This window comes from Streptomyces sp. NPDC006925, assembly GCF_042869575.1.
In the GTDB taxonomy this organism is placed as follows: Bacteria; Actinomycetota; Actinomycetes; order Streptomycetales; family Streptomycetaceae; genus Streptomyces.
The window spans coordinates 57,672-114,601 of sequence record NZ_JBIAGB010000019.1; the positions used below are offsets into that span (position 1 = coordinate 57,672).

General features: G+C 73.3%; 47 protein-coding genes and 1 tRNA gene (1 of these 48 only partly in view). 23 read left to right on the forward strand and 25 right to left on the reverse strand.

Translation table 11 applies throughout. The features are described from left to right. Positions 1–173 precede the first annotated feature (173 nt). Entirely contained in the window at positions 174–572 is a 399-nt protein-coding gene (locus ACFYNS_RS23310) for an STAS domain-containing protein (protein ID WP_360301466.1), read from the reverse strand. Between the two features lie 261 nt (positions 573–833). On the opposite strand from ACFYNS_RS23310, the gene ACFYNS_RS23315 reads away from it, so the two are divergent. Continuing rightward, complete coding sequence (locus ACFYNS_RS23315; RefSeq protein WP_360301464.1) at positions 834–1,823, forward strand: RNA polymerase sigma factor SigF; 990 nt, start codon at positions 834–836, stop codon at positions 1,821–1,823. 221 nt (positions 1,824–2,044) lie between these two features. Here ACFYNS_RS23315 and ACFYNS_RS23320 read toward each other — a convergent pair whose 3' ends face one another. The 3 genes from ACFYNS_RS23320 to ACFYNS_RS23330 all read right to left on the reverse strand — a co-directional run bounded on the left by ACFYNS_RS23320 (position 2,045) and on the right by ACFYNS_RS23330 (position 5,541). Further along, complete coding sequence (locus ACFYNS_RS23320; RefSeq protein ID WP_388604885.1) at positions 2,045–2,575, reverse strand: MarR family winged helix-turn-helix transcriptional regulator; 531 nt, start codon at positions 2,573–2,575, stop codon at positions 2,045–2,047. After that, on the reverse strand, positions 2,572–4,020 hold the full coding sequence (locus ACFYNS_RS23325) for an MFS transporter (RefSeq protein ID WP_388604949.1): 1,449 nt from the start codon (positions 4,018–4,020) through the stop codon (positions 2,572–2,574). Before ACFYNS_RS23325 ends, ACFYNS_RS23320 begins: the two co-directional genes overlap by 4 nt. A gap of 321 nt (positions 4,021–4,341) precedes the next feature. Continuing rightward, entirely contained in the window at positions 4,342–5,541 is a 1,200-nt protein-coding gene (locus ACFYNS_RS23330; protein WP_388604887.1) for a hypothetical protein, read from the reverse strand. A 365-nt stretch (positions 5,542–5,906) separates the two neighbouring features. Here ACFYNS_RS23330 and ACFYNS_RS23335 point away from each other — a divergent pair, with 365 nt between their 5' ends. Continuing rightward, positions 5,907–7,112: a serine hydrolase domain-containing protein gene (locus ACFYNS_RS23335; RefSeq protein WP_388604889.1), complete on the forward strand. Its 1,206-nt coding sequence runs from the start codon at positions 5,907–5,909 to the stop codon at positions 7,110–7,112. On the opposite strand, the gene ACFYNS_RS23340 is transcribed toward ACFYNS_RS23335, so the two are convergent. The 9 genes from ACFYNS_RS23340 to hutU all read right to left on the reverse strand — a co-directional run bounded on the left by ACFYNS_RS23340 (position 7,071) and on the right by hutU (position 18,745). Then, positions 7,071–8,045, reverse strand: coding sequence for an NAD-dependent epimerase/dehydratase family protein (locus tag ACFYNS_RS23340; RefSeq protein WP_388604891.1), 975 nt, complete (start codon positions 8,043–8,045; stop codon positions 7,071–7,073). The genes ACFYNS_RS23335 and ACFYNS_RS23340 overlap by 42 nt on opposite strands. Continuing rightward, positions 8,042–9,397, reverse strand: a complete 1,356-nt coding sequence (locus ACFYNS_RS23345; protein ID WP_388604893.1) for a cytochrome P450 — start codon at positions 9,395–9,397, stop codon at positions 8,042–8,044. The genes ACFYNS_RS23340 and ACFYNS_RS23345 overlap by 4 nt, the downstream gene beginning before the upstream one ends. Before the next feature lie 53 nt (positions 9,398–9,450). Beyond that, positions 9,451–10,944 (reverse strand): class I adenylate-forming enzyme family protein, encoded by a 1,494-nt coding sequence (locus ACFYNS_RS23350; RefSeq protein WP_388604895.1) that lies wholly within the window; start codon positions 10,942–10,944, stop codon positions 9,451–9,453. Beyond that, positions 10,944–11,753 carry a glycosyltransferase gene (locus tag ACFYNS_RS23355; RefSeq protein ID WP_388604897.1) on the reverse strand — a complete coding sequence of 270 codons (810 nt, stop codon included), beginning with the start codon at positions 11,751–11,753 and terminating at the stop codon, positions 10,944–10,946. The genes ACFYNS_RS23350 and ACFYNS_RS23355 overlap by 1 nt, the downstream gene beginning before the upstream one ends. Continuing rightward, on the reverse strand, positions 11,750–12,787 hold the full coding sequence (locus ACFYNS_RS23360; RefSeq protein ID WP_388604899.1) for a 3-oxoacyl-ACP synthase III family protein: 1,038 nt from the start codon (positions 12,785–12,787) through the stop codon (positions 11,750–11,752). The genes ACFYNS_RS23355 and ACFYNS_RS23360 overlap by 4 nt, the downstream gene beginning before the upstream one ends. A gap of 70 nt (positions 12,788–12,857) precedes the next feature. Further along, positions 12,858–14,054, reverse strand: coding sequence for an imidazolonepropionase (hutI, locus tag ACFYNS_RS23365; protein ID WP_360301316.1), 1,197 nt, complete (start codon positions 14,052–14,054; stop codon positions 12,858–12,860). Positions 14,055–14,133: 79 nt separating this feature from the next. Continuing rightward, positions 14,134–15,732: a formimidoylglutamate deiminase gene (locus ACFYNS_RS23370; RefSeq protein WP_388604901.1), complete on the reverse strand. Its 1,599-nt coding sequence runs from the start codon at positions 15,730–15,732 to the stop codon at positions 14,134–14,136. A gap of 8 nt (positions 15,733–15,740) precedes the next feature. After that, positions 15,741–17,075, reverse strand: coding sequence for an allantoate amidohydrolase (locus ACFYNS_RS23375; protein ID WP_388604903.1), 1,335 nt, complete (start codon positions 17,073–17,075; stop codon positions 15,741–15,743). Then, the gene (gene hutU / locus ACFYNS_RS23380; RefSeq protein ID WP_360301321.1) at positions 17,075–18,745 is read right to left on the reverse strand and encodes a urocanate hydratase; all 1,671 of its coding nucleotides are present in this window, start codon (positions 18,743–18,745) and stop codon (positions 17,075–17,077) included. Before hutU ends, ACFYNS_RS23375 begins: the two co-directional genes overlap by 1 nt. 315 nt (positions 18,746–19,060) lie before the next feature. Here hutU and ACFYNS_RS23385 point away from each other — a divergent pair, with 315 nt between their 5' ends. Then, entirely contained in the window at positions 19,061–19,774 is a 714-nt protein-coding gene (locus ACFYNS_RS23385; protein WP_360301324.1) for a type 1 glutamine amidotransferase domain-containing protein, read from the forward strand. Positions 19,775–20,649: 875 nt separating this feature from the next. Here the strand turns inward: ACFYNS_RS23385 and ACFYNS_RS23390 are convergent. After that, positions 20,650–21,849 carry a PP2C family protein-serine/threonine phosphatase gene (locus tag ACFYNS_RS23390; protein ID WP_360301327.1) on the reverse strand — a complete coding sequence of 400 codons (1,200 nt, stop codon included), beginning with the start codon at positions 21,847–21,849 and terminating at the stop codon, positions 20,650–20,652. A gap of 528 nt (positions 21,850–22,377) precedes the next feature. Between ACFYNS_RS23390 and ACFYNS_RS23395 the strand changes: the two genes are divergently transcribed. Further along, a complete protein-coding gene (locus ACFYNS_RS23395; protein WP_388604906.1) occupies positions 22,378–23,166 on the forward strand; it encodes a TIGR03086 family metal-binding protein in 789 nt (262 codons plus the stop codon). A 222-nt stretch (positions 23,167–23,388) separates the two neighbouring features. Here the strand turns inward: ACFYNS_RS23395 and ACFYNS_RS23400 are convergent, their stop codons facing one another. Continuing rightward, positions 23,389–24,240 (reverse strand): MurR/RpiR family transcriptional regulator, encoded by an 852-nt coding sequence (locus tag ACFYNS_RS23400; protein ID WP_360302695.1) that lies wholly within the window; start codon positions 24,238–24,240, stop codon positions 23,389–23,391. A 148-nt stretch (positions 24,241–24,388) separates the two neighbouring features. Here ACFYNS_RS23400 and ACFYNS_RS23405 point away from each other — a divergent pair, with 148 nt between their 5' ends. Continuing rightward, complete coding sequence (locus ACFYNS_RS23405) at positions 24,389–24,826, forward strand: hypothetical protein (RefSeq protein WP_360302692.1); 438 nt, start codon at positions 24,389–24,391, stop codon at positions 24,824–24,826. A gap of 177 nt (positions 24,827–25,003) precedes the next feature. Here ACFYNS_RS23405 and ACFYNS_RS23410 read toward each other — a convergent pair whose 3' ends face one another. Beyond that, positions 25,004–26,392 (reverse strand): cystathionine beta-synthase, encoded by a 1,389-nt coding sequence (locus tag ACFYNS_RS23410; protein WP_388604908.1) that lies wholly within the window; start codon positions 26,390–26,392, stop codon positions 25,004–25,006. Between the two features lie 277 nt (positions 26,393–26,669). On the opposite strand from ACFYNS_RS23410, the gene ACFYNS_RS23415 reads away from it, so the two are divergent. The 3 genes from ACFYNS_RS23415 to ACFYNS_RS23425 all read left to right on the forward strand — a co-directional run bounded on the left by ACFYNS_RS23415 (position 26,670) and on the right by ACFYNS_RS23425 (position 30,776). After that, on the forward strand, positions 26,670–27,734 hold the full coding sequence (locus tag ACFYNS_RS23415) for an SGNH/GDSL hydrolase family protein (protein WP_360302686.1): 1,065 nt from the start codon (positions 26,670–26,672) through the stop codon (positions 27,732–27,734). Between the two features lie 324 nt (positions 27,735–28,058). Then, positions 28,059–29,279: an acetyl-CoA C-acetyltransferase gene (locus tag ACFYNS_RS23420; protein ID WP_360302683.1), complete on the forward strand. Its 1,221-nt coding sequence runs from the start codon at positions 28,059–28,061 to the stop codon at positions 29,277–29,279. Between the two features lie 393 nt (positions 29,280–29,672). Next, positions 29,673–30,776 (forward strand): hypothetical protein, encoded by a 1,104-nt coding sequence (locus ACFYNS_RS23425; protein WP_388604911.1) that lies wholly within the window; start codon positions 29,673–29,675, stop codon positions 30,774–30,776. Here the strand turns inward: ACFYNS_RS23425 and ACFYNS_RS23430 are convergent. After that, on the reverse strand, positions 30,763–31,128 hold the full coding sequence (locus ACFYNS_RS23430) for a hypothetical protein (RefSeq protein ID WP_388604913.1): 366 nt from the start codon (positions 31,126–31,128) through the stop codon (positions 30,763–30,765). The genes ACFYNS_RS23425 and ACFYNS_RS23430 overlap by 14 nt on opposite strands. 114 nt (positions 31,129–31,242) lie before the next feature. Here ACFYNS_RS23430 and ACFYNS_RS23435 point away from each other — a divergent pair, with 114 nt between their 5' ends. Beyond that, entirely contained in the window at positions 31,243–31,470 is a 228-nt protein-coding gene (locus tag ACFYNS_RS23435; protein ID WP_019356940.1) for a DUF4287 domain-containing protein, read from the forward strand. A 167-nt stretch (positions 31,471–31,637) separates the two neighbouring features. Here ACFYNS_RS23435 and ACFYNS_RS23440 read toward each other — a convergent pair whose 3' ends face one another. Both ACFYNS_RS23440 and ACFYNS_RS23445 read right to left on the reverse strand, forming a co-directional pair. Further along, entirely contained in the window at positions 31,638–32,486 is an 849-nt protein-coding gene (locus tag ACFYNS_RS23440) for a Bax inhibitor-1/YccA family protein (protein WP_360294219.1), read from the reverse strand. Between the two features lie 188 nt (positions 32,487–32,674). Then, positions 32,675–33,274, reverse strand: a complete 600-nt coding sequence (locus ACFYNS_RS23445; RefSeq protein WP_360294217.1) for a DoxX family protein — start codon at positions 33,272–33,274, stop codon at positions 32,675–32,677. 132 nt (positions 33,275–33,406) lie between these two features. Here ACFYNS_RS23445 and ACFYNS_RS23450 point away from each other — a divergent pair, with 132 nt between their 5' ends. Next, the gene (locus ACFYNS_RS23450; RefSeq protein WP_360294214.1) at positions 33,407–33,916 is read left to right on the forward strand and encodes a MarR family winged helix-turn-helix transcriptional regulator; all 510 of its coding nucleotides are present in this window, start codon (positions 33,407–33,409) and stop codon (positions 33,914–33,916) included. On the opposite strand, the gene ACFYNS_RS23455 is transcribed toward ACFYNS_RS23450, so the two are convergent. The 3 genes from ACFYNS_RS23455 to ACFYNS_RS23465 form a co-directional block, all read right to left on the reverse strand. Then, entirely contained in the window at positions 33,865–34,773 is a 909-nt protein-coding gene (locus tag ACFYNS_RS23455; protein ID WP_360294212.1) for a nitroreductase/quinone reductase family protein, read from the reverse strand. The two genes, ACFYNS_RS23450 and ACFYNS_RS23455, sit on opposite strands and share 52 nt — an antisense overlap. Before the next feature lie 522 nt (positions 34,774–35,295). Next, on the reverse strand, positions 35,296–36,516 hold the full coding sequence (locus ACFYNS_RS23460; protein ID WP_360294210.1) for a PLP-dependent aminotransferase family protein: 1,221 nt from the start codon (positions 36,514–36,516) through the stop codon (positions 35,296–35,298). 100 nt (positions 36,517–36,616) lie between these two features. Beyond that, positions 36,617–37,054, reverse strand: a complete 438-nt coding sequence (locus ACFYNS_RS23465; protein WP_360294207.1) for a VOC family protein — start codon at positions 37,052–37,054, stop codon at positions 36,617–36,619. Positions 37,055–37,248: 194 nt separating this feature from the next. Here ACFYNS_RS23465 and ACFYNS_RS23470 point away from each other — a divergent pair, with 194 nt between their 5' ends. The 3 genes from ACFYNS_RS23470 to ACFYNS_RS23480 all read left to right on the forward strand — a co-directional run bounded on the left by ACFYNS_RS23470 (position 37,249) and on the right by ACFYNS_RS23480 (position 40,608). After that, positions 37,249–37,608, forward strand: coding sequence for a hypothetical protein (locus ACFYNS_RS23470; RefSeq protein ID WP_075002303.1), 360 nt, complete (start codon positions 37,249–37,251; stop codon positions 37,606–37,608). A gap of 516 nt (positions 37,609–38,124) precedes the next feature. Continuing rightward, the gene (locus ACFYNS_RS23475) at positions 38,125–39,264 is read left to right on the forward strand and encodes a type IV toxin-antitoxin system AbiEi family antitoxin domain-containing protein (protein ID WP_388604917.1); all 1,140 of its coding nucleotides are present in this window, start codon (positions 38,125–38,127) and stop codon (positions 39,262–39,264) included. Between the two features lie 120 nt (positions 39,265–39,384). Next, complete coding sequence (locus tag ACFYNS_RS23480) at positions 39,385–40,608, forward strand: nucleotidyl transferase AbiEii/AbiGii toxin family protein (protein ID WP_388604919.1); 1,224 nt, start codon at positions 39,385–39,387, stop codon at positions 40,606–40,608. A gap of 464 nt (positions 40,609–41,072) precedes the next feature. Here ACFYNS_RS23480 and ACFYNS_RS23485 read toward each other — a convergent pair. Then, positions 41,073–41,159: transfer RNA gene (locus tag ACFYNS_RS23485), tRNA-Leu, on the reverse strand. 464 nt (positions 41,160–41,623) lie between these two features. On the opposite strand from ACFYNS_RS23485, the gene ACFYNS_RS23490 reads away from it, so the two are divergent. Both ACFYNS_RS23490 and ACFYNS_RS23495 read left to right on the forward strand, forming a co-directional pair. Beyond that, complete coding sequence (locus tag ACFYNS_RS23490) at positions 41,624–42,439, forward strand: ABC transporter ATP-binding protein (protein WP_388548979.1); 816 nt, start codon at positions 41,624–41,626, stop codon at positions 42,437–42,439. Between the two features lie 113 nt (positions 42,440–42,552). Continuing rightward, positions 42,553–45,087, forward strand: a complete 2,535-nt coding sequence (locus ACFYNS_RS23495) for an FtsX-like permease family protein (protein WP_360294201.1) — start codon at positions 42,553–42,555, stop codon at positions 45,085–45,087. A 275-nt stretch (positions 45,088–45,362) separates the two neighbouring features. Here ACFYNS_RS23495 and ACFYNS_RS23500 read toward each other — a convergent pair whose 3' ends face one another. Continuing rightward, entirely contained in the window at positions 45,363–46,724 is a 1,362-nt protein-coding gene (locus ACFYNS_RS23500) for a class I SAM-dependent methyltransferase (RefSeq protein WP_388604921.1), read from the reverse strand. A gap of 231 nt (positions 46,725–46,955) precedes the next feature. Continuing rightward, the gene (locus ACFYNS_RS23505) at positions 46,956–48,404 is read right to left on the reverse strand and encodes an NAD(P)/FAD-dependent oxidoreductase (RefSeq protein WP_388604923.1); all 1,449 of its coding nucleotides are present in this window, start codon (positions 48,402–48,404) and stop codon (positions 46,956–46,958) included. A 486-nt stretch (positions 48,405–48,890) separates the two neighbouring features. Between ACFYNS_RS23505 and ACFYNS_RS23510 the strand changes: the two genes are divergently transcribed. The 8 genes from ACFYNS_RS23510 to ACFYNS_RS23545 form a co-directional block, all read left to right on the forward strand. Beyond that, positions 48,891–49,544, forward strand: a complete 654-nt coding sequence (locus tag ACFYNS_RS23510; RefSeq protein WP_360294195.1) for a lysoplasmalogenase family protein — start codon at positions 48,891–48,893, stop codon at positions 49,542–49,544. A gap of 79 nt (positions 49,545–49,623) precedes the next feature. Then, positions 49,624–50,892 (forward strand): cytochrome P450, encoded by a 1,269-nt coding sequence (locus ACFYNS_RS23515; RefSeq protein WP_360294226.1) that lies wholly within the window; start codon positions 49,624–49,626, stop codon positions 50,890–50,892. Between the two features lie 93 nt (positions 50,893–50,985). Beyond that, complete coding sequence (locus ACFYNS_RS23520) at positions 50,986–52,188, forward strand: transglycosylase family protein (protein ID WP_388604925.1); 1,203 nt, start codon at positions 50,986–50,988, stop codon at positions 52,186–52,188. Between the two features lie 172 nt (positions 52,189–52,360). Then, positions 52,361–53,641 carry a phosphopyruvate hydratase gene (eno, locus tag ACFYNS_RS23525; protein WP_276475755.1) on the forward strand — a complete coding sequence of 427 codons (1,281 nt, stop codon included), beginning with the start codon at positions 52,361–52,363 and terminating at the stop codon, positions 53,639–53,641. Between the two features lie 115 nt (positions 53,642–53,756). Further along, entirely contained in the window at positions 53,757–54,233 is a 477-nt protein-coding gene (locus tag ACFYNS_RS23530; RefSeq protein WP_360294189.1) for a septum formation initiator family protein, read from the forward strand. A gap of 127 nt (positions 54,234–54,360) precedes the next feature. After that, on the forward strand, positions 54,361–54,909 hold the full coding sequence (locus ACFYNS_RS23535) for a DUF501 domain-containing protein (protein WP_388604927.1): 549 nt from the start codon (positions 54,361–54,363) through the stop codon (positions 54,907–54,909). Further along, positions 54,906–55,880 (forward strand): exopolyphosphatase, encoded by a 975-nt coding sequence (locus tag ACFYNS_RS23540; protein ID WP_388604929.1) that lies wholly within the window; start codon positions 54,906–54,908, stop codon positions 55,878–55,880. The genes ACFYNS_RS23535 and ACFYNS_RS23540 overlap by 4 nt, the downstream gene beginning before the upstream one ends. Before the next feature lie 231 nt (positions 55,881–56,111). Further along, a protein-coding gene (locus tag ACFYNS_RS23545; RefSeq protein ID WP_388604931.1) for a helix-turn-helix domain-containing protein crosses the window boundary here: on the forward strand, positions 56,112–56,930 show its 5' portion. Its footprint extends 384 nt past the window's final position; the window shows 819 of its 1,203 coding nt (coding positions 1–819); it begins with the start codon at positions 56,112–56,114; the stop codon falls past the right edge of the window.

A 56,930-nucleotide genomic window follows, 5' to 3' on the forward strand; every position in this document is an offset into this window, starting at 1 on the left:
TTCACCTCACCGATCACCGGTTGCGTTTCGCCGTCCCGCGCCACCCCGCAGCAGTGCGGAGCCGTGACGCGCTGTACACGAATGTCTGACAGATTCGATGGACTCCTGCCCGGACGCACCGTGAGAACACTTACGGATTCGGCCGGACCTGTGTGATGCGCGTAACGCCCTGATTACGACTCGGGCTGCTGTTCCGTTCCCGAGGGGGTCCGGAGCGCGGATTCGAGGGTCTCGTGCACGGTGAAGACGGCGCTGGCGCCGGTGATCTCGAAGACGCGCGCCACTACGGGGAGCATCCCCGCCAGGTGGACGCCGCCGTCGGCCTCCTCCGCCTTCAGGCGGGCGGCGAGCAGTACGTTCAATCCTGTCGAGTCACAGAACTCGAGCCGCGAGCAGTCCACGACGAGGCGGTTGTAGCCCTCCTCGACACTCCGCTCCAGCGGCTCGCGCAGCAGCTCGGCGGTGTGGTGATCGAGCTCACCTTCAGGGGTCACCACGGCACTGATCCCCTCGTGCCGCACCTCGACCGTCAGCCGACCCTGGCTCGTGCTGCCGGGCATCCCGCGGTCCATGCACACCCCTTCTGATCCATGTGAGGGCCTTCACTGCTTCCCCCGTCGAGCGGTTCGCAACCCTACGCCTTCGACGGCCCTACCGGTAGCCGAACATCGGACAGATTGGTCACAGATGGACATAAGGAGCTTGCCCTCGCTGTGCAGGAACAGGTAGGTCTAGTAGGGATACCGAAACAACGTCGGCACTGGAGGCGCCGCACCCCGTAGTGCACGTCACGGCTTCGGCAGCCATATGCCGAGAAACCATGGAGGACAGCCATGTCACCCCGGCTCGACAATGGGATATCCGACCCCGCGCACGCGCAGGTCGAGGCCCTTCCCGCCGTTCCGGAGCAGCGCAGCGCGGACCGGCTGCCGGATTCCCGGTCCCTGGCCCCCGAAACCCTCGGCGACCCGGCGAGCGCCGAGCAGATCGCGGAGGCGGTGGAAGCCGACCTCTTCGACCAGCTCCAGCTCCCCGAGATCCCACCCTATGACGAGGTCGGTCCGCTGGACGCGCGGGCCCTGTCCAAGACGCTGTTCGAGCGGCTGGAGAACCTCGACGAGGGCACCCACGAGTACGCGTACGTCCGCAACACGCTGGTCGAGCTCAACCTCGCCCTGGTGAAGTTCGCGGCCTCCCGGTTCCGCTCCCGCAGCGAGCCCATGGAGGACATCGTCCAGGTCGGCACCATCGGCCTCATCAAGGCGATCGACCGCTTCGAGCTGAACCGCGGCGTCGAGTTCCCCACCTTCGCGATGCCGACCATCGTCGGCGAGATCAAGCGCTTCTTCCGCGACACGTCCTGGTCGGTGCGGGTACCCCGGCGCCTCCAGGAGCTGCGGCTCGACCTGGCCAAGGCGGGCGACGAACTCGCCCAGAAGCTGGACCGGGCGCCGACCGCGGAGGAGTTGGCCAAGCGGCTGAACATCTCCAGCGAGGAAGTCATCGAGGGCATGGCGGCGAGCAACGCCTACACCGCCAGCTCGCTGGACGCGCAGCCCGAGGAGGACGACACCGAGGGCGCGCTGGCCGACCGGATCGGCTACGAGGACCACGGGCTCGAGGGCATCGAGTACGTCGAGTCGCTGAAGCCGCTGATCGCCGAACTCCCCCCGAGGGACCGCAGGATCCTCTCGCTGCGCTTCGTGGCGAACATGACCCAGTCGGAGATCGGTGAGGAGCTCGGCATCTCGCAGATGCACGTCTCCCGGCTGCTCTCCCGCACCCTGGGCAAGCTCCGCAAGGGGCTGATGGTCGAAGAGTGACGCGGGGTGCCGCCCCACGAGGTGCGGCCCGCTCCGTGTGCCGAGGGCCCGGCCGGACGACGCAGTCCGGCCGGGCCCTCGGCCTGTCCGGGGCGGCGCACCCGGGTCGGGGGCGGGGCTCCGGGGCCGGGGCGGCTCCGGGCCGGGGCAGGGACGTTCAGCCGGAGCGGGAACCACCGACCTGGTCCGGTGCCCGGCACTTCAGGCTCCGGAACGCCCGTTCAGCTCGCGGGGCCGGGGTGCAGCGCCTGGTCCAGGATGCGGGCGAGGGCCGTCAAGTCCGCCGCCGCCAGGCTGCGAAGGGCCGGGGGCGGGGTGTCGGTGATCCGCGCCATCTCGGCCGCCGCCTCGGCTCCCGGCCCGGTGACCTCGACCAGTTTGGAGCGGCGGTCGGCCGGATTCGGCTCCCGCGTGACCAGTCCGCGCTGGACCAGATAGTCGACGGAGAGCGTGGTGTACGGCGCGTCGGCGAACAGGGCAGCGGCCAGCGCGCTGAGCGTGAGCGGGCCCTCGTCCGCGACGTACCGCAGCGCCTTGGCGCGGAAGTAGCTCATCCCCAGCGCCTCGACGACCCGGGGGCGCACATCCGCGGTCTCCAGGACGAGGGTGCGCATGCCGCGCCAGACCCGGACGGCCTCCTGCTCGACGGCGTCGGCCTCCGGCGCGCCCGCGCCCTCGACCGCGGACGGTCCCGACCCGGACCCGGGCCCGATACTCTCCGGTCCGCCGTGTGCGGACTCCGTGCTGTTCATCCCGCTGCCTCGCTGCTCGTACGCCCCGCGGCCGGACGCCGCGCCGCCTCGTCGCCCCCGTCTCCCCCGTCCAGCAGATGGGCCGCGCGGCGTGCCGTCTCCCGGGCCCGGTGGCCGGTGGAGAGGATACCGAGCGCGAGCACGGCCAGTCCGCAGGCGGAGACGATCCACCAGGCGGCCCGCTCGGTCGCCTGGAACCCGGCGGCCTGCTGGAGGCCGCCGCCCGCGCCGAAGCCGCCCGCCGCCATGACCGCGCCGATGACGGCCACGCCCAGGGACGAGCCGACCTGCCGGCTGGTCGAGGCGACCGCGGCGGCGACGCCCGCCTGCGCCCTGGGCATGCCCGAGACGGCGGTGTTGGTGATCGGCGCGTTGACCAGTCCGAAGCCGATACCGAAGAGCACGTACCCGGTGAAGAGCACTCCCAGCGGCAGGTCGGCCGAGACCGTGCAGGCCAGCAGTATCCCCGCGGCGGTCATCCCCGCGCCCGCAGCCACCAGCGGCAGCCGCGGGCCGCGGGAGCCCACCAGACGGCCGGAGAGCGGCGCGCAGACCAGCGTCATCAGCGCCATCGGCAGCATGCACAGCCCGGCACGCAGCGCGCTCATGTGGCGGATCTCCTGCAGGTAGAGCGACGTGACGAAGAGGAAACCGCCCAGCGCCGCGAACGCGCACACCGCCGTCGCGACCGCGCCCGTGAACGGCAGGCTGCGGAAGAAACGCGGGTCGACGAGGGGTTCGGCGCGGCGCGACTCGTAGGCCACCAGCCCGGCCAGGGCGCCGAGCGCGGCGGCCAGGCAGCCGAGTACCAGCGGCGAGCCGAAGCCGTGCTGCGGGCTCTCGATGATGCCGTAGGTGAGGGTGCCGAGCAGGACGATCACCAGGAGCTGGCCCACCGGGTCGGCCCTGCGGGCCCGGGGCGCGCGGGACTCGGGGATGTACAGGGTGGTCAGCAGCCACGCGGCCAGGCCGACCGGCACGTTCACCCAGAAGATCGCCTGCCAGCCGCTGACGTCGACCAGCAGCCCGCCGAGCAGGGGTCCGGCAGCCATGCTGATGCCGACGACCCCGCCCCACACGCCGATCGCGCGGGCCCGCTCGCGGGGTTCGGTGAAGGTGTTGGTGATGATCGACATCGCGACGGGGTTGAGCATCGAGCCGCCCACCGCCTGCAGGGCTCGGGCCGCCACCAGCCAGCCGAGCCCCGGCGCCAGGCTGCACAGCAGCGAGCCCAGGACGAACAGCAGCAGCCCCCAGCGGAAGACCCGCCGACGGCCCAGCCGGTCCGCCGTCGAGCCGGACAGCATCAGCAGCGCGGCCAGTACGAGGGTGTAGCCGTCGACCACCCATTGCAGGCCCGACACCGAGGCGCCCAGGTCGGCGCGGATGTCGGGCAGCGCCACATTGAGCGCCGTCGTGTCGAGGCTGACGATCAGCAGCGACATGCAGCAGATCGCCAGCACGAGCTGTCGGCGGCGCGGCGGGAGTCCGGCGTCGGACACAGCAGCCCCCATCGCTTACACGAGTACAACAGTTGTGACTGTACAACCACCTCCTGTCCGCCGACCACCGTGCCCGTCGCCGGGTGCGGGCTGCCGGCACCCCGCCGCCGACGCCGCGGCGCGAGAACAGCACCGGGCCCGGCGCACGCACACACGTGCGCCGGGCCCGGGCCGGACGGTTCTTCCGGATGTCGCCGACGTGCGGAAGCCGGGAGCTTCAGGCGCGGCGCGCGGGCCACGCACCCCCGGATGCCGCGGTCTCCCCTATCCGCGCGAACGGGAACGCTGCCGCGGCGCGTTGTTGCTGCGCTGGGCGGCGCGGGCCCTCTCCTGGTAGTTCGAGTCCACCGGCTGCGAACTCGTCGACTGACCGGCGGGGAGGTTCTGGTTGACGTGCTGCGCCAGGTCCGAGTCGGCCCGGTTCGCCTCCGGCAGGCTGTAGAGGTTCTCCCGCCGCTCCTGCATACGCTGCGCGTTCATCTCCTGGTGGGCACCGTGGGTCGCTTCCGCCGCGCTGCCCGCGAAGCTGAGGCTCGTGGCCACCCGGTTCGACACGTCGGAGAGGCCCGGGTGCGTATGCGCGGTGGCCGCACTCACCACGTTGCCGGTCGCGGAGAGGAGCTGGGCCGCGTCGGCCGCCCCCTGGAACCGGTCGAACGGCCTGGTCCCGCCGGAGGTCATCGTCTGGCTGACGTTGTTGTACATGGAGTACGCGGCTTCCGCGCCACCCGCGACACCCGACGTGATGTTCGCCCACTTGCTGACCGTCGGGTCGTTCCCCGAGGCCATCTTCGCGATTCCCGTCGCGGTCGGGAGAGCCGCCTTGTAGCCGGCCTTCCCGAGGGACTTGCCGTGGGTCTTCAGGACATCCAGCATGCCCTTCGCCTTGCTCGAGACCCAATCGGAAGAGGACTTGCTGAAGCGCTGCAGCACGCCCTGGTTCTGGACGTAGTAATCCCCCCGCTCCGCGTCGTACAAGGCCCGCCTGGCCCCCTCGGGGGGCTCGGGAGCAGTGGACGGTACGTCCTCCTGCGAGGCCGACACGTACCGGCCGCGCTTGTCCTGCCGTACAGCGCTGTACGCGCTGGCGAACGACTCGTCACTCCCCTGGGAACCCGGCGAACCGGTCCGCATGGTGCTCATCTGCTGGGAGAGGTCGTCCATCTCCATCGCGCTGCTCGACTCGGCCGCAGGAGCCGCGGGCGCCTTGCCCTTGGTCTCGTGGAATGCCCTTACGACCGTGTTCGAAGCGTAGTCCTTCCACCCCTTTTCCTTCGAATGGCGCGCGACCTGGTCTTGCTCGTTGAGGACGTAAAACTTCTTCGCATTCGTGTCGTAGAGGCCGTCCACGGCCCCGACGGGTGGCTGCGGGGCGCCTTTCGGGACCCGAACGTTCGGGTCCTCGCGAAATGTCTTGTCGTCCCGGATCTTCACCGGTCGGTAATGTTGTTCCCATCCTGCCATTTCGCTCTCCCCTTCACGTGGAGGAAGGCTCCTCAGAAAGCCCGGTCGTGAGGCTGGGCCGGCAACGCCGAACGGATGCAGACCACTCGACGAACACAACGTCAAGCCCGGAACTCCGGTTCAATGACGACACTTCCGACAGGTCACTCCGCGGAGCCGCCGGCCCGCGGCCGCCTCGCCGCCCCTCCCGCCGGTGATCCACCGCGAGCGGCCCTAGGGACGATCCCCGCCACATACCCCGACCCGGCTCCGGCACGGAGGCAGGGCACCGTCAGGGAGCACGTCCTCCACGGCGGTGATCCGCGGCCCGGCCCCCGGCGGAAGGATCTTCCACGTACCGGATCCCTTCCCCTGCGGAGTGCATCGTGCCCATACGTCTGCGGAACACCCTCCTCGCGGCACTCGTGGTCGCCGGACTCACCGGCCCGGCAGCGGCGCCCGCGCTCGCCCAACCGCACAGCGCACCGGCGGAGGTGACGCGACAGCAGGACGACAGCCCCGACACCGCCGCGTTGGACAAGGCGCTGCGCGGGGTACCGGACGAGACGACCACCGCGGCCCTCGCGCGGGTCGGCGGGAAGGGAAGCTGGCACGGCAGCTCCGGCGTACGGGACCTGCGCACCGGCCGGAAGGCGCTGGAGCACGGGCGGTTCCGGGCCGGGTCCACCACCAAGGTGGTGACCGCGGCGCTGGTGCTGAAGCTCGCCTCGCAGGGCCGCATCGACCTCGACGGCACCGTGCAGCACTACCTTCCCGGGCTGCTGACCGACGCGTTCCAGCCCGTCACCGTACGGCAGTTGCTCACCTTCACCAGCGGACTCAAGCCGGGCGACGGCCTCGGCCCGGTCTCGGGAGAGGGGTACGAGAACCGCTTCAAGACCCTCACCCCCGAGCAGGTCGTCGCCTCGTCGGTCGCCAAGGGGCCCTACCGGGGTGACGGCGAGGGGCCCGGGAAGAAGCAGCGGTACGCCAACATCGACTACACCGTCCTGGGCCTGCTCGTCGAGAAGGTCACCCGCGACTCCTACGCGCACCAGGCGTGGCTGCACGTACTGCGCCCGGCCGGGATGCGGCACACGTCCTTCCCGCGCGGCGCCGACCCGCGGATCCACGGCCCGCACAACCGCGGCTACCAGCGGCTGGACGACGGCCGCCTGGTCGACGCCACCGAGTGGAACATGTCCGACCGCTGGGCGGCCGGCGACATGATCTCCACCACGGCCGATCTGGAGCGCCTCCTGTTCGCCCTCTTCCGCGGCGAGATCGTGCCCCAGCCGCTGCTGGAGCGGGAGATGTTCACCGTGCCGGACATCGACGGCGCCACCATGAGCGCCGGACTCCAGCGGTACGACGCGGGCGGCGGCCTGGTGCTGTGGGGCAAGAGCGGGGCCCGACCCGGCTACAACACGCTGCTGGTCGGCACCCGCGACCTGTCCCGGACCCTCGTCTACAGCCTCGACTCGACCGACGCCAAGGGGCCTACGATGAACCCGGTCGGGGAGCGGCTGCTCGCCGCCGCGTTCGGTCCCTCAGCGGTTCCCCCGTCGGCGGCGGCGCGCCGGTCGCACTGAGGGCCGGCTCTCCACCACCGAGGCCACCGCGCGGGCGTAGTCGGCCAGGGTGCGAGGAGCCGTCCAGCCCTGGCGGCGGGCCCGGGTGACGTCGAGCACGACGCTGTGCGCGAGTTGGTCGACGGCGTACCGGGTCAGCGGGGGATCGGTCCCCGGGCGCAGCCGCCAGAGGTGTTCGGCGGCGGCACCCGCCGTCCGGGCGAGCGGCACCGGGAGGTGCCCGACCCGGGCGTGCACCCCGTGCGCCGCCAGCACCGTGCGCACCGCCTCGTCCCGGCGGTAGGGCACGGGGTCGGCGATGTTGTAGGCGCCGGGCGGCCATCCGCCGTCCGCCGCGGCCAGGCAGGCGTCGGCGAGGTTCTCCACCGCGGTCAGGCTGAGCCGGACGTCGCGCCCCGGGAGCAGCAGCAGTCCGCGCCGCACCCGGCCCAGCAGCCGCGGCACCAAGTGCGGGTCGCCGACGCCGTAGACCGCGCGGGGCCGCAGCACCACGGCTCCGGCGGCCAGTGCCAGGGCCTCGCCCGCGGCCTTGGTCCGGCCGTAGGCGTTCAGTTGCGCGCCGACCGGATGCTCCTCGCGGATCCGGGCCCGCCCGGGGCCCGGCGCGTACACGCTGGCGCTGCTGACCCACACCACCGGCCGCCCCTCCGCCGCCTCCAGCAGCCGGGCCGTTCCGGTGACGTTCACCGCCCGCATCGCCGCCTCGGCCGCCGAGCCCGCGGCCGGATCCCCCACGGCCGCCGCACAGTGCACCACCACGTCGGCCCCGCCCAGGTCCGGCACCTCGCCGGAGGCGGCGTCCCAGCGCAGGTGGCGGCCGACCGGGCCGGGCCGCCGCCCCACGCACCGCACCTCGGCTCCCTGTCCGGCGGCGGCACGTGCGACGTAGGAGCCGCAGAAGCCGCTCGCGCCGGTGACGGCGACCGTGGTCATGGTGCCTCCCCGTTCCGGTCGCTCCGGTCGCTCCGGTCGCTCCCACGGTGCTCGCCGTGGCCGCCGTACTCGCCGTTCCGGTGGCTGCTTCCCTCCTCGTTCCGGTGCATGCGCCGCGGTACCACGGGTGTAGGGCCCGGCCGGACGGTGAGCGTGCGCCAGGCGGGCAGGGCCGCGCGGCGGTCGGGGCGGGCGCGGACGACGACGGGCCGGTAGGGGGCGAGCGCGGCCAGCAGGTCGGCGAGCTGCGTGCGCGCGAGCCGGGCACCGGGGCAGGTGTGCGGCCCCGCGCCGAAGACGAGCCGGGCGACGGCGGCGGGTACCGGTGCGGGGCAGCCCGGCGCGTCGCGATGGGCGCCGACCGCGTGCCGCGCGACCAGCACCAGCCGGTCGCCGCCCCGCACCGGGCGGCCGTCCAGCGATCCGGGCGCGGCGGCCCGGCGGGGCAGTACCGGCGAGGGGGCCGTCACCCGCAGCAGTTCGTCGACCAGGGTTTCGCGGGCCGCGGGGTCGGCGGCCTGCTCCCACAGTCCGGCGTCCGCGCACCAGGCCACGGCCCGGGGCAGCGCCGCCGCGGTGGTGGCGACCGCGGCGACCGCCACCACGGCCCGCAGCGCCGCACCGGTGCCGTCCGGTGCTCCTGTGCCGTCCGGTGCTCCTGTGCCGGCACCACCCGCGACGCCCCCGGCCCGGTCCCGCAGCAGCTCCTCCAGCCGGGCCGTGGCGCGGGCGGCCGCAAGCGATGTGCCGGGGCGGCGCGGTCCTGGCAGATGGTCGCGGACGGCGGCCGACGCGGCGTCGGCCGCGGCCCGTGCGACGGCGTCCGGTTCGGCGGCGGTGCCCAGCAGGGCGCAGACCGTGGCGCCCGCCATCTCCCGGGCGAGGGCGGCCGTCTCCACCTCGTGGCCGTCCGCCAGCGGGGCGAGACGGCGGGCGAGGATCTCCTGCCACACCGGGCGCAGCCGCTCCGTACCCGCCGTGCCGAGCTCCTCGGCGAGGTCCCGGCGGGAGCCGCGGTGGCCGCTGCCCTCCTGGTCGAACAGAGCGCCGCCGCCGGAGAGTTCGCGGGCGGCGCCGCCCGTGGTCCCGGCTGCCGTACGGTCCAGCGGCAGCCGGGTGAGGGCTTGCCGGTAGGCGTCCGTGCCGTGGACCAGCACGGTGCGGCCCAGCCGAACCACCGGGCCGCGGCGGGTGGCTGCCAGGAGGGCGAAGAGCACCGGGTGGCTGCGGGTGTAGACGCGGCGGTCCCGACGGCGGGCCGCCCGCGGGCCGGGCGGCCGGGCCCGCGGTGTCGAAGCTCCCGGTGCCGCGGCCCGCAGGGCCCGTTCCCACAGACCTGGGACCTGCGGCACGCGGCTCCGCACCCTCCGGCCCCACTGCGCCCGGGCCCGCACCTCCCTGCCCATCATCGGCCCGCCGTGACCCGGCCCGCCGTCTCCCGGCGGCGTCCCGCGGCCAGCAGCGCGGTCGCGGCGCGGTCGGGCTTGCGGGAGCGGCCGGACAGCGGGATGTCGGCGAGCAGCACCGCGTCCGGACGGGCCGTGCCCATGCGCCGCAGCGGCCCCTCCAAGGCACCGCGCAGCCGCCGCCGGTCGGTGCCGGGGCTGGGCTGGACGACGGCGACGAGCTGCTCGTCGCCGTCCGGCGCCGGGACGCCGACCAGCAGCGCGAGGTCGACGCCGGGCACGTGCAGCGCGGGCTCGTACAGCCCCGGGTAGATGTTCTCCGCGCGGCGCAGCACCATGTCCTTCATCCGCCCTTCGAGTACGAGCCGGTCCCGGGCGTCCAGGTGGGCGCGGTCGCCGGTGGCGATCCACGGGTCGGGCTCCTCGCCGAGGCAGCGGTGGCGGGCGCCGGGGCCGGTGAGGAGGAGTTCGCCGCTGTCCGCGGTGCGCGCCTCGACGCCGGGCAGCGGCGCGCCCAGCAGGTCGCCCGGGCCCTCGTACGCGGCCTTGGCGGCCTCTTCGACGGCTGCGGCGGGGAAGAGCTCGGTCAACGCGTACACGCCCCACGCCTCGGCGGCACCGGCCTGCTTGACCCGGGTGAGGAGGGCCGCGCTCGCGGGCGCGGAGCCGGTCCACACCCGTCCCGTGAAGCGGGCACCGGCGGTGAGCGCGGCCCGCAGCCGGGGCGGCGTCAGATAGCTCGCCTGCGGCCGCAGCCGGTCGAGTTGCCGGGCCAGGACGCGCGGCGCGCGGGCGGGCAGCGCGACCGGGGCGCCGGCGGCCAGCGCGGGAACGAGGACGAAGAAGGTGCCGCCGAGCACGGGCCGCCCGGCCGCGGGCCGTACCAGGTCGCCGACCGTCGCCATCCCGGCGGCCAGTGAGGCACGGGAGTGGACGACGGCCCGGGGGCGGGAGGCGGTACCGGAGGTGAAGACGACGACGGCGTCCCCGTCGTGGTCCGCGCCCCGGGGGGCCGGGTGCGGGCCGGGCCGCAGCGCGGGGGCGCAGCCCGGCAGCCGGGGCCCCAGCGTCGCCACCGGGCCGCCGAGTCCGGCGAGGTCGGGGAGGGCGAGCCCGGCGCGGCGGGCCAGCGGGCGCGCCCACCCGGCGGCGGCCTGCGCCGCGGCGTCGGCGAGCACCAGGTCGGGCCGGGCCAGGGCGAGCCGGGCGCGCAGCACGTCGGGGCCCGCGCCGGGGTCGAGCACGGCGGCGCGCAGTCCGAGCCGCCAGGCGGCCAGCAGCACGGCCAGGGCGCGGGGTCCGGGCCGTACGGCGACGCCGAGGGTGTCGCCGGGCCGCAGTCCGCGGTGGTGGAGGGCGGACGCGTAGTGGTCGGCCAGGTCGGCCAGGTCGCCGCGGGTGGCCCGGACCCGGGTGCGGCCGGTGGGGCCGGCGCCCAGGGCGGCGGGCAGGTGCGGGTCGCGGCGCAGTGCGGCGTGCAGGGTGTCGAGCATCAGCGGGGGTCCTCTCCGTGCCGGCCCGGCCCCTTGTCGAGGTACCAGCGTGCGGTGGTCAGCAGTCCGTAGGCGTGCAGCCGCCGGGTGGAGTTGGCCACGACCATGCGGCGCTCCCGGACGACGGCTGCGGTGGTGCGGCGGACCCGGTTGAGGAAGAGCCGGTCGGTGGGCGAGGGGCGGCGCGGCATGCCGCCGGCGTCCTCGTAGAGCCGGGCGGTGAGAGCCATGTTGTTGCCCGCGTGCATCCGGTAGGGCACCAGGTAGCCGCGGCTGCGCCGGTGTGCGGGGCGCAGCCGTCCGAAGAGTGCCGCGAGGGCGACCAAGAGCCGGAAGGCGGCGCGGCCGACCGGTCCGTGCTCGTCCCTGCGGGCCGTGATGCGGCCGCAGACCAGTCCGGCTCCGGCGTCGAGCGCGGCGCGCGCGGCGGCGGTCCAGCCGGGCTGGGGCAGGCAGTCGGCGTCGGTGCGGGCGAGGAGCGCGGCGCCGTGCGCGATGGCGTACCGGAAGCCGGTGTCCACGGCGCAGCCGACGCCTTTCTGCGGCTCGGTGACGACGTGCACGGGGAACGGGGCCCGCCGGGCGAAGTCGCGGGCGAGGCCGGCGGTGCCGTCGGTGGAGGCGTTGTCGACGACCAGGAGGGTGAAGTCCCGGTCGTGCTGGGCCGCGAGCGCTGCCAGGGTGCCGGGCAGCCGCGCGGCCTCCTGGTGGGCGGGGACGACGACCCACAGCGCTCCGGCGGGCCGGGCCGCTGCCGTCGCCGCCCGGGCGGGCGGTGCGGGGACCGGGAAGGATCGGACGGGTGTCATGCCTTCTCCCAGACCATCGTCATGAGGCTGACGCCGCCGCCGAGGCCGACGAGCAGGACGCGGTCGCCGGGATCCAGCCGGTCGTGGATCAGGTCCAGTTGGACCCCCAGGGTGGCGCTGGCGAGGTTGCCGAGTTCGGGCACGGTCACCACCAGCCGGTCCCGGGGCACCCCGGTCAGCTCCACGAAGCGCTCCAGGTACGGCAGCGTCACCTGGTGGACGAGGATGTGCCGGAAGTCCTGCCACTCCAGTCCGGTGCGGTGCCACATCCGGTCCAGCACCGAGGTGCCGACCTTCTCGAACACGTCGCGCAGTTCGGCGCCGTCGCCGTGGAACCAGGTGTATTCGTCGCCGCGCGGATGGCGGGATCCGCCGCCGGGTATCCCGCCGACGTCCCAGTGCTCGGAGCGGGTCTCGGTGCCGATGTCGAGGATGCCGCCGCCGGGCACGGACTCCAGCACCACGGCCGCGCCGGCGTCGCCGAAGGTGTATCCGGCGAACACCTCCCGGAACCGGTCCAGGTCCGCGGGGGCGTGCTGCACGGCGCGGCTGGGGGTCTCCCCCGTGACGACCAGGGCGCGCTGCGCCCGGCCGGCCAGCAGCATGCCGCGGGCGAGGTCGATTCCGCCGACGAAGCTGTTGCAGGCGTTGGTGACGTCGAGCGCGTGGGCGCGGGAGCCCAGTGCGTGCTGCACGATGTGCGCGGTGGCGGGTTCGGCCACGTCGCGGGTGGCGGAGGCGAACAGGAGCAGGTCGATGTCCGGCGGGGCGAGCCCGGCCCGCTCCAGTGCCGTCCGGGCGGCGCGGACGGCCAGGGTGGAGGCGTATTCGCCGTCGGCGGCGACGCGGCGGGTCCGGACGCCGGTGGCCCGCTCGATCATCCGCGGCGGAATCGGCAGGCCGCTGCGCTCGACGACGGTCCGCCGGAGCTGCTCGGAGTCCACGATCCGCTCCGGCAGCGCCGAACCGACCCCCGTGATACCCACGCCCGTTGCCGCGGCGGGCCGGTCGGCGAAGGTGCTGTGTATCCCCATGCCCGGAAGGTTAGGAAGCGGGGGCGGGCGCGGGCATGAGTGCGGATACTCAGGTGCCCGCGCCGGTTGCCTACCGGTTCCCCCGCACGTGCACGCCGCGCCGCCAGACGTCGGAGACGAGGGGGACCCCCGGCCGGTAGGAGAGGTGCACGTGGGAGGGGGCGTCGAGCAGGGCGAGGTCGGCGCGGGCCCCGGGGGAGAGCCGTCCGACGTCGGTGCGGCGCAGGGCGCGGGCGCCGCCCGCCGTCGCCGACCAGAGGGCTTCGTCGGGCGTCATGTTCATCTCCCGCACCGCCACCGCGATGCAGAACGGCATCGAGGAGGTGTACGAGGAGCCGGGGTTGCAGTCGGTGGACAGCGCGACGGTGACGCCCACGTCCAGCAGCCGGCGCGCGTCCGGGTAGACGGCGCGGGTGGAGAACTCGCACCCCGGCAGCAGCGTGGCCACCGTGCTGCCCTGGGCGAGCGCGTCGATGTCCGCGCTGTTCAGGTGCGTGCAGTGGTCGGCGGAGGCCGCCTCCAGCTCGACGGCGAGCCGCACCCCGGGGCCGTGCGTCAGCTGGTTGGCGTGCACCCGGGGCACCAGCCCCTTGGCCCGGCCGGCGGTGAGGATGGCGCGCGACTGGTCCTCGTCGAAGGCGCCCTCCTCGCAGAAGACGTCCACCCAGCGCGCGTGGGGGGCGCACGCGTCGAGCATCTCCCCGGCCACGAGCGCGGTGTAGGCGTCGGGGTCGGCGGCGTACTCCGGCGGCACGATGTGGGCGCCGAGGTAGGTGACCTCCTCGACCCCGGCCTCGGCCGCCACCCGCAACGCACGGGCCTCGTGCTCGGCCGTCAGCCCGTATCCGGACTTCGTCTCGACGGTCGTCGTGCCCTGGGCGGCCATCTCCGCCAGATGCGCCTTCAGCGTGGCCGCCAGGGCCGCGTCGGATGCCTCGCGGGTCGCCTGCACGGTGGTGCGGATGCCGCCGGCGGTGTAGGGGCGGCCCGACATCCGGGCGTTGAACTCCTGGGTGCGGTCGCCCGCGTAGAGCAGGTGGGAGTGGCTGTCGACGAACCCGGGGACGGCGGCCCGGCCGCCCGCGTCCACGGTCTCGTCGGCGGCGGGGGCCTCGCGGCTGGGGCCCACCCAGGCGACGTGGCCGTCCTCGACGACCAGGGCCGCGTTCTCGATCAGCCCGAGCGGGCTTCCGTCGCCCTGTGCGGGGTCGTTGGTGACGAGGGTGGCGAGGTTGGTGAGGGAGAAGGTGGCAGGCGGTCGGCTCATGAGGGTCGGTCCTTGGTCGCGGGAGGCACAGGCACGGGTCGGGCCGCGGTGCGCGGCTGTCACGGGCGGAGGGCGGCTGTCACGGGCGGAGGGCGGCGACGGCCCGGGCGAGGGCTTCGGGGACGGCGTCCAGGAGGGTGTGCGCACCGTCCCGCACCACCTGCCGGCCGCCGACCACCGTGTGGCGCACGTCGGCGGAGGTGGCGGCGAACACGGTCGTCTCGGCGGCCAGTCGTGCCACCGGCCCGGCCGTGCGCACCGAGTCGAGCGCGACGGTGGTGAAGTCGGCCGGCGCCCCGGTCTCCAGGCGGCCCGCCTCCGGTCGGCCGAGGGCGGTGTGCCCGCCCGCGGTGGCGGCCCGCAGCAGTTGGCCCGCCGTCCAGTGGCCGCGGGTGCGGCTGGCGAGCCGCTCGTCGAGCTCCAGCGCGCGGGCCTCCTCGAACAGGTCGATCACGGCGTGGCTGTCGCTGCCCAGCGACAGCCCGCACCCGGCGCGTTCGAGGGCGGGTGCTGGTCCGATGCCGTCGGCGAGGTCGCGTTCGGTGGTCGGGCACATGCACACACCGGTGCGGGAGCCGCCGAGCAGGCGGATGTCCTCCGGCGTCAGATGAGTGGCGTGCACGGCCGTGGTCCGAGCGCCCAGCACCCCGTGCGCGTCGAGCAGCGCGGTCGGGGTGCGGCCGTGGGCGCCGCGGCACGCCTCGTTCTCCGCGACCTGCTCGGACAGGTGGACGTGCAGCGGCGCGTCCCGCTGCCGGGCCCACTCGGCGACGGTGTGCAGCTCCCCTGCGGGCACGGCACGCACGGAGTGCACCGCGGCACCGACCCGCGCGTGGTCGCCCTGCGGGGTGAAGGCGGCGGCGCGTTCGGCCCACGCCTCCGCGCTGCCGTCGCTGAAGCGCTGCTGCTGCCGGGTGGGCGGTTCGCCGCGGCCGTCCTTGCCGATTCCGGCGGCGAGATAGGCGGTGTCCAGCAGGGTGATGCGGATGCCCGCGTCGGCCGCGGCCGCGACCAGCGCGTGGCTCATGGCGTTGGGGTCGTCGTAGCGTGCGCCGCCCGGCGCGTGGTGCAGGTAGTGGAACTCGCCCACGCAGGTGATCCCGGCCAGCGCCATCTCGGCGTACACGGCGCGGGCCAGCGTGTAGTAGCTGTCCGGGGTGAGCAGCGCCGCCGTCCGGTACATGGTGTCGCGCCACGTCCAGAAGGTGCCGGAACCGACCTGGACGGTGCCGCGCAGGGCGCGGTGGAACGCGTGCGAGTGCGCGTTCGCCAGTCCGGGCAGGGTCAGTCCGCGCAGCACGACGGCTCCGGGCGGTGGCGCGGGGACGCCGGTGCGGACGGCCCCGAACCGGCCGTGCGCGGTCACCTCCAGGACGACATGCGGCTCCACGGTGCCGTTGAGCCAGGCGTTCTCGCACCAGTAGACCTTCGCGGCGGGCGCGCCGCCGGGGTCGGGGCCGGTCGCTCCGGGGTGCGGCCCGGCCGCCGCGGCCGGCGTCGCCGCGGTCCTGCGCGAGGCGGTCGCCCCGGCCTCGGTCTTCCGCGCGGCAGCGGGGCCCGTTCCGGTCGGTCCCGTCCCAGGCCGTCCCGTTCCGGTCGGTCCCGCCTCGGGCTGGCCCGCTCCAGCCGGCGCCCCTCCGGTCGGCGCCGTCCGCGTCCCGGTCGGTGCCGTTCGCATCCCGGTCGTCACATCAGACCTTCCAGTACGTCGGCGAGCGCGGTCACGCCCGCCGCACAGTCGTCCTCCTCCGCGAACTCGGCGGGCGAGTGCGAGACACCGGTCGGGTTGCGGACGTACAGCATGGCCGTGGGCACCGAAGCGGACAAAATACCCGCGTCGTGTCCGGCGCCGGTGGGCAGCACCGGCACCTCGCCGCCGAGCAGGGCGCGGACCCGGTCACGCAGCGCGTGGTCGAACTCGACCAGCGGCGTCGCGGACTCGCCGGTGACCTCGACGTGCACGCCGTCCCGCCCGCCCCGCTCCCCGGCGGCGCGTTCGATCTCGGCGACGACGCTCTCCAGGGTTCCCGCATCCGGGGCCCGCGCGTCGAGCCAGCCGCTGACCTGGGACGGGATGGCGTTCACTCCGTTCGGCTGCACGTCCACCCGGCCGAAGGTGGCCAGCGCGCCCGCAAGCCGCGCCTTCTTGCGGGCCGCCAGGACGGTGTTGGCGTAGGTGAGCATCGGGTCGCGGCGGTCCTCCAGCCGGGTGGTGCCCGCGTGGTTGGCCTCGCCCCGGAAGTCGAACCGCCAGCGGCCGTGCGGCCAGATCGCCGAGGCGACGGCCACCGGGTGCGCGGTTTCGGCCAGCGCCCGACCCTGCTCGATGTGCAGTTCGACGAACGCGCCGATCCGCGCGAGGCGCTCGGGGTCGGGGCCGAGCGTCCCGGGGTCCTGCCCGGCGGCCTCCATGGCCTGCGCGAGCGTCACCCCCTCGGCGTCCCGCAGCGCGTGGGCGTCCTGCCGGGTCAGCGCACCGCTCGCCAGGCGGGAGCCCACGCAGGCCAGTCCGAAGCGGGCCCCCTCCTCGTCGGCGAAGTTGACGATGGCCAGCGGGCGGGTGAAGGCGGTGCCCCGGGCGCGGAGCTCGTCGTGTGCGGCGAGGGCCGACAGCACACCCAGCGGGCCGTCGAAGGCGCCGCCGTCGGGGACGGAGTCCAGGTGCGACCCGGTCACCACCGCGTCGCCCGCGGAGCCTTCGGCGGCGGGCCCCGCGGCGGCCCCGTCGGCCCCCTCGGTGTCAGGCCCGGCCCAGGCCCACTGGTTGCCGTTCCGGTCGACCTCGTAGGCCAGCCCCCGGACCGCCGCCTGCTCCCGGAACCACTCCCGGCACTCCAGGTCGGGCCCCGTCCACGCGAAGCGGCGGTACCCGCCCGCCGCGGACCGCCCCAGCGGCAGCAGCTCCCGCCACATCTGCCGGAACGAGGGCGGCGGGCCGCCCTTCCCCGCCGGGTGCGGCACCGGACCCGGCGCGTCCCCTGCGGCTCCCACGGTCCCGGCGGCCTCCTCGTGGTCCCCCATCAGGCGTCCCCCTCGCGCATCGGGATGCGGACGCCGCGGTCCTCGGCGACGGCCTCCGCCTCCGGGTACCCGGCGTCGACGTGCCGGATCACGCCCGTGCCCGGGTCGTTGGTCAGCACCCGGCGCAGCTTCTCGCCCGCGAGCGCGGTGCCGTCGGCGACGGTGACCTGGCCGGCGTGCAGCGAGCGGCCCATGCCGACCCCGCCTCCGTGGTGCAGGGAGACCCAGGTGGCGCCGGAGGCGACATTGAGCATGGCGTTGAGCATGGGCCAGTCGGCGATGGCGTCGGAGCCGTCGCGCATGGCCTCGGTCTCGCGGTAGGGCGAGGCCACCGAGCCGCAGTCCAGGTGGTCGCGGCCGAGCACGAGCGGCGCCGCCAGTTCCCCGCCGGCGACCATGTCGTTGAAGCGCTCACCGGCCGCGGCCCGCTCGCCGTAGCCGAGCCAGCAGATCCGCGCCGGGAGCCCCTGGTAGTGCACGCGTTCACCGGCGAGCTTCAGCCAGCGGGCGAGCGAGGCGTTCTCCGGGAAGAGATCGAGCAGGGCCCGGTCGGTGGCGGCGATGTCGGCGGGGTCGCCGGAGAGGGCGGCCCAGCGGAAGGGGCCCTTGCCCTCGCAGAAGAGGGGCCGGATGTAGGCGGGGACGAAGCCGGGGAAGTCGAACGCGCGCGCGTACCCGGCAAGCCGGGCCTCGCCGCGCAGGGAGTTGCCGTAGTCGAAGACCTCGGCGCCCGCGTCCTGGAAGCCGACCATCGCCGCCACGTGCGCGGCCATCGACTCGCGTGCCCGGAGGGTGAAGTCGGCGGGCTTCTCGGCGGCGTAGGCGGCCATGTCGGCGAAGTCGACACCGGCGGGCAGATAGGCGAGCGGGTCGTGCGCGGAGGTCTGGTCGGTGACGATGTCGATCGGAGCGCCGTCGGCGAGCATCCGGGGCAGCACCTCGGCGGCGTTGCCGAGCAGGCCGATGGAGAGCGGCCGGCGCGCGTCCCGGGCCTCGACGGCGAGCCGCAGCGCGTCCGCGGCGTTCTCGGCGCGGACGTCGAGGTAGCCGTGTTCGATACGGCGGGCGATCCGCGAGGGGTCGCACTCGACCACCACCGCGACACCGTCGTTCATGGTGACGGCGAGCGGCTGGGCACCGCCCATCCCGCCCAGCCCGGCGGTCAGGGTGATGGTTCCCGCGAGGGTGCCGCCGAACTTCTTCGCCGCGACCGCCGCGAACGTCTCGTAGGTGCCCTGGAGGATGCCCTGGGTGCCGATGTAGATCCACGAACCGGCGGTCATCTGGCCGTACATGGTCAGACCGAGCTGTTCCAGTCGCCGGAACTCCTCCCAGTTGGCCCAGTCGCCGACCAGGTTGGAGTTGGCGATCAGCACGCGCGGGGCCCACTCGTGGGTGGTCATCACCCCGACGGGGCGCCCGGACTGGACGAGCATCGTCTCGTCGCCGCGGAGGGTGCGCAGGGTGCGGAGCATCGCGTCGAAGGACGTCCAGTCGCGGGCGGCCTTGCCGGTGCCGCCATAGACGACGAGTTCGTCGGGGTGTTCGGCGACCTCGGGGTCGAGGTTGTTCTGCAGCATCCGCAGCGCGGCCTCCTGCTGCCATCCGAGCGCGCTCAGCTCGCTGCCGCGCGGTGCCCTGACCGGGCGCGGTCCTGCGGTGCTGGTCATGTGGCCCTGCCTCCTCGACTCGCGGCGTACGCGCGCGCCGGGTGTGCCACGCACTCCGGGGGGCGTACGCGCACTCAGTGGTCGCGTATCAAATCTATTCACCAACGATACGCATTGAATAGTTCTAGTCAACGGGTCCATCCGGCCACCCGGGAGTCGGTCTCGCCTCCCCGGCCGCCCGCGGACCGCGGCGGACCGGCGGACTGCGGCGGCCAGGGGACGGGACGGGCTCGCCCGGTGGCGTCAGCGGCCATGGCGGCCCGGCGCGGCCTACGGTCGTCCAGTAGCCCTCCCCCGCAGCCCCCGGAGAACGACATGACGCAGATCCTTTTCGTGCTCACCGGCGCCCGGCACTGGACGCTCGCCGACGGCACCCAGCACCCCACCGGCTTCTGGGCCGACGAGGCCGTCACCCCCTACGAGGCGTTCACCACGGTGGGCCACGAGGTCGTCGTCGCCACCCCCGGCGGAGTCGTGCCCGCCGTCGACGAGGCCAGTCTGTCCGCCGACGCGAACGGCGGACAGGACAACGCCGACCGGGTCGCGGCCGGACTGGAGTCCTTCACCGCGCTGGGCCACCCGCTGAGCATCGAGGACGTGCGCATCGACAGCGCCGGCGGCCCGGCCGGATTCGACGCCGTCTTCTACCCGGGCGGGCACGGCCCGATGGAGGACCTGGCGACCGACTCGGACTCCGGCACCCTGCTGGTACGCACCCTCGCCTCCGGCAGGCCGCTCGGCGTGGTCTGCCACGGCCCCGCCGCGCTGCTGGCCGCCCAGACCCAGGAAGGCGCCAACGCCGTGCACGGCTATCGGCTCACCGGCTTCACCAACGCCGAGGAGCGCATGACGGGACTGGCCGACAAGGCCAAGTGGCTGCTCCAGGACCGGCTGGTCGAGGCCGGGGCGCACTTCGACGCGGGCGAACCGTGGGCCCCGCACGTGGTGGTCGACCACAACCTGGTGACCGGTCAGAACCCCGCGTCGGCCGGTCCGGTGGCCGCCGAGCTGATCAAGATGCTCGGCTGAGCCCGCACCCCCGGCACCCCCGGCCCCGGGCTCCGGCCGCGCGCGAGGTGCGGCGCCGCCGGACCGGCGGCGCGGGCGCACGGCTCGCCGCCGCGGGACAGTGCAGGAAACGCCGCACGGTCTCCGGGCGGAGGACGACACGGGTCCGGTCCGCGCCAGGATCGCGGCAAGCTGGTCGGCACGGACCGGGTCGTCGAGCTCCCCGTGGCGGGCAGCCAGACGGACGCACAGATCGTGCGCCACGTCGGGTCCCACCGTGGTGCGGCCGGTGACCGACAGCCGGCGCTCCCGCTCCCCCACCGGCGCCGCGACGACGAGCGAGGCGCCAGGATCGCGGCGCAGTCGGCGCACCTTGAGCGAGTCCGGGGCGGTGAACAGCCGGATCGCCCGGCGGCGAGCCCCGGCCCGGTGGGCCGCCCGGCGGGACCCGGTGGTCGGCGACGCGCTGCGCCTGCTGCACGCCGACCCGGCAGCACCGTGGACGGTCACCGGGCCGGCCGAGCGCACCGGTGTGTCGCGCTCGACGCCGGCCAAGCGGTTCGCCGACCTGGTCGGCGAACCGCCCCTGACCTACCTCACCCACTGGCACCTGGCCCTCGCCGCCGACCTCCTGGTCGAGCCGGGGACCGCAACCGTGGCGGACATCGCCCGCACCGTCGGTACGCCGACCGGTTCGGCTTCAGCGCGGCGTTCAACCGCGCCCGGGGCGTCGACCCGAGCGGGTTCCGGCACGTCGCGGCCGCGGCCCTCCCGGTGGATCCACGGCCCGGAGCGGAGCGCACCGCCCCGGTCGGCCCGAACGCCTGAGCCCGGGGCGGGTCACGGCCGGAGCACCCGTCGGATCGGCCCACCGCACGCCGGGGTGCGGGAGGCCCTCAGGCCGTCTTCCCCGGGCTGCCGTGCCAGTCCACGCACATCACCAGCGCGTCGTCCTGAAGCGGCGCCTCGCCGCGGTAGGTCGACAGTTCCCGGAGGACCGCGGCGGGGACCAGACCGGCGGGCAGCAGCCGGTGCCCCGGCAGCGAGCGGGCGAGCGCGCGCTCGCCGTACTTCTCGCCCCGGTCCGGCGCCGCCTCCCCCGCCGGGGCCGAGGGCGTGTCGTAGACGCCGTCACTGCCGATCAGCAGGCGGTCGCCGGGCCGCACCGTGAAGGACTCCTCCACGTAGACCGTGTCCTCGAACATGCCCAGCGGCAACTGGTGGTCGAAGTCGACAGCCGCCACGTCACGGCCCCGTATCCGCCACATCCGCGGGGAGCCCGCGTCCACGACCGCCACCCGGCCGGTCGACAGCTCGAACCGCAGCAGCAGCACGGACACGTAGGCCGCGCCCCGGTACTGCGCGTAGACCGCCTGGTCGGCCAGTGTCGCCTGCCCCGCCAGATCCAGTCCGGCCCGGCGCGCGTTGCGCAGCGCGTTGGTGGCGAGGTTGGTCAGCAGCGCCGCTTCTATGCCCTCGCCCATGCCGTTGGTGACGGCGAGGGTCAGATACCGCTCCGACGCCTCCCAGTCGAAGCTGTCGCCGTGGATGGCGTACGCGGGCTCCAGATGGGCGCCGACCTCGAACTCGTCGCGGACGCAGGTGCGGCCGGGCAGCAGCTGCCACTGCATCTCCGCAGCCAGGGTCAGCCGGGAGGCCCGGCGGGCGAGCAGGAACACGTCCGTGTCCCGCTCGGCGACCAGGATTTCGTGGCCGAGCGCCTCGCACACCTGCCGCAGCACGGGCAGCAGGCCGCCGGGATCGGCCGAGGGCGGCAGCCCGACCGAGAGCGTGCCCAGCCGGTCGCCGCGGAGGGTGACCGGCAGATGGACGACGGCTCCGCCGTCGGACTGCTGGACCGTGAAGGGCTCCTGGGAGCCGAACGCCCGGCCCTGCGGGCTGTCGTGGACGGACACCGGCCCGGTCTCGGCGGCGTGGCCGTCGACCAGCTGCAGCGACTTCATGCCGTAGTCGACCATGCGGAGTTCGACGCGCCCGGCGCCGTACCGGCCGCGCAGTTCCTCGATGACGACCCGGGCGAGCGCGTGCGGCGGTGCGGAGCGCAGCGCCTGCTGCAGGGCGGCGAATCTGTCCACGAGCGGTCCTGGTTCTGTGCGGGGCTGACGATGACCCCGCTGGTACTGGGATCGCACGGGTTCAGCCGTTCCGGAAGAGTCCCGCGAAAGAACCTATCGCAGACACATGCGGACCGGTCCGGCCGCGATCTCCGCCGCGGCGCGTGCCGTCCCACGGGAGGTCCACGTGTCCGGGCTGTGGGACCGGGGCGGCCGGCAGCCGGGCGCGGCGATGAGTTCGCGCTCCGGGCCCGGTCCGTCCTCCGGGAACGCCGGAGCAACGCGCCCGGCGTACGGCACCGAGAGGCGGAACCATGGTGGAGACGAGCGGGAGCAGGCCGGGCGGCACGGCGCCGGACAGCACCGATGCACGGCCGCCGCGGGCGCGGTACGGCGCCGCGTGCGCACCCCGCGCCGCGCCGGGCGAGGGGTCGGACGGCAGCCACAGGGGCCGCGGCGGCCGCGCCCGGCCCGCCACCGTCGGCGGGACCACCGGTCCCGTGTGCCGGGCCGCCGGGACCGCCGCCGACCGCTCCGCCCCCTAGCGCCGTGTTCCACGACCGCGCGCACGGAGACGAACCGGCGGGCCGGGAGGGCGGCGGGAACCGGGACCTTCCGCGGCAGCAGCGGGACCGCGGGGACGAGCGGAACACGGCAGGCGCGGGGTGCGGCGGGGGCTTCGGCGAGGCCGCATACGAGAACGCCGCGCCCGCGGAGGACTCCGCCGTGCGGGCGGCGGAGCTGCTGCGGCGGGCCCTCGGCTATGCGCTGGGCACCGCGCAGCCGGTGACCCCCTCGCTGCTGGATCGGCCGACCCCCTGCGCGCGATGGGACCTGGGCAGGCTGATGGCGCACGCGGACGACTCGCTGCGGGCTCTGCACGAGGGCCTCACGGAGGGCACGGTCGCGCTGTACCCGGAGCCCGGGAACGGCACGGGGGGCCCGGCGGATCCGGCGGATCCGGCGGGTGACGGCGCGGGCGAGGCGGATCCCGCTGCGGCCTTCCGGCTGCGCGCCGCGCGGCTGCTGGGCGTCTGGACCCGCGACGGTCCGCGGCACCGGCCGGTCGCGGTGGCCGGCGCGCCGCTGACGGCGACCGCCCTGGCACTGACGGGCGCGGTGGAGATCGCGGTGCACGGCTGGGACATCGCCCGGGCCACCGGCCGGACCGCGTGCCCCGTTCCCGCGCCGCTGGCGGCGCGGCTGCTGCCGGTGGCCCGGCACCTGGTGCCGCACGCGGAAGCCCGGCGGCCGCTGTTCGGGCCGGAGGTGCACCTCGCGCCCGGCGCCCCGCCCGGGGACCGGCTGCTGGCTCTCCTCGGGCGCGACCCGGGGTGATCCCGGGTGATCCCCGACGGCCGGGGCGTGCCCCGCGTCGGCGGGGCGCCCCGGTCCGGTGGGGCGCCCCGGTCCGGTGGGGTGCACCCCCGGCCGAGGGGCTCCGGCCGGGCGGCCGGTACCGGCCGACCCGTGGCGGGTGGGCGCGTGGCGGGTGGGCGCGTGCCGGGTGGGCGCGTGCCGGGTGGGCCGGTGGGCGGCGGGCGCGTGGACGGCACCGGCTCACTCGGCGAAAAGGCCACGCTCTCCGGCTCGCGTGTCGAACTCCTCCAGGCGTGCCTGCGCGTCCGGCAGCCCGTCGCACATCGCCTCCAGCAGCACCCGGCCCAGCAGCATGGGTGCGCACGCCGTGTCGAAGGCCAGGCCCGTACCGACGGCCGCGGGCAACAGCAGATCCTCGGGGTGGGCGACCGGCGCGAAGGCGCTGTCGGCGACGGTGACGACCGACAGCCCGGCCTCCCGCGCGCTCTCCAGCGCCTCCACCGTCTCGCGCGGGTGACGGGGCAGCGCGAAGCACAGCAGCGTCCGGGCTCCGGCACGTACGCAGCCGTCGATGCGGTCCAGGAGCATGGAGCCGCCCTCGGTGAGCAGCCGGACATCGGGGTGGACCTTGGCCGCGAAGTACGCGAAGCCGGTCGCCTGTGCGGCCGCGGCCCGGAGTCCGAGCACGGGCAACGGGCGGGAGGCGGCCAGCAGCGCACCGGCGCGCTCGACCGGTGCCGGGTCCTCCAGCAGCGCGGCCAGGTGCCGCAGGTTCTCGATCTCGGCGTGTACGGCCTGCTGGTACTCGCTGAGCCCGGTGGACCCCTCGCCCTCCGCGGCGGACTCGCCTTCCGCGGGCGGCTCGCTCTCGCGCAGATGGCGGCGGAGCGCCGGGTAGCCGTCGAAGCCGAGCGCCACCGCGAACCGGGTGACGGAGGGCTGGCTGACTCCGGCCAGCTCGGCGAGTTCGACACTGGAGAGGAACGGGGCGTCGCCCGCCCTGCGGACCATGCAGTGCGCGATGCGGCGCTGGGTCGGGGTCAGCCGGTGCCCTTCGAAGAGCTTCAGCAACCGCGCGCTCGCGCTGCCCATCCCGCACCTCTCATTCAGCCCGCTCCTCCCTTGCATAACCCTATGCAGCAGCGGCCGCCCCGGGCAAGACGGAGCCGCGGCGGGTGCCCGCGGCGAAGGGGGGCTAGCACCACTGCCCGCCGCCCGCGGCGCCCGTAGGCTGGCGGACATGAGCGGAGCCGACCATGAGCTGAGGAAAGAACTCGACGCGACGTTGCAGACGCGCCGGGAACTGGGCCCCGAGTACGAGACCGAACTGCTCGACTCGTTCCTCGAAAAGGTGGAGCAGCGACTCGACACCGTGGTCGACAAGCGAGTGCGGCGCCGGATGGCGGAGGAGCAGATGGTCGCCGCCCGGGGCAGCAGCGTCGGCGCCGCTCCGCAGCCGCGGCCCGCGTCCGGCCTGCCGGACGGGCTCGGCGCCCGGCTGGGCCTGGCGGTGGCCTCCCTGGTGCTGGCGATCCCCCTCTCGGCGATCGCGGTGGCCAACGCCGGCCTGACCGGCCTGGTCACCTGCTGGGCGGGCATCGTCGCGGTGAACGGCCTGCAGGCCAGCCGCTCCTGGTTCTCCCGCGGCGGCAGCACCCGCACCTCCGACTTCGACTGAGCCCGTACCGGCCCCGGGCCGGCCGACTCCCCACGGGCGACTGCTCCCGCGCACCGCGAGACCCCGCCGACGACGACGCCCCGGCCGCCCGGGGCCGGGCGACCGGGGCGGCCCGGGCGGACGGAGCCGCCGCCGGTCATCGGAGGCTCAGCGCCCCGCGAGCACGCGTCAGCGTGCTCAGCGGCCCTCGTGCGCGAGGAAGGCGAGCAGGTCCTGACGGCTCACGACGCCGCTCGGCTTGCCCTCCGCGAGGACGACCGCCGCGTCGGCGCCCTCCAGGACGGCCATCAGGTCGGCCACGCTCTCCCCGGCGCCCACGTGCGGCAGGGGTGAGCTCATGTGCTTCTCCAGCGGGTCCCCGAGGGAGGCGCGCTGCGCGAACAGCGCGTCGAGCAGCTCACGTTCGACGACGGACCCGATCACCTCGGCGGCCATCACGTCCGGGTGCCCGGCGCCGCGCTTGACCACGGGCATCTGCGAGACGCCGTACTCGCGCAGCACCTCGATGGCCTCGCCCACCTTCTCCTCCGGGTGCATGTGCACCAGCGAGGGGATCGGGCCCTCCTTGAAGCGCAGCACCTCGCCGACCCGGGCGCCGGTGCTGCCGCCCTCCTCCAGGAAGCCGTAGTCGTTCATCCACTCGTCGTTGAAGATCTTGCTCAGGTAGCCGCGCCCGCCGTCCGGCAGCAGCACGACCACCAGGTCGTCCGGGCCGAGCCGCTTGGCCACCTCCAGCGCGCCGACCACGGCCATCCCGCAGGACCCGCCGACCAGCAGCCCCTCCTCCTTGGCCAGCCGCCGGGTCATCTGGAAGGAGTCCTTGTCCGAGACGGCCACGATCTCGTCGGTGACGCCGCGGTCGTAGGCGTCCGGCCAGAAGTCCTCACCCACGCCCTCGACCAGGTAGGGACGGCCCGAACCGCCGGAGTAGACCGAGCCCTCGGGGTCGGCGCCCACGATCCGCACCCGGCCGTCGCTGACTTCCTTCAGATAGCGGCCGGTGCCGCTGATGGTGCCGCCGGTGCCGATGCCGGCCACGAAGTGGGTGATCCGGCCGTCGGTCTGCTCCCACAGCTCAGGGCCGGTCGACTCGTGGTGCGAGCGGGGGTTGTTGGGGTTGCTGTACTGGTCGGGCTTCCAGGCGCCCGGGGTTTCGCGCACGAGCCTGTCGGAAACGTTGTAGTAAGAGTCGGGATGTTCGGGATCGACGGCCGTGGGGCAGACCACGACCTCGGCTCCGTAGGCCCGCAGCACATTGATCTTGTCCATGGAGACCTTGTCGGGGCAGACGAAGAGGCACCGGTACCCCTTCTGCTGCGCCACGATGGCCAGTCCGACACCGGTGTTGCCCGAGGTGGGCTCCACGATCACCCCGCCGGGCCGCAGCTCGCCGGACTGCTCTGCCGCCTCGATCATGCGCAGCGCGATCCGGTCCTTCACGGAACCGCCTGGATTGAAGTACTCGACCTTGGCAAGGACGGTGGCCTGGATACCGTCCGTGACACTGTTGAGCTTGAGCAGCGGGGTGTTGCCGACAAGCTCGATCATCGACTCGTGATACTGCACCGTGGTCTCCGCGCGTAGTCGTGGTCGCAGGGCCGCGGGGTCGCGAGCCCGTGCCGACACCTTATGGGGCAACACGTGCACACCCCAGGTGCGTTGCAGGGCGGGCCGCACGGGGCAACACAGTCTTGGAGGTCGCGGACCCCCGGCGTTCGGACAACAGCGCACACACCGGCGCACAACAGCCCCCGAACGCACAGGATCAGGCGCCCGCTCCCTCACGAACGGACGCACCACTGCATGAGCCCATGATCGGGAACTCGGGAGGCGGAAGAGGACAATGCCGATGTCGAAGGCGTCGAGCGCGAGAGTAGCCCGGCGAATCGCGACCGCGGCCGCCTATGGAGGCGGCGGACTCGGCCTGGTCGGTGGAGCGGCGGTCGGGCTGCTCTTCACCGAACTCCAACTGGCGAAACACCATATCGGCGGCTCCGACGACGAGCCACCCAAGGCCGACGGATCGTACGGCAGCGCCTTCGGCAGGCTCTACGACGGGCAGCCGCTGCGCCTCGCCTTCCTCGGCGACTCCACCGCGGCGGGCCAGGGCGTGCACCGGCCCCGCCAGACACCCGGGGCGCTGCTCGCCTCGGCGCTCGCGGCAGTCGCCGAACGCCCCGTCGAACTGCGCAACGTGGCCCTCTCCGGGGCCATGTCCGACGACCTGGAGCGGCAGATCACGCTGCTGCTGAGCGAACGGGACCTGGCCGAGGCGCCGGACGTGTGCGTCATCATGGTCGGCGCCAACGACGTGACCCATCGGATGTCCCCGGCACGCTCGGTCCGCCACCTGTCGGACGCGGTGGCGCGGCTGCGGACGGTGGGCTGCGAGGTGGTGGTCGGCACCTGCCCTGACCTGGGCAGTGTCGAGCCGGTCGGGCAGCCGCTGCGCTGGATCGCCCGGCGGCTCTCGCGCCAGCTCGCCGCGGCCCAGACCATCGCCGTGGTCGAGGAGGGCGGCCGTACGGTCTCGTTGGGCGACCTGCTCGGCCCGGAGTTCTCCGCGAACCCGCGCGAGCTGTTCGGACCCGACAACTACCACCCCTCGGCCGAGGGGTACGCCACTGCGGCGATGGCCGTACTGCCGTCCCTGTGCGCGGCGCTGGGCCTGTGGCCGACGGAGGACGAGCGGCCGGACGCGCGGCGGCGCGAGGGCATCCTCCCGGTGGCGCGGGCCGCCGCGGAGGCTGCGGCAGAGGGCGGTACGGAGGTCGCGGGGATGCGCGGCCCCTGGGCCCTGCTCAAGCACCGGCGCCGGCGGCGGCTGCCGCCTCCCGAGGAGGCGGGACCCAGGTACACCGAGGACCGCGCCGAGGACCGCGCCGAGGACGTCGCCGAGAACCGCTGACCAGGCCGGCGGCCCGCACCGGGACCGTACGTGGACCGTACGGGGACCGGGGCCGGGCCGACGGGGGAACCGGAGCCCGGGCGGACCGGGACCGGGAGCCGGACGGCCCGACGGGGGCCGGAACCGGGGCCGGACCGCGGGCACGCCGGGCACGCTGCGGCGGCGGCCGCGGGGAGCACGGACCGGCTGCGGGCCTTGACCGCGGGACGGAAAAAGCGAACGCTTAGAAGAGGCCCGCATCACATCCCCGGGACCGTGACCCGCACCCTACGGGCGGGTAGCTTCCGCTGCGTAGCCACTCGCCGACCCTCTCTGGAGCCCCTGATGCCCGAAGCAGTGATCGTCTCCGCCGCCCGCTCCCCCATCGGCCGCGCCTTCAAGGGCTCCCTCAAGGACATCCGGCCGGACGACCTGACCGCCGAGATCGTCAGGACGGCACTGGCCAAGGTTCCGGAACTGGACCCGACGGACATCGACGACCTGATGCTGGGCTGCGGACTGCCCGGAGGTGAGCAGGGCCACAACCTCGGGCGCGTCGTCGCCGTGCAGCTGGGCATGGACCACCTGCCGGGCTGCACCGTCACGCGGTACTGCTCCTCGTCCCTGCAGACGACCCGGATGGCGCTGCACGCGATCAAGGCGGGCGAGGGCGACGTGTTCATCTCGGCGGGTGTCGAGGCGGTCTCCCGCTCGGTCAAGGGCTCCTCCGACGGGATGCCCGACACCCACAACCCGCTCTTCGCCGAGGCCGAGGCCCGCACCGCGGCCCGCGCCGAGCAGGGCGGCGAGGGCTGGACCGACCCGCGCACGGAGGCCGGCGTCCCGGACGTCTACATGGCCATGGGCCAGACCGCGGAGAACCTGGCCCGCCACAAGGGCATCACCCGGCGTGAGATGGACGAGTTCGGCGTACGCTCGCAGAACCTCGCCGAGAAGGCTCTCGCGGACGGCTTCTGGGAGCGCGAGATCACTCCCGTCACCACCCCGGACGGCACGGTCGTCAGCAAGGACGACGGGCCGCGTGCGGGCGTCACGCTGGAGGGCGTCGAGGGGCTCAAGCCCGTCTTCCGCCCCGACGGCATGATCACCGCGGGCAACTGCTGCCCGCTCAACGACGGAGCCGCCGCGCTCGTCGTGATGTCCGACACCAAGGCGCGCGAGCTGGGCCTGACGCCGCTGGCCCGGATCGTCTCCACGGGGGTGTCCGGCCTCTCGCCCGAGATCATGGGCTACGGCCCCGTCGAGGCCAGCAAGCAGGCGCTGGCCCGTGCCGGGATGTCGGTCGGCGACATCGACCTGGTGGAGATCAACGAGGCGTTCGCGGCCCAGGTGATCCCCTCCTACCAGGACCTCGGCATCGACCTGGACAAGCTCAACGTCAACGGCGGCGCCATCGCCGTGGGCCACCCGTTCGGCATGACCGGGGCCCGCATCACCACCACGCTGCTCAACTCGCTCCAGTGGCACGACAAGCAGTTCGGCCTCGAGACCATGTGCGTGGGCGGCGGCCAGGGCATGGCCATGGTGCTGGAGCGGCTCGCCTGAACCGGGTGCGGCGGACCGCCGCCGGGGCCGCAGCGGCGCGTCCCGGCGGCGGTCTCGGCGGTCCCGGCGCTCCGCCCGGCGCCCGCTCCGGGCCCGGGGGCCCGGCGCGCGGAGGGCGCCGGGCGCCGGGTATACAGCGGCGAGACCGAAGCGCCCCCAGGATGTGACATATGCCCTGGAGGCACGGTGTTCCCGCAGGTCATGGCGGTACGCGCCAAGCCGGTTCCGGACTTCCCCTGTCCAGTTCGAAGGGATTTGCACTACGGTCGAAGAACCTTGAACAACCTTCGAGCCGACGCTGTTGTAGGAATACAGCGCTGTAGTAGGAATTCAAGGGGCAACGACCGGGGGGAACCGCATCAGGGGACCGAACCGGAACCGGGAGTCAAGTCAGTGAGCGCCATATCCCTCATCCTGCTGTGTGCGGCGACCACGGCCACCGCGCTGGGCGGTGCGGCACTGCACACGGCGCGCGGTCTGCGCGGCCAGTTGACGGCGCTGCGCGCCCAGCTGGAGACAGCACCGGCGGCGGCCCCGGACGCCGCGCTCCCGCGGGCCCGCGACGCGGCCCACCGGGGCGGCGAAGCCGCCTCCGACCCGTCCTCGCCGAGGACCGACGCGTTCTCGCAGGAGATCCGTACCGCCGTCGCCGCCGCGCTGGCCGACGAGCGCGAGCGGGAACTCGCCGAGGCCCGTGCCTTCTGGGCCGCCCAGGAGGCACGCGGCGCGGGCTCCGGAGCGGGCTCGCTGCTGGCCGGGCACGGCACGGAGTACGCGTACGAGGTCGAGGCGGACGGCCTCGCCGGGGAACTCGACGCGCTGCTGGAGACCGACACCGGCGGCCTGTTCATCCCCCGCCAGCCGGGCCCCGAGGACGCAGGCGACGCGGACCCGGCGGCCGACCCCGACTTCGCGACCGGCAGAGACGACGCAGACGACGCGGATCTGGACCTCGCGGACCTGGACCTCGAACTGGACGTGGCCCCCTACGCACGCGCGGACGACGAGCGCGGCGTGGAGGAGTACCGCGGCACCGCGGAGGGGATCTGCTTCCGCGACGGCGACGCCGCTGCGGAGGCCGAGCCCCCGGGCCTGGCCGCGGCCCGCCGCCGCCACCCGTCCCAGCCGGACTACACCCTCGACGGCGAGCCGATCGTGCCCGGGCCCGCACCGGCGCCCGCGGCCCCCACCGTCACGTATCACGAGCGCACCGTCGAGCGGCTGGCCGAACTCGCCGACGCGCGCACCCCGCTGGCCGATGTGCGCCCGGGCCCGCTGGGCACGCTGGACGTCTACGTCTTCGAGGACGGCACGACGGTGTGTCTGGCGCCGGGTCACCGCGCCACGAGCGAGGCGCTGGCCGACGGCGTACGCCGCGGTCAGGCCCCGGTGCTGATGGGCGGCTCCGGCATCGCCGGCTCCTACGCGCTCACCTTCGCCTTCCCCGACGGCAGCACCGCCTACCTGCTGGCGGACCGCGTCATCACACCGCTCTAGCACCCCGCGCGGTGCCGCCCCGCGGGGACAGCGGTGAGCTCTCCAGCAGCTGGAGGGCTTCCCGCAGCGCGGGGTCCGCGAGGTGGGCGGGCGCGGTCTCCAGAGCCGCGACCACGTCGTGTCCCGCGACCGCGAGTTGATCGCCGACGGCGAAGACACCGGCGTCCGGCAGTACCCGCGACATCCCGCCCTCGGGGAATTCGAGGCGCTGGGCCAGCAGGGCCAACTCCCGTGCCAGCGCGAGCCCGTCCGCTGCGGCACCCCGCTTCAGGGTGCTCTGCGGCAGGCTGCGCAGCCGGTCGGCGAACCACTCGACGGCGTCGGTCAGGGGGCGGGTGTCGGGCCTGGGCACGCCCCCAGCATATGCGCCATTGCGTCGCCTCGGGCTTTCCGCACTGTTGCCAACGCACGCGCGCTCAGGCAACGTGTCGGCAAGGACTCACTGCAGAAGCGTCCGGAGGCGCCGATGTCCCAAGTCTTCTCCGAAGAGACCCACCGGAACATGCTGTCCCGCATTCCCCAGTGCACCGGTCGTGAAGTCTCCGAATGGCTCCACGCGGTCGATGAGGGCCCTGCCCTGCTCCGTTTCGAGGAGAAGGTGAGCTGGCTCCGCGGTGAGCACAACCTCGCCTACGGGCACGCCAAAGCGATCATCCACGAACACGACCTGCGGCGCGCCGCGCGCCACCGCTAGGCAGGGCCTCGTTCCCCGGCCTGGACAGACGAAGCGAAGACCCTAGGACACGAAAGAGAGCGCAGTACGCGAAGGACGCGGACACGCCGAGGGCCCGGGAGGTGGTTCACCTCCCGGGCCCTCGCCGAGTCCGCCGCGGGTGCGGCTCCGGCTGCCGCCGGTGCCGCTCAGTCGCCTTGCAGGATGGCGATCAGGCGCAGGAACTCCAGGTAGATCCAGACCAGGGTCAGCGTCAGCCCGAAGGCGGCGAGCCACGCCTCCTCCTTGGGAGCGCCGTAGGCGATGCCGTCCTCGACCTGCTTGAAGTCCAGTGCGAGGAAGAGCGCGCCGAGCACGATGCCGACCACGCCGAAGAGGATGCCCAGGCCGCCGCTGCGGAAGCCGAGCCCGTCACCGCCGCCGAAGACGGCGAAGAGCATGTTGACGGCCATGAGCAGCACGAAGCCGATCGCGGCGGCCATCACGAACCGGTAGAACCGCTGGGTGACGCGGATGACACGGGTCTTGTAGAGCACCAGGACGGCGGTGAAGACCGCCAGCGTGCCGAGCACCGCCTGCATGGCGGCGCCGTCCACGAACTGGTTGACGAAGTTGCTCAGCGCGCCGAGGAAGAGCCCCTCGAACGCGGCGTACGCCAGGATCAGCGCGGGCGAGGCCTTGCGCTTGAACACCTGCACGAACGACAGCACCATGGCGATGAGCCCGGCACCGACGGCGAGCGGCAGCGACAGCCCGGTGATCCAGGCGACGGCTGCCATCGCGATGACGAGGCCGAGGGTCATTCCCGTCCGGGCGACGACGTCGTCGATCGTCATCCGTCCGGCGGACGGCGGTGCGGCCGGGGGCGCGTACGGCTGGCCGGGGGCCTGGGTCTGCTGGCCGTACGGGTTTCCGGCGTAGGGGTTCGTCGCGTACGGGTTCCCGGCCTGCGGCGGCTGCTGCTGAGCGTCGAAACCGGCATAGCCGTTGTTGCGGCTGAACCCCCGTCGCGAGAAGACCGGGTTACTACTCCTCATCTCACTCCTCCATGGCCACACTGCGCGGCCTTGCCGTCCAGCGTAATGCGTTAGCAAAAACAGCACGCTAGTGCAGAGTCAAGAACGAAGGAAAGCTGTCGATTGTTCCACTTCCCTTACAGATCCCCGACCTCACCCGGGCGGGTGCGCGCGGGGGTGCGGCACGCCACTGGCGCACACCCGGCGGGTCAGGAGCGCGTCAGGAGCACCGCACCGGCCAGGACGGCGCCCAGCGCCAGTGCCGCCGCGCCGTGGACGAGCCGGTGCGGGCGGGGCAGCGGCAGCACCCGGTCGGCCGCCAGCCGACCGGGGCCGGTCAGGGCGAGCGCCCCGGCGCCCGCGGTGAGCAGCAGTTCGTACTCCACGCCCTGCGGCGCGAAGAAGCCGCCGCCCCACTTCACCGCGAGCGCGTTGAGCAGGGTGCCGAACACGGCGGCGCCCGCGAGGGGGGTCAGCAGCCCCAGCGCGAGCCCGAGTCCGCCGAGCACCTCGGTGAGCCCGGCCACCAGGGCCATGGTCCGGGCGGCGGGGTAGCCGGAGGACGCGAAGAACTGCGCGGTGCCGTCGAGTCCGCCGCCCTCGAACCAGCCGAACAGCTTCTGGCTGCCGTGTGCCGCCATGGTGAGGCCGACCACGAGGCGCAGCACGAGCAGCCCGGCGTCGTGGCCGGACTGTTCGGTGGGAGCGGCCCCGGCCGCCCCGGAGCCTGTGGAGACGGGGGGTGAGTCGGGGGTCCGGTGGTCGCGGGACGGACTTTCGGTGGTCTCGGGAGCGTGGGGGGACGGCATGAGCGGAGCCTCCTGTGAGCGGTCGGCCGAGGGACGGGACCGACGGGTTGTTCAGGTTGTTCAGATTTGAATGGCTGTCCGTCGACCGTAACAAGGAGATTCGAATTTGAACAACCGAGTAGAATGGACACCATGACCGGAACCAGGTGGCTCGATGAGCGGGAAATGGCGGCCTGGCAAGGCTTCCTGGAAGCCACCAGCCGGGTCTCCCGCCATCTGGAGCAGCAGCTCAAGGAGGACGCGGGACTCTCCCACCCGCACTACGAGATCCTCGTCCGCCTCGCCGCGGCGCCCGACGGCGAGGTCCGGATGACCGACCTGGCAGAAGGGCTGTTCACCTCCAAAAGCGGACTCACCTACCAGGTGGGCCAACTGGAGAAGCGCGGCCTGGTCGAACGGCGCTCCTGCCCCACCGACGTCCGGGGCGTCCTGGCCGCACTCACCCCGGAGGGCCGCGACGTGTTGCGTGCCGCGGCCCCCGGTCATGTGGCCGCCGTGCGGGCCGCCCTGATCGACGTGCTGGAGCCGGACGAGCTCGACGTCGTCGCCCGCGCCCTCGGCCGGGTCGGAAGGCGGCTGCGGCCCCCGGTTCAGGAGGCCGGCAGCTCGGACAGCGGCGGGATCAGCACCTCCTCCTCGTAGTCGAGGTGTGCCTCCAGCTCCGCCGTCATCCGGGCCAGTTCGGACCGGAAGCGGTGCGGGTCGGCCGAGGGCAGCGCGGCCAGCAGCGACTCCAGCTCACCCCGGATCCGCTCGACCGTCCGGTGCTCGGCGCGCAGGCGGGCGAGGGCCGGGGCCAACCGCGGATACTTCTCCTCCAGGACCGGGAAGGCTCCCCGGTCCTCGGACGTGTGATGGACGTGCAGGGACTCGCAGAAGGCCAGGCAGTGCTGCCGGAGCTGGAGCCCGAGCGGGGGCACCCCGGCGCCGTCCGCATCCGGCGCGCGTGTCGCGAAGTACGCCTCCGCCTCGGCCGCCACCCGGCGCAGTTGCCCGCGCAGCCAGGTGTGCACCTCCAGCAGCTTGTCGACGAGGCCGGTGAACGGCGCGTCCGGGTAGGACCGCTCCAGCCGCACCACCGGTAGCTGCCGGTCCGTTCGTGCCTGATAGTCGGCGTATCCGGGCTGCTGCCCGGACACGTAAGCGAACAGCCGTTCGCGCTCGGCCCCCTCGGTGGGCACGGCGACCGCGCCGAACGTGTCGGTCCCCACCTCCACCCGGACCATGGGATGCGCGAGGAGGTTGCGGTACCAGGCGGGGTGCCGGTGCGCACCGCCCGCGGAGGCGACGACGAGCAGCGCGCCGTCCTCGTCGCGGACGAACCCGAGCGGCGAGGTCTGCTCCGTACCGGTACGGGCGCCGGTGCTGGTCAACAGCAGCAGATCGCCCCCGGCGAAGGGCCCGCCGACCTGCCCGGCGTTGGCGCGGAACTCCTCGACGACCGCGCGGTTGAAGTCCGCGACGCGGGGCGGCGTGGACGGGTTGGGTGAAGGGGTCAAGAAAGCAGCTCCTCGGGAAAAGGGCCCCCACGGGAGCGCGCGTACGCCGCGCATACACGCGTACGGGCGCGCCGCGCCCCGGGGAACCGGCGACGCGGACAACCCGCGGCCGCGGTGCACCCGCGCAGGGGAAGGCCCGGTGGAAGAAGGACGGTGAAGAAGAGAGAAGAAGAGAACGGAGAGGCGCTCGCCCGGTCAGTGGGCGGCGCGGGACGGCAACCGCGCTGCGCGCGTGCCGTCAGCTCTCACGTCTCAGACGAGCCCGGCGGTGTGTGTACCCACGATGCACTCCTCACGTCAGGGTGCCTCCATGGCGCTGCCGTACACAGCAGCAGCGACACGCGGCACGGTCGCCCATTCAACCGGCCGCCCTCCGCAGAGGCAAGACGCTCGCGGAACCGGGGCGGGCACGGCGGCCTCCCGCCCCCTCCGGGCACCCGGACAGCGGGCCCGGCCCCGGCACCCGTCGGCGGTTCCGGCCGGCTCCCGCAGCAGCCGGCCGGCTCCCGGCCTTCCGGCCGGCTACCGCGCCCCGGCCCGCAGCGCCCCGCCCAGCCGCCGCAGCCCCTCGCGGATCTCCTCCGCGGAGTGCGTGGTGAACGACAGGCGCAGCGACGCCGGGTCGGCGGGGCCCGCGAAGAACGGCGCCCCGGGGACGTACGCCACATCCCGGGCGACCGCGTCGTGCAGCAGCTCCGTGGCGTCCGCGCCCTCCGGAAGCCGCGCCCAGACGAACATCCCGCCCTGCGGGTGGTTCCAGGTGCTGCCGGAGGGCAGCGCGGCGGCCAGTCCGTCCAGCAGCGCGTCGCGGCGCTCCCGGTAGGCGTCCCGGACCCGGGCCAGGTGCGCGTCCAGGTCGTTGTCCGCCAGGTAGCGGGCGGCTGCCGCCTGGTCGACGGTCGAGCAGTGCAGGTCCAGCGACTGCTTGACGACGACGCAGGCGCGGCGCAGCGCGGCGGGCGCGCGCAGCCAGCCGAGCCGCAGCCCGGGCGCCAGCACCTTGGAGAAGCTGCCGAGCAGGACCGTGCGGTCCGCCGCCTGCGGCAGCGCGGCGACCCACGGCTCGGGCTCGCCCTCGAACCGCAGTTCGCCGTACGGGTCGTCCTCCACGATCCACATCCCGTACCGTGCGGCGATCTCGGCCACGGCCCGGCGGCGCTCCAGCGGGAGGGTGCGGCCGGTCGGGTTCTGGAAAGTGGGGATCAGGTAGAGCAGCTTGGGCCGCTCGCGCTCCACGGCCTCCGCCAGCGCCACCGGGTCGAGGCCCGCGTCGTCGGAGCGGACGGGCACCACGCGCGCACCGGCGAAGCCGAAGCACTGCAGCGCCGCCAGATAGGTCGGATCCTCCACCAGGACGGTGTCGCCCGGCTCCAGCAGCGCGGTCGCCAGCAGCGTGAGGGCCTGCTGGGAGCCGGTCGTCACCACCAGTTCGTCCGGCCCCGTCGGCAGGCCCCGCGCCGCCAGCCGCCCCGCCACCGCGGCACGCAGCGCCGGGTCCCCCTCGGTGGTCGAGTACTGCAGCACCCGGCGCGGTTCGTCGGCGAGCACCCGGTCGTAGGCGGCCCGTATCTCCTGCGCGGCGAACAGCTCGGGCGCCGGGAGTCCCCCGGCGAAGGAGATGACCTCGGGCCGCTCGGTCAGCGCCAGGATCTCCCGTACCGGGGAGGAGCCGACCGAGGCGGCACGGGCGGCGAGCGGAGGCGCGGGGGCGGGAACCGGGCCCGCGGACGTGCTGGGAGTCATCCCCGCAGCTTAGAAGCGACATACGGCACCTCCCCAACGGATTCCGGTATGCGGGCAGCGGCCCCGCCGCCTCCCGTTCCCCCAGCGGGCTCCGCACGCCTCAGTCGGCCCGCTCTCCCCCTTCGTCCTGCTCCGCCAGGATCAGCCAGAGGTGGCCGTCCGGGTCGGCGAAGGCTCCTGCGTACCCCCAGGGCCGGTGGTCCGGCTCGCTGACCGTCCGGGCTCCGGCGCGGACGGCGCGGGCGATCGTCTCGTCCACCTCGCGCTCCGCGCCGACGGGGACCGCGAGGACGCACTCGCTGTACCCGGACTCGGCGACGGTGTGGTCGCCGGTGATCCAGTCGAAGCCGTCCGCGGGGATCAGCATCAGCCGCAGCCCGTCGTTGACGACGAACCGCAGCGGCTCGGGGACGCCGTCCTCGGCGAGCTTCCCGACCGCCGCCAGTCCCAGCCCGTCGCGATAGAAGGTGTAGGCCGCCATCCGGTCGGCGACGGGCAGGCTGACGGTGACCGGTGCGAGCGTGCGGCCGACGGTCATGGGTACCTCCTGGATGCATCCGGATTCGTGTGCTTCGGCCCTTCCATTGCGCCCCGTCCCGGCGCCGCTGCGCGCGCGCCACACCGAGTCGGCGAATCGCCGGTCGGGGTCACGGTCACGCCGCACGGGAGCCCGCGGGCCGATATTGGGCCTGGAGCGAAAGTGCGCGAACACGAGAGAGGGAGGCCCGCACGATGACGGCGGAGATGTCCGAAGGGGAGATGGAGGTGTCCGTGGAGCTGAGCGGCTGCGCCTGCGAGGACGCCGAGGCGGTCTTCCGGGTGCTGAGCGGGCTGTACCCCTCGGACTGGGCGGAGCTGCAGCCCGAGGGCCGCAAGGCCAACGTGTGGCTGTCGCGCTTCGATGTCACGCGCGACAGCGGGCGGCCGGACGCGGTGGCGCTCGGCGCGCAGGTGACGGCGGAGCTCCAGGGCACCCCGCAGGCGGTGGAGCGGCTGCACCGGGTGCTGCTGGAGGCGTTCGGCGTGGTGGAGGTGCTGGAGGTGGCCGGAGACCAGGAGAAACAGCTCCGCCTCCAACTGGAGACCCGCTGACGGTCTCGACCGTGGGTGCGGGCGGCCGCACAGCGCGGCCCGGGACCCGGCGCCGCGCCGGTCGCAGGTCTGCCGCACCGGGTCCGGACGTCGTCGTCGGGCAGGCCGAGCACCCGGCGAAGGCCATGGCGGCCCGGCCGCACGAGGACGTGCGGCCGGTGGTGATCCAGCGCCCGGCCACTGTCCGTCCGCCGCGGCGTCACCCCTTCGCCTCGCGATGTGTGCCATCGACGCGAGAACAGGCTCCCGCACCAAGAGTGCACCGCCCCTGCTTGCCGATCGCTCGAAGTTCTGCCGTAACCGCAGGTCACGACAGGTGGGCGGTGGTGCCCGGAGTCCGGCGTTCTTGTGCCATGGGCGGGCGGGAATCCGCAATGCCCAGGTAACCGAAGCACGGTCTGCGCAGTTGGGGACTGACCCCATGCGCCTAATATGTTACACATCAAGGGGCCACACAAGCAGAGAAAGTTACACCGTCCGGAACTTTCTCTGCGCATGGGGTGTAACTTTGTATGCATGAAGCGCAGCGATGCACTGTCGGTCCTGTCCGGCGTCGCGGCTGACCAGTGGGGACTGGTGACTGCGGCGCAGGCGAAGGACGCCGGTGTGGGTGGTGTGCAGCTCAAGCGGCTCACGGATACCGGGCTGCTGGAGAACGTCGCCCGGGGCGTGTATCTGCTCACCGCTGCCGGCCAGCCGCCGCACTTGGAGATCAAGGCAGCATGGCTGCGGCTGCAGCCGGCAGTCCCGGCCTGGCAGCGTGATCCCGCCGACCCGCAATCGGGTGTCGTCTCCCATACCTCGGCGTGCGAGCTGCTGGAGCTCGGAGACATCCCCACCATCGGGGTGGAGCTGAGCGTCCCGAAGCGGCGCGTGACTCAGGACCGCTCCGTACGACTGCGGACCGCCGTCGTCGATCCCGCGGAGACCACCGTGGTCGACGGGCTGCCGGTGACCACCGCCCACCGCACGGTCGTGGACCTGCTCCGTGCCCGGGCGGACGGCGGGCACGTCGGCGGGGTCATCGCCTCAGCCGAGCGGCGCGACATGCTCGCCCTCAGCGCACTCGCCGACGACGTCGCACCCTTTGCCCGGGCCTACGGCATGCCGCGCGGCGCGAGCGGCGAGGAGTTTATCGAGCACCTGGCCGAACAGGGCGGTGAACATCTACGGGCCCAGGAGCTGCAGCGCGCAGCTGAGGAGGGGTTCAGCGAAGCTCTCACGCTTTTCAGCTCTTCGCAGGCGGAGAGGTGGCGGGAGCTGATGCGCCGGCAGGATCCCGTGCTTCCCCCCAACAACATTGCGAGGCAGCTGCTTGCAGATGCGGTTGTGACCCCGGGGCTGGGCCGGTCGATGGCGGGCTTCCGACAGTGGCTCGCTCGGGACAGTGGCCTCGCCCGCGTGTCCGATGATATCCGTGAACGGCAGGCCGAACTCCTCGCACCTGTGGCGAGTGGCGCGCGGAAGAATCTGCGCCTCGCCACGGAGAACGGCCTGACCCGCGTGATGAAAGATCTGCAGAAGGGCAGCCCCCAGATGCGGCACGCCCTGGAGATGAACAGGCGCTCCGCGCGGTTGACAGAGCGTCAACGCTCGGCGGGCAGCGGGCAACCGATCCCGGGCCGACCGACTGACGAGGACTCACCGGAGCCGTAGAGTTCCAGATCAACGTTGCGATCTGGGAAGGTAGTTCGTGCCCGCACAGCCCTATCCACTCCCGCCGCGTTCAACGCGGCACTGAAGGCAGCAGCGCAGAAAACGGCCAGAGCGAACGGCATGCCCATGAACCAACTCATGGATGTCTTCTACTTCAGCCGGCTGGCCGCCAGGGTGTTCACCGCCGATCCCGACGGCTGGCTCATCAAGGGCGGCCAGGCCCTCCTGGTGCGCTACGCCGGCGCCGCCCGCCTCAGCCGCGACATCGACCTGCAGTGCGCCTCCCCCGAAACCACCGTGGAAGAGGCCGCCGCCCGCCTCATCGCCGCCGCGCAGCGCGACCTCGGCGACCACCTGCGCTTCGCACCCACCCGGTTCACCCCCCACGTGGAGGAGGCTCGCGGCGGCGCGCAGCGGTTCGATGTATACCTCGGGCCGCGGAAGGCCACCCACGTGAAGGTCGATCTCGTCGTCGGCCGGACGCTGAGCGGCCCAGCGGAACGACGCTCCCTGGCCCCAGCAGTCGACATCGCCTGGCCCGTGGACTGGCCCACCGCCCGCCTCTACCCGACCGTCGACCACGTCGCCGACAAACTCTGCGCCATGTACGAGAAACACCCCGGGGGAGCATCCTCCAACCGCTACCGAGACCTGGCCGACTTGCTCCTGATCAGCCAGCAAGAGACCCTGGACGGCGCCGAAGCCCACCAGGCGCTCCATCGTGAAGCCGCACGCCGCGTCGGCACCGGCATCCACGTCGAGCTCCCCGCTACGTTCGAAGTTCCCGACGCCACTTGGCGCCGTAACTACCCCCGCAGGCTGCCCTGGTCCTCGGGCTTCAGGGCTGCCGCACCCTGGACGAGGCCCTCACTGCGGCCGATGCCTTCGCCACGCCGCTACTGGACGCCAGGCCTCCCACAGGCACGTGGCACCCCCAGCTCGCCGCCTGGGGCCATTGAGGGCACCGGGCCCGTCGACCGTGCAGCGGGCACCCGGGGCAGTCACTGGAGCAGGCGGGGAATCTCCAGAACTCCGGCCGACCGGTTCGACTTCCAGCTCGATTGCTGTGACCAGCTCCACCACTGGACGCCGCCCACGTCCGCGGCGCCCAACTCGTCGCCCCCGTCCTCACCGTCGGCGTCCGTGCGTGGCGGCCGCACCAGCGCACAAGGGCTACGATCCCGCGGCGGCAGCTCGTGCTCAACCGCTTCGTCCAGGATGCTGGAGCGCAGTGCGCGAATGTTCTCCAGCGTCTTCGGCGACATCAACTTCTCCTCCTGGACCGCCGCCCCACGTACGTCGCCGCACAGGGGTTCTGCCACGCCGAGACCGTGGCCTTGCTGAAGTGTTCCTTCAACGCACACCACAGTTGCCGGAGGCGGGGAAGAGGCGCGTCTCAGCCTCCTCGAGGATCACGTCCCGGTAGCGGTCTCGATACCCGCCCTGTTCTTGATGGACTGTCGAGCGAACTTCTCGAAGTGGTACGGCAAATCGTCCGGGTCACAGGCTGTGGCGTCGATGCAGGCCCCTGCCCTTGCCCTGCCAAGCGGTCACTGCTGGCCTCCCTCGTCAACAGCGTCTTGGAAAACCTTCGCGGAGTCCTCATCGCCGAAGCGCCCGTCCTACCAGCCCCCCGCGAGCGCCCCGAGCCGGCACTTCACCTGGTAGTTCGTGAGCACCCCCGCCGTGCTTCTGCGGGGTCCTACGCACGCCATCGACAGATACAGCCCGGGCGCCGTGCGCTCAAAACACCCAGTCGATAGCCCGAATCCTCGCCCTTTTCGCAGGTCAACGCGGGTAAGAGGCGGTGGTGCCCGGAGCCGGACTTGAACCGGCACGGCCGCCGAGGGCCAACGAGGTTTAAGCTCGTCGTGTCTGCATTCCACCATCCGGGCACCGACTCCTGGACCGCGTCGTACGCCGCCGGGCGCAGACGCCCCTCCCCAGGGCGTGGGACGAGCCTATCCAGGGTCTTCCCCTGAACAGCGGATCGCCGAAGCGATGTTGTCTTATTTTATTGGCAACTGACGGGTCATCAGTGTCACATGCGCCACTTCGCAGCGGTCTCCCCCCTGCGCCCGGGTCGTCAGAAATGACGGAAAGTCGCCGGTCGGTCACGGGTGCGTACGTCCCATGTCGACCAGTGGCATATGACAAGGGGGAATGCGGCCACGAGCGCCGCACCCGTCTCAGGGTCGTCCGTCATACCCAAGGATGACCGGCGGGCCGGGTTCTACCTCCGAAGGCTGTCCCGGAACCAAGAGCCGCGGCGGATCCCGGCGCGCGGATGGGACGGAACGATAGGGGCAGACGGAAAGTTCCGTCACTCACCATCGACGTCCGACAGGAGCCCCGCGCCGTGACGACCAGTACCCGTCAGCAGCACACCGCGGGTGGCCCGCACCCCGGAGCCCCCGCCGACCATGCGCACTCCGGCGTCGCCGCGGCGCGCGCCACCGATCTGTCCAAGGTCTACGGTCAGGGCGAGACCCAGGTCGTCGCGCTCGACCGGATAACGGTCGACTTCCGGCAGGCCGAGTTCACCGCGATCATGGGCCCCTCGGGCTCCGGCAAGTCCACGCTCATGCACTGCATGGCCGGACTGGACTCGATCTCCAGCGGCAGCGCCCGCATCGGCGACACCGAGCTGACCAAGCTCAAGGACAAGAAGCTGACCCAACTGCGGCGCGACCGCATCGGCTTCATCTTCCAGGCGTTCAACCTGCTGCCCACGCTCACCGGCCTGGAGAACATCACGCTGCCGATGGACATCGCGGGCCGCAAGCCGGACAAGGAGTGGCTGGACCGCGTCATCCAGACCGTCGGACTCACCGACCGGCTCAAGCACCGGCCCAACCAGCTCTCCGGCGGCCAGCAGCAGCGGGTGGCCGTCGCCCGCGCCCTCGCCTCCCGCCCGGAGATCATCTTCGGTGACGAGCCGACCGGCAACCTCGACTCCCGCGCGGGCGCCGAGGTCCTGGGCTTCCTGCGCAACTCCGTGCGCGAACTGGGCCAGACCGTCGTGATGGTCACCCACGACCCGGTGGCCGCCGCCTACGCGGACCGGGTGGTCTTCCTCGCCGACGGCCGCATCGTCGACGACATGGCCGAACCGACGGCCGACGGCGTGCTGGAGCGGATGAAGTCCTTCGACGCCAAGGCCCGGACGAGCTGAGCCGGGCGCGCGCCCGGACGCAACGGTCCGGGCCGAATCCGCCCCCGCGCTCCCGTCCCGCGCTCCCACCGCCCGTCCAGCCCACTCGCAGAAGGACCCTCCAGGACTTCCTCATGCTCCGTACCGCCTTGCGCAACGTCTTCGCGCACAAGGCCCGGCTGCTGATGACGATGCTCGCCGTGCTGCTCGGCGTGGCCTTCGTCTCCGGCACCCTGGTCTTCACCTCGACCATTTCCGACGCGTTCCACAAGAGCTCCGAGAAGGGCTACGCGCACGTCGACGTCTCCATACGCCAGGACGGGAGCGACGCGCCCGAGGGGCGGGACTCGCTCTCCACCCTCGACCAGCGCACCCTCGACAAGGCCGCCGACCTGCCCGGCGCCAAGTCCGCGACCGGCGTGGTCTCCGGTTTCGCCGCGCTCTCCGACAAGGACGGCAAGCTCGTCGGCGACGGCTTCTCCACCCAGGGCGCCAACTACTACGGCGGCCGGGACGGCAAGGGCAGCGACCCGCGCTACCCGATGAAGGACGGCGCGGCACCGCGCGCCCCCGGCCAGATCGCGCTGGACGCCAAGACCGCCGAGCGCACCGGGTACCAGGTCGGCGACACCGTCCGGATGTCGGTGAACGGCCCGGTACGCACCGAGAAGGTCACCGGCGTCTTCACCACCGACGACGGCAACGTCGCCGCGGGCGGCACCCTGGTGCTGTTCGACAACACCACCGCGCAGAAGCTGTTCGCCAAGCCCGGTGAGTACACCGAGATCTCGATGCGGGCCGACCAGGGCGTCTCGCAGCCGGAACTCAAGAAGCAGGCCGCCGGCATCCTGCCGTCCGGCACCGAGGCCGTCACCGGCAAGAAGCTCGCCGACGAGGAGTCCAAGCAGATCGAGCAGGGCATGTCGGGCATGAAGACGAGCCTGCTCGCCTTCGCCGGGATCGCGCTGTTCGTCGGCATCTTCATCATCGCCAACACCTTCACCATGCTGGTCGCGCAGCGCACCAAGGAGCTGGCGCTGCTGCGCGCGGTGGGTGCCAGCCGCCGCCAGGTCACCCGCTCGGTGCTGATCGAGGCGCTGGTCGTGGGCACGGTCGCGGGGCTGGCCGGCATGGCGGCCGGGGTCGGTATCGGCGCCGGACTGCGCTCCCTGGTGGGCAGGATGGGCACCATGCCCGACGGGCCGCTGGTGATCGAGCCGTCCACGGTCGTCGTCTCGCTGGTCGTCGGTGTCGTCGTCACCGTCCTGGCGGCCTGGCTGCCGGCGCGGCGTGCGGCCAAGATCCCGCCGGTGGCGGCGATGGGCAGTGTCCACGCCCCGTCGACGACCCGCTCGCTGATCGTCCGCAACACCATCGGCGCGCTGCTGTCGGCCGCCGGCGCGGCCCTGGTGCTGGCGGCGACCGAGATGGACGACGGCAAGGCCCCGATGGGCGGCGGTGCCGCGCTGCTGCTGATCGGCGTCTTCGTGCTCACCCCGCTGCTGTCCCGCCCGCTGATCGCGGCGGCGGCCCCGGTGCTGCGGCTCTTCCAGGTCAGCGGGAAGCTGGCGCGGCAGAACGCGGTACGCAACCCGCGGCGCACGGCCGCCACCGCCTCCGCGCTGATGGTCGGGCTGACGCTGATCACGGGTCTGACGGTGATCGCAAGTGGGGTGCAGCAGGCCATCGAGAAGATGGCGTCCGGCTCGCTGAAGGCCGACTACACGGTCTCGATGGCCAACTTCACACCGCTCTCCCCCGAGGTGGAGAAGAAGCTGGCCCGCTCGGACGAGGTCACCGCGACCTCGCCGCTGCGCAACGCGCGGTCGAAGATCGACGGCGACACCGAGTACCTGACGGGCGTCAACGGCTCCACCATCGCGCAACTCACCTCGATCGACTTCACCGCGGGCGGCTGGTCCGGCGTCAGCAGCGGCAAGCAGGCGGTCGTGGACGAGGACACCGCGAAGGAGCGGGGCTGGAAGCCCGGGTCCCGGTTCGAGGTGACCTACCAGGACGGCGAGAAGGGCCGGTTCTCCGTCGCGGGCGTCTACCACGGCAACCAGATGATCAAGGGCATCATGGTCGACAACAAGGCCGTGACCCCGCATCTGACCAAGGTCGCCGACATGCAGGTCCTCGCCAAGACGGAGGACGGCGCGACGGCCGAGGTCAAGAAGTCGCTGGAGAAGCAGCTCGGCAACAACCCTGCGGTCCTCGTGCAGGACAAGAAGGACATCTCCGACGGCATCGCGCAGATGATCAACATCCTGCTGAACATGCTGTACGGGCTGCTCGCGATGGCCGTCATCGTCGCCGTCCTCGGCGTGATCAACACACTGGCCATGTCGGTCTTCGAACGCGGCCAGGAGATCGGGATGCTGCGCGCCATCGGCCTCGACCGGCGCGGGATCAAGCGGATGGTGCGGCTGGAGTCGCTCGTCATCTCGCTCTTCGGCGGCGTCCTCGGGATCGGACTGGGCGTGTTCTTCGGCTGGGCGGCCGGTGAGCTGATCTCCGGTTCGCTGGAGACCTACTCACTCGTCCTGCCCTGGGGACGGATGGGCATCTTCCTCGCGCTGGCCGCACTGGTGGGCGTCCTCGCCGCGCTGTGGCCCGCCCGGCGCGCGGCCCGGCTCAACATGCTGGAGGCCATCAAGACGGAGTGACCCGGACGGCTTCCCGGCCCGTCCGCCGGGAGACCGGACCCCGCGTACGTGCGCCCCCTCCGCTCCGGAGGGGGCGCACGCATGTGCGGCGCGGGCCGGCCGCGGGGGCGGGTGCCCCGGACGCGGCCGGACCCGTCGGTCCCGTAACCGGACGCCGTCGCTCCCGCGCCGGGACGTCCATCGGGCCCGCACCGGTACTGCCGTCGGGCCCACGCCGGGGACCGTCCGTCACGACCATGCCGGGACCGTCCGTCACGACCACGCCGGAACGGCCGTCAGTCCCGTGCCTCCGCGTCGGCCGTCCACCGCCGGGTGCGCAGCGGCAGACCGGAGGCGCCGGACTCCGGGGTCCGCACGGCCAGCACCTGGTTGACGCCGATGCGGTTGCGCTCGAAGGCGAGAGCCGAAGCGGCCATGTAGAGCCGCCACACCCGTGCCCGCCCGGGGGTGGTGAGCCGGGTCGCGCGGGCGAAGTCCGCCTCCAGGTTCCGCACCCAGGCGCGCAGCGTCAGCGCGTAGTGCTCGCGCAGCGACTCGACGTCCCGCACCTCGAAACCGGCCCGCTCCAGCAGTCCCACGGTGCGTCCGACGGGGGCGAGCTCCCCGTCGGGGAAGACGTAGGCGTCGATGAACGGGTCCACCGCGTAGACCTCTTCGTCGGCGAGCGGGCGCCGGGCGATCTGGTGGTTGAGCAGCCGTCCGCCCGGCCGCAGGAGGGCGTGCAGATCGTCGGCGTACTCGCGGTAGCGGGTGGAGCCGACGTGTTCGGCCATGCCGACGGACGACACGGCGTCGTAGGGGCCGTCGTCGATCTCCCGGTAGTCCTGGACCCGGATCTCGACCCGGTCCGTCAGCCCTTCCTCGGCGATCCGCTTGCGGCCGTATGCGGCCTGCTGGCGGGAGAGGGTGACGGCCACGGCCTGCACGCCGTACTCGCGCGCGGCGTGCAGGACGAGCGACCCCCAGCCGCCACCGACGTCCAGCAGCCGCTCGCCCGGGCGCAGCGCGAGCTTGCGGCAGATCAGGTCGATCTTGTCGCGCTGGGCCTCTTCCAGGGTGCCGTCCGGCTGCCAGTAGGCGCAGGAGTAGACCATGCTCGGCCCCAGCACCAGGGCGTAGAAGTCGTTGCCGACGTCGTAGTGGTGGCTGATGGCCTCGCGGTCCCTGCCGAGGGTGTGGCGCAGGCCGGTGCGGTGCCGGGCCTCCTCGGCGGGCGGCGGGGGCGGCAGTCCCGGACCGGCCAGCCGCAGCAGTTCGGCGGCGGCGCGGCGGGCCGCAGGGTCGCGCGCGAGGGACAGTGCGCCGCCCGCCCAGCCGGTGCCGAAGGCGGGCGCCTCGCCGGTCCCGGAGGTGAGCACACCCTGGGCGTCCCGCTCCCAGATGAGGCCGGCCACCAGGTCGAGCGCCTGGTAGAGGTCGCCCTCGACATCGAGGTCGCCGGCCACCCAGGCCCGGGCCAGTCCCAGCTCGCCCGGCCGCCACAGCACCCGGCGCAGCGCCCGTCGGCTGCGGACGACCAGGACGGGCGCCTCGGGCGGGCCGGCCTCACTGCGATCCCACGCCCGCACCCGGACCGGGAGCGGGACCCCGAGCAGTTGCTCCGCGAGCGCGACGATCCGTTCAGCAGCACCGGCCATAGAGCACACCTCCGTGTCAGGAAGGGGTGGATTCCCCGTACATGGAACGCGCGCGGGGGAGGGTGTATGCCCACTGTGCCCAACGGGCCGGCGGTTTGACCGCGGCGGAAACGGCGAGAGGGGCGTGAGCCCCACGGATGGCTCACGCCCCTCTCGGACGTGCACGAAGGTCGCGGACCGGGTCCGCGGCCGGCGCCGGCCGGCCCGCTGCGGGGTCGGCCGGTTCCCGGATCAGGAGGAGGCTGCCGCCTTCTCGTTCCTGTCCCCGACCGGGCTGTCGGCGCGGCTGTCGGCGGACGCCTTGCTGGCGTCGGCGGACGCGGAGGCCTCCGCCTTGGCGAGGGCTGCCGCGGTCACCGGTGCCGCCGCCTCGTAGAACTCACCCCGCGGGTGCTCCATGGCGCCCAGCGAGACGACCTCGCGCTTGAGGAACATGCCGAGCGTCCAGTCGGCGAAGACCCGGATCTTGCGGTTCCAGGTGGGCACCGCCATGCCGTGGTAGGCACGGTGGAAGTACCAGGCCAGCCGGCCGCGCAGCTTGATCCGCGTCTTGCCGAAGACGATCATCGCGACGCCCTTGTGCAGGCCGAGGCCCGCGACGGCGCCCTTGTTGGCGTGCTTGTACTTGCCCTGCGGGAAGCCGCGCATGCCGGAGATGACGTTGTCCCCGAGCACCTTGGACTGGCGCAGCGCGTGCTGCGCGTTGGGCGGGCAGAAGGCGCCCTCCTTGCCGGCGGCCAGGTCCGGGACCTGCGCGTTGTCACCCGCGGCCCAGGCGTAGTCCATGCCCTTGACCTGCATGCCGGCGTCCACGTCCACATGGCCCTTGGGCCCCAGGGGCAGGCCGAAGCGGGAGAGCACCGGGTTGGGCTTGACGCCCGCGGTCCACACGATGGTGCTGGAGTCGACCTCCAGGCCGTTCTTGAGCACCACGTGGCCGTCCACGCAGGACTCCATCGAGGTGTTCAGGTAGACCTCGACGCCGCGCTTCTTGAGGTGCTCCAGGCCCCACTCGCCGAGCTTCGGGCCGACCTCGGGCAGGATCCCGGGGGCCGCGTCGACGAGGACGAACCGCATGTCCTCGCGCTTGACACTGGGGTAGTACTTGGCGGCGTCCCTGGCCATGTCCTCGACCTCGCCGATGGTCTCGGCTCCGGCGAACCCGCCGCCGATGAAGACGAAGGTGAGGGCCTTGCGGCGGGCGTCCTCGTCCTGGGTGGAGTCCGCCTTGTCGAACTGCTCCAGGACGTGGTTGCGCAGGCCGATGGCCTCCTCCACGCCCTTCATGCCGATGCCGTTCTCCGCCAGCCCCGGCACCGGGAAGGTGCGGGAGACGGCGCCCATCGCGATGACCAGGTAGTCGAACGGCAGCTCGTAGGCGTCGCCGACCAGCGGCGACACACTGGCGACCTTGCGGTCCTGGTCGATCGAGGTGACCCGGCCGGTGAGGACCTCGGCCTTGGGGAGCACGCGTCGCAGGGGGACCACGACGTGGCGGGGTGAGATGCTGCCGGCGGCGGCTTCAGGGAGGAAGGGCTGGTACGTCATGTACGACCGCGGGTCGACGACCGTGACGGTCGCCTCGCCGTAGCGCATCTTCTTGAGGATGCGCCGCGCTGCGTACAGACCGACGTACCCGCCACCCACTACGAGGATTCGGGGACGCTCCGTGGTGCTCATGGAATCGAGTATCCACCCATCCCGGGGGGTCACTTCGTGAGGGTCTTCACAAGGATCGGCGGACCCTCTGCTACACTCCGCCGCCCGTGATCGAGCCCACAGGCCGTCCGTGGAACCCCTGCGCCGCGTGAACCGTTGACACGCCTCTTGAGCTGCGGGGATCGGCACCCCTTGAAGGGAACCGCCGCACAGCGGTGGAACCGCCCGCGTCCGGCGCGGCGGCGGCACATCCGGAACTGCGCCTTCCAACGGGAAAACCAGGGCCCACCGGGCCCTTTCTCATGTGAATCAATTCACGAAACTCGTCTGCCCAGAGCTGCGCGGGGCGCCGCGAAGGCCACTTCACACCTATCAGCAGAGTGCCGACCCGCTCAACTGAGAACCCTTGAGCCCGCCTCGACCGAGCCCGCCGATGTACCCCACCGGAGCGCGACGGCCCGCCGCCGAAGGGTTGACGGTGGCGTACTGGGCGGTAACACTGCCCGGATGGCGATCACCAAGGGCAAGGGCAAGGGCACAGCCGCGTTCGCCGCGCTGGCCGCCGCGGACCTGTACGCCACCGCGAAGTCCCCCCGCGGCCCGGCACGCGCCGCCAAGCCCTTCCTGATGCCCGCGCTCGCCGCCCACGCCCGCGACGCCGCGCAGCCCGCACGTCCGCCCGCCGCCCTGCTGGCCGGACTCGCCTGCGCCACCGCGGGCGACACCGCCCTGCTGTGGGACCGCCACCAGCGCGCCCTGCTGACCGGCATGGCCGCCTTCCTCGGCACCCAGATCAGCTACACCGCGGGCATGACGACCCGGCTCGGCGCCGTCCGCGGACTGCGCGCCCGGCCCAGGCGCGCGCTCGCGGCGTTCGCGGCCTGGGGCGCCGTCAACGCGGTGCTCGCGCCCACGCTGGAGCGGCGCCTGCGCCTCCCCGTGGCCGGCTACAGCCTGGCGCTCACCGCGATGGGCGCCGCAGCACTCGGCGTCGGGGGCAAGGTCGCCGCCGGCGCGGTGGCCTTCATCGCCTCCGACGCACTGATCGGCCTGCAGGCCGCGGGGCACGAGTTCCCCTCCCAGGAAGTACTGATCATGGCCGGGTACCTGCTGGGGCAGTACCTGATCACCGAGGGCTGGCTGGAGCGCGCCCCGTCCTGAGCCCGCGCCGCGTCGAGCGCATACCGTCGTAGCCGTGCACGACCCGACCAGCCCGGACCGCCCCGGCTCCCCGCCGCCCATGCCGCCGCTCTTCGACCGGCAGTTCGCTCTCGACCCCTACCCCGCGTACGCCTGGCTGCGCGAGCACGCGCCGGTCCGGCGGACCCGGCTGCCCAGCGGGGTGGAGGCGTGGCTGGTGACCCGGTACGCGGACGCCCGGGAGGCGCTCGCCGACCCGCGGCTGAGCAAGGACCCGCGGCGGCACGGCGAACAGGGCACCCACGGCAAGGGCAAGGTCGGCATTCCGGGCGAGCGCAGTGCGAACCTGATGACGCATCTGCTCAACATCGACCCGCCCGACCACACCCGGCTGCGCCGCCTGGTCTCCACCGCGTTCACCCCGCGCCGGGTCGCCGCCTTCGCCCCCCGGGTACGGGAACTCGCGGACGGGCTCATCGACTCCTTCGCGTCGCGCGGCGAAGCGGACCTGATCCACGAGTACGCGTTCCCGCTGCCGATCTACGCCATCTGCGACATGCTCGGCGTCCCGCAGGAGGACCAGGAGGACTTCCGCACCTGGGCGGGCATGATGATCCATCAGCCCGGCAGCCCGCGCGGCGGCGTGGGCCGGGCCGTCAAGCGGATGCGCGGCTACCTGGCCGAGCTCATCCACCGCAAACGCGCGGAGGCGGACACCGCCGAGGGGAGCGGCGACCTGATCTCCGGCCTCATCCGCGCCTCCGACCACGGCGAACACCTCACCGAGAACGAGGCCGCCGCGATGGCCTTCATCCTGCTGTTCGCCGGGTTCGAGACGACCGTCAACCTCATCGGGAACGGGACCTTCGCACTGCTGCGCCACCCGGAGGAGCGTGCCGTGCTGCAGCGCGCCGTCGCGGAGGGGGACGAGCAGCTGCTCGGCTGCGCCGTCGAGGAGTTGCTGCGCTACGACGGCCCGGTCGAACTGGCGACCTGGCGGTTCGCCGCCCGCGACCTGCTGCTCGGCGGGCAGCAGGTGCGGGAGGGCGAGGCGGTGCTGGTCGTCCTGGCGGCGGCGGACCGGGATCCGGCCAAGTTCGCCGCGCCCGACACTCTGGACCTGACCCGGCAGGACAACCAGCACCTGGGCTACGGGCACGGCATCCACTACTGCCTGGGCGCCCCGCTGGCCCGCCTGGAGGGGCGGACCGCGCTGGCCGCCCTGCTGCACCGGCTCCCCGATCTGCGGCTGGCCGCCGACCCCGGCACCCTGCACCGGCGGGGCGGACTCATCATGCGCGGGCTGCGGACGCTGCCGGTGGAGTTCACTCCCCCGAGGGCGGATGACCTGCGCGGGGAGCCGGTGTGACGGCCCCTCACTTATGTGACCGCGGCGTGATGTGGACGACATTGGCTTGTGACTGTCGGACTTCGCAGCTACGTTCGGTCACCGACTTCGGTCATGGACTTCGGCCATGGACTGCTGTCATCGACTACGGTCGTCGTCCCGTTCGTCCCCCACGAGAGGTCAACCATGCGCTCCGGGAATGGTCGGCACCGCCGCCCCCGCCAAGCCCCCGCACTGTTCGTCGCCGCCGGGGTCACAGGTGCCGGAATCGCACTTCCGCTGCTCGGCGCCACCGGCGCACACGCCGCCGACGCCCAGCCCTGGGACCGCGTCGCGGACTGCGAGAGCGGCGGCGCCTGGAGCGCCAACGACTCCAACGGATACTACGGCGGACTCCAGTTGGACCTGGACACCTGGAAGTACTACGGCGGCACGATGTACGCCGAGCGGCCGGACCTGGCCAGCCGCAGCCAGCAGATCGCCGTCGGCGAGAAGATCCTCCAGGCCGAGGGCCCGCGTGCCTTCCCGCAGTGCGGCGGCGGCCTGAAGCTCGAGGTCCCCGGCTCGGACGAGGGCGCCGACCCGTCCGGCAAGCCGTCGCAGGACCCGACCGACTCCGCCGGGAAGTCCGATCCTTCCGGCAAGCCCGATGACGCAGGAAAGTCCGGAAAATCCGGCAAGTCCGACGGGCAGCACCCGGAGACGGACCCGTCGCCGGACGCGAGCGACGCGCCCACGGACAAGGACGACGGCGACGGCGACGGCGACGGCGACGGCGACGGCGACGGCGACGGCACGAACAAGGGCGCGGGCTCCGACCGGGACTCCGGGAAGCCGAAGAGCGGGGAGTCCGGCTCGCCGCAGCAGCCGTCCGACGACAGCACGTCCCAGGCACCCGGCTCCGGAGCGTCCGACTCCGGGTCGCCGGACTCGGACGCCGACGACGACACCGACAGCGGCTCCGACTCCGCGAGCGGCACCTCCGGCTGGTCCGACCTGGGCCCGTCGAGCCCGAACCGGCTCAAGTCCCCGTCCGACTCCGACCAGTCCGGCAAGGGCAAGCACCGGGGGCGGCCCGCCGAGGAGCGGCCCGAGCACGACGAGCGCGGCGAGCGGCCCTCCCGGGGCGGGGAACGCGACCGTGCCGGCGAGAGCGACGGCCGGCACCGGATCACCGTGCGGGCCGGCGACTCGCTCGCGCGGATCGCCGCGGAGCAGGACGTCGAGGGCGGCTGGAGCGAGCTGTACGCGCAGAACCGGGAGACGGTCGGCGACGACCCGGACCTCATCCGCCCGGGCCAGCACCTGACGCTGTAGGCCGCGCAGGCCGCGTCGTCCGCGTGGCCCGCGCGGTCCGCCGTGGCCGTGCGGCGCCGGAGGAGTCCCCCGGAAGGGACACCCGGGCAGGAAACGGGACAGCCTCGCGGGTGCGCCGGGCGGGACGGTTAGGCTCGGGGCGGAAAGTCGTCCCAGACGAAGGAGAAACCTCGTGCCGTCCATCGACGTCGTCGTAGCCCGCGAGATCCTCGACTCGCGAGGCAACCCCACCGTCGAGGTCGAGGTCGGCCTCGACGACGGCAGCACCGGCCGTGCTGCCGTGCCGTCCGGCGCCTCGACCGGCGCCTTCGAGGCGCTCGAACTGCGTGACGGCGACGCCGCGCGCTACAGCGGGAAGGGCGTCGAGAAGGCCGTCCTCGCGGTCATCGAGCAGATCGGCCCGGAGCTGGTCGGCTACGACGCCACCGAGCAGCGGCTGATCGACCAGGCGATGTTCGACCTGGACGCCACCGCCGACAAGTCCTCGCTGGGCGCCAACGCCATCCTGGGCGTCTCGCTGGCCGTCGCGCACGCCGCCTCCGAGGCGTCCGACCTGCCGCTGTTCCGCTACCTGGGCGGGCCGAACGCGCACCAGCTGCCGGTGCCGATGATGAACATCCTCAACGGCGGTTCGCACGCGGACTCGAACGTCGACATCCAGGAGTTCATGATCGCGCCGATCGGCGCCGAGTCGTTCTCCGAGGCGCTGCGCTGGGGCGCCGAGGTCTACCACGCGCTCAAGGGCGTGCTCAAGGAGCGCGGCCTGGCCACCGGGCTGGGCGACGAGGGTGGCTTCGCGCCGAACCTGGGCTCGAACCGCGAGGCCCTCGACCTGATCATCGAGGCCGTCCAGAAGGCCGGTTACAACGCGGGCCAGGACATCGCGCTGGCGCTGGACGTGGCCGCCTCCGAGTTCTACGAGGACGGCGTCTACGCGTTCGAGGGGCAGAAGCGCTCCGCCGCCGAGATGACCGAGTACTACGAGCAACTCGTCGCGGACTACCCGTTGGTCTCCATCGAGGACCCGCTGTTCGAGGACGACTGGGCGGGCTGGAAGACCATCACCGACAAGCTCGGCGACAAGGTGCAGCTCGTGGGCGACGACCTGTTCGTCACCAACCCCGAGCGACTGGCCCGCGGTATCGAGGAGGGCATCGCCAACGCGCTGCTCGTCAAGGTCAACCAGATCGGTTCGCTGACCGAGACGCTGGACGCGGTCGAGCTGGCCCAGCGCAACGGCTTCAAGTGCATGATGTCGCACCGCTCGGGCGAGACCGAGGACGTGACGATCGCCGACCTGGCCGTCGCCGTCAACTGCGGCCAGATCAAGTCCGGCGCCCCGGCGCGCTCGGAGCGTGTCGCGAAGTACAACCAGCTGCTGCGTATCGAGGAGATCCTGGACGACGCGGCGGTCTACGCCGGTCGTTCGGCGTTCCCGCGCTACAAGCGCTGACCGCCGTACGCCGCGCCGCCGGTGCCCTGCGCCCCGCCCCCTCCCGGGGCCTGGGGGGCAGGGCACCGGCGACACCGTTCGCACAGCTTCGGCAGGTGGACCGCAGGGGAGAGGTATGGGAGCGGACCGGGACCGTTTCTCCACCGCGACGCGCCTGCGCGCGCTCGGCGCCCAGGCCGCCGAGCGGGTGTACCGCGCCCAGGGCCGCACGGTCCGCACCCCGCGCAAGGGCCGGCTCACCGGCCGGGCCGCGCTCCTCGCCCTGGTGGTGTGCTCCCTGGTCGTCGCGCTCGCGTACCCGACCCGGCAGTACATCACCCAGCGTTCGCAGATCGCCGACCAGCGCCGGCAGGCCGAGCAGGCCCGCGCGGAGGTGAAGCGGCTGCGCGAACAGCGGGCCCGCTGGCGGGACCCCGCCTACGTGGAACGGCAGGCCCGTGAGCACCTGCACTTCGTCCGCCCCGGCGAGACCGGCTACACCATGCCGGACGGTACGGCAGAGGTGCGCCGCCCCCGCGAGCACGAGGCGGAGGACCGGCCCTGGTACCAGAACCTGTGGGACGGTGTGGACCGCGCCGACCAGGTCGGGTGAGCGGCCTGCCCGCCGCGCCCCTTCCTCCGGGCGGGCCACTGCCCGGCACTGCCCTGCCGCATGACGATCGACCGCACGACGACCGAACCCTCCTGACGACCGAAGCGAAGCGACGAGCACCTCAGCCATGGACACCCCACCGCCCCGCACCGAGCCGACCGCGCCCACCGACGCGGACATCGCCGCCTTCAAGGAGCAGCTCGGCCGCCCGCCGCGCGGGCTGCGCACCATCGCCCACCGCTGCCCCTGCGGGCTGCCCGACGTGGTGGAGACCGCACCCCGGCTGGAGGACGGCACACCGTTCCCCACCACGTACTACCTGACGTGCCCGCGCGCCGCCTCCGCCATCGGGACGCTGGAGGCGAACGGCGTCATGAAGGAGATGACGGCGCGGCTGGCCGAGGACGCGGAGCTGGCCGACGCCTACCGCGCCGCGCACGAGGACTATCTGGCCCGCCGCGACGCCATCGAGGAGCTGGTCGGCTTCCCCAGCGCGGGAGGTATGCCCGACCGGGTCAAATGCCTGCACGTGCTGGTGGCGCACTCGCTGGTCGCGGGCCCCGGCGTCAACCCGCTCGGCGACGAGGCGCTGGCGATGCTGCCCGAGTGGTGGCGCAAGGGGCCGTGCGTGGCGGTCCCGGAACAGACGGCGGAATCCGAGGAGGCCCGGCCGTGACGACGAACCGTGTGGCAGCCGTCGACTGCGGCACCAACTCCATCCGCCTGCTGGTGGCCGACGTGGCGGTGTCCGCCGACGGCACCCAGGGCGGACTCACCGAACTGGACCGCCGGATGGAGATCGTCCGGCTGGGGCAGGGCGTGGACCGCACCGGACGGCTGGCACCCGAGGCGCTGGAGCGGACCTTCGCCGCCTGCCGCCGCTACGCCGAGGTCCTCACCGAGTTCGGCGTACCGCCCGAGCGGACCCGCTTCGTGGCCACCTCCGCGTCCCGCGACGCGGAGAACCGGGACGAGTTCGTCCGCGGCGTGCTGGACATCCTCGGCGTCGAGCCGGAGGTGATCACCGGCGACCAGGAGGCCGACCTCTCCTTCACCGGCGCCACCGAGGGCCTGGCACCCGGCACGTTCCCACCGCCGTACCTGGTCGTGGACATCGGCGGCGGCTCCACGGAGTTCGTGCTGGGCACCGAGCACGTCGAGGCGGCCCGCAGCGTCGACGTGGGCTGCGTCCGGCTGACCGAGCGCCATCTCACGCCCGGCGGCGCCCGCACCGAGATCCCGACCGCCGACCAGATCGCCGCGATCCGCGCCGATGTGCACGCGGCACTGGACGAGGTGGAGCGGACGGTGCCGCTGGACCGGCCGCACACCCTGGTGGGGCTCGCGGGCACGGTCACCACGCTCGGCGGCATCGCGCTGGAGCTGGACGCCTACGACTCGGCCCGCATCCACCACTCCCGCCTCCCGCTGGCGCAGGTCCGCGAACTCACCTCCCGGCTGCTGTCCGCCACCCACGACGAACGCGCCGCCATCCCCGTCATGCACCCGGGGCGGGTCGACGTGATCAGCGCCGGAGCCCTCGTCCTGCTGACGCTGATGGAGCGGATCGGCGCCCAGGAGGTCGTGGTGAGCGAGCACGACATCCTGGACGGCATCGCGCACAGCTGCGCCGCGGGGCGCCCCTGACCCAAGGCGACGGCCCGATCGGCGCTCCCGGCGGACTTCCGCCGGGAGCGCCGCCGTGTGCGGGCGGTGTCGCCCGGTCGGTGTCGGCCGGTCCACAGGGGGCACGAGTCACGGGGGAACAGGGCACGATACGGCGGCCGGGCGGCCTCGTCGTTCGCCGGAGACGGTCACCCGGCCGGCCCTACCATCGGAAGCGACAGCCACCAGGCCCGAAACCGCTGAGGTGCACACGTGAGCAACTGGGCTGATCTGACGACTGGCAAGCGCATCAAGGCCCTGCGGGGCTCCGACCTCACCCAGCACGAACTCGCCGAAGCCGCAGGCGTCTCCTACGCCCTGGTGCAGAAGGCCGAGCAGGACCGCGGGGAGCTGTCCGTCGGATCCCTGCTCAAGCTCGCCCGCGCGCTCCGCACCGACGTGGCCGTCATTCTCGGGCAGCAGGCCCCGCGCCGGGGCATGAGCAGGGACACCAGGGCCGCTGTCCGGCGGCTCTCCGAGGCGGTGCACGACAGTGCGCTCGGCGGGTGGGAGGGCATCGAGGAGCCGAGCACGCTCGGCCAACTCTCCGCCGCGCACGACCGTCTGGGCGCCGCCTACTGGCAGGGCTCGTTCGGGGAACTGAGCGAACTCGCCGCCAAGGTGCTGCTCGAAGGGCGAGCCGAGTACGCACGGGCCACAGGGCACGAGCGGGAACAGTTCGCCTCGCTGCTCGCCGCCACCTACCAGTTCGCCTCCTCGGCCGCGCTCCTCCTCGGGCAGCGGGACCTCGCCCTGAGCGCCCTCACCTCAGCGCGTCACCTGGCGGCGGACTCGGGCGACGAGGTGCAGGCCGCGCTCGTGGACTCGACGCTGTCCTGGATCTCGCTGCGCAGCGCCAGAATCCAGCGGGCGGTGTCCGTCGCCGAGCAGGCGGCCTCGCGGATCGAACCCTCGTTCAGCCGGGCCTCCCGGCCCCGGATGGTCGCGTACGGGCGGCTCATGATCTCCGCGGCCGTCGCCGCGTCGCGGCAGGGCGACTCCGTCTCCGCGGACGACTATCTGTCGCAGGCC

Bases quoted from the DNA above. Each gene is read 5' to 3' on its own strand.
- ACFYNS_RS23310 (WP_360301466.1), bottom strand. From the start codon at position 572: ATGGACCGCGGGATGCCCGGCAGCACGAGCCAGGGTCGGCTGACGGTC.
- ACFYNS_RS23315 (WP_360301464.1), top strand. From the start codon at position 834: ATGTCACCCCGGCTCGACAATGGGATATCCGACCCCGCGCACGCGCAG.
- ACFYNS_RS23320 (WP_388604885.1), bottom strand. From the start codon at position 2,575: ATGAACAGCACGGAGTCCGCACACGGCGGACCGGAGAGTATCGGGCCC.
- ACFYNS_RS23325 (WP_388604949.1), bottom strand. From the start codon at position 4,020: ATGTCGCTGCTGATCGTCAGCCTCGACACGACGGCGCTCAATGTGGCG.
- ACFYNS_RS23330 (WP_388604887.1), bottom strand. From the start codon at position 5,541: ATGGCAGGATGGGAACAACATTACCGACCGGTGAAGATCCGGGACGAC.
- ACFYNS_RS23340 (WP_388604891.1), bottom strand. From the start codon at position 8,045: ATGACCACGGTCGCCGTCACCGGCGCGAGCGGCTTCTGCGGCTCCTAC.
- ACFYNS_RS23350 (WP_388604895.1), bottom strand. From the start codon at position 10,944: ATGCTCGACACCCTGCACGCCGCACTGCGCCGCGACCCGCACCTGCCC.
- ACFYNS_RS23355 (WP_388604897.1), bottom strand. From the start codon at position 11,753: ATGACACCCGTCCGATCCTTCCCGGTCCCCGCACCGCCCGCCCGGGCG.
- ACFYNS_RS23360 (WP_388604899.1), bottom strand. From the start codon at position 12,787: ATGGGGATACACAGCACCTTCGCCGACCGGCCCGCCGCGGCAACGGGC.
- hutI (WP_360301316.1), bottom strand. From the start codon at position 14,054: ATGAGCCGACCGCCTGCCACCTTCTCCCTCACCAACCTCGCCACCCTC.
- ACFYNS_RS23370 (WP_388604901.1), bottom strand. From the start codon at position 15,732: ATGCGAACGGCACCGACCGGGACGCGGACGGCGCCGACCGGAGGGGCG.
- ACFYNS_RS23375 (WP_388604903.1), bottom strand. From the start codon at position 17,075: ATGGGGGACCACGAGGAGGCCGCCGGGACCGTGGGAGCCGCAGGGGAC.
- hutU (WP_360301321.1), bottom strand. From the start codon at position 18,745: ATGACCAGCACCGCAGGACCGCGCCCGGTCAGGGCACCGCGCGGCAGC.
- ACFYNS_RS23385 (WP_360301324.1), top strand. From the start codon at position 19,061: ATGACGCAGATCCTTTTCGTGCTCACCGGCGCCCGGCACTGGACGCTC.
- ACFYNS_RS23400 (WP_360302695.1), bottom strand. From the start codon at position 24,240: ATGGGCAGCGCGAGCGCGCGGTTGCTGAAGCTCTTCGAAGGGCACCGG.
- ACFYNS_RS23405 (WP_360302692.1), top strand. From the start codon at position 24,389: ATGAGCGGAGCCGACCATGAGCTGAGGAAAGAACTCGACGCGACGTTG.
- ACFYNS_RS23415 (WP_360302686.1), top strand. From the start codon at position 26,670: ATGCCGATGTCGAAGGCGTCGAGCGCGAGAGTAGCCCGGCGAATCGCG.
- ACFYNS_RS23420 (WP_360302683.1), top strand. From the start codon at position 28,059: ATGCCCGAAGCAGTGATCGTCTCCGCCGCCCGCTCCCCCATCGGCCGC.
- ACFYNS_RS23435 (WP_019356940.1), top strand. From the start codon at position 31,243: ATGTCCCAAGTCTTCTCCGAAGAGACCCACCGGAACATGCTGTCCCGC.
- ACFYNS_RS23440 (WP_360294219.1), bottom strand. From the start codon at position 32,486: ATGAGGAGTAGTAACCCGGTCTTCTCGCGACGGGGGTTCAGCCGCAAC.
- ACFYNS_RS23445 (WP_360294217.1), bottom strand. From the start codon at position 33,274: ATGCCGTCCCCCCACGCTCCCGAGACCACCGAAAGTCCGTCCCGCGAC.
- ACFYNS_RS23450 (WP_360294214.1), top strand. From the start codon at position 33,407: ATGACCGGAACCAGGTGGCTCGATGAGCGGGAAATGGCGGCCTGGCAA.
- ACFYNS_RS23460 (WP_360294210.1), bottom strand. From the start codon at position 36,516: ATGACTCCCAGCACGTCCGCGGGCCCGGTTCCCGCCCCCGCGCCTCCG.
- ACFYNS_RS23465 (WP_360294207.1), bottom strand. From the start codon at position 37,054: ATGACCGTCGGCCGCACGCTCGCACCGGTCACCGTCAGCCTGCCCGTC.
- ACFYNS_RS23470 (WP_075002303.1), top strand. From the start codon at position 37,249: ATGACGGCGGAGATGTCCGAAGGGGAGATGGAGGTGTCCGTGGAGCTG.
- ACFYNS_RS23475 (WP_388604917.1), top strand. From the start codon at position 38,125: ATGAAGCGCAGCGATGCACTGTCGGTCCTGTCCGGCGTCGCGGCTGAC.
- ACFYNS_RS23480 (WP_388604919.1), top strand. From the start codon at position 39,385: ATGCCCATGAACCAACTCATGGATGTCTTCTACTTCAGCCGGCTGGCC.
- ACFYNS_RS23495 (WP_360294201.1), top strand. From the start codon at position 42,553: ATGCTCCGTACCGCCTTGCGCAACGTCTTCGCGCACAAGGCCCGGCTG.
- ACFYNS_RS23500 (WP_388604921.1), bottom strand. From the start codon at position 46,724: ATGGCCGGTGCTGCTGAACGGATCGTCGCGCTCGCGGAGCAACTGCTC.
- ACFYNS_RS23505 (WP_388604923.1), bottom strand. From the start codon at position 48,404: ATGAGCACCACGGAGCGTCCCCGAATCCTCGTAGTGGGTGGCGGGTAC.
- ACFYNS_RS23510 (WP_360294195.1), top strand. From the start codon at position 48,891: ATGGCGATCACCAAGGGCAAGGGCAAGGGCACAGCCGCGTTCGCCGCG.
- ACFYNS_RS23515 (WP_360294226.1), top strand. From the start codon at position 49,624: ATGCCGCCGCTCTTCGACCGGCAGTTCGCTCTCGACCCCTACCCCGCG.
- ACFYNS_RS23520 (WP_388604925.1), top strand. From the start codon at position 50,986: ATGGACTTCGGCCATGGACTGCTGTCATCGACTACGGTCGTCGTCCCG.
- ACFYNS_RS23530 (WP_360294189.1), top strand. From the start codon at position 53,757: ATGGGAGCGGACCGGGACCGTTTCTCCACCGCGACGCGCCTGCGCGCG.
- ACFYNS_RS23535 (WP_388604927.1), top strand. From the start codon at position 54,361: ATGGACACCCCACCGCCCCGCACCGAGCCGACCGCGCCCACCGACGCG.